The 57,671-nt window shown below is 71.9% G+C and carries 49 protein-coding genes, 1 pseudogene and 1 riboswitch (1 of these 51 running past the window's edge); of the genes and pseudogenes, 33 read left to right on the forward strand and 17 right to left on the reverse strand.

The annotated features are described in order from the left end of the window. Positions 1-58: 58 nt before the first annotated feature. The 6 genes and pseudogenes from C3489_RS21635 to C3489_RS21660 all read left to right on the forward strand — a co-directional run bounded on the left by C3489_RS21635 (position 59) and on the right by C3489_RS21660 (position 9,195). Positions 59-1,972 (forward strand): glycogen debranching N-terminal domain-containing protein, encoded by a 1,914-nt coding sequence (locus C3489_RS21635; protein WP_181139780.1) that lies wholly within the window; start codon positions 59-61, stop codon positions 1,970-1,972. Between the two features lie 223 nt (positions 1,973-2,195). Then, complete coding sequence (locus C3489_RS21640) at positions 2,196-2,954, forward strand: NUDIX domain-containing protein (RefSeq protein ID WP_103783679.1); 759 nt, start codon at positions 2,196-2,198, stop codon at positions 2,952-2,954. Positions 2,955-3,050: 96 nt separating this feature from the next. Next, a pseudogene (locus C3489_RS21645) lies at positions 3,051-4,998 on the forward strand (ATP-binding cassette domain-containing protein). Between the two features lie 164 nt (positions 4,999-5,162). Further along, complete coding sequence (locus C3489_RS21650) at positions 5,163-6,047, forward strand: FadR/GntR family transcriptional regulator (RefSeq protein WP_103783680.1); 885 nt, start codon at positions 5,163-5,165, stop codon at positions 6,045-6,047. Between the two features lie 614 nt (positions 6,048-6,661). Continuing rightward, complete coding sequence (locus tag C3489_RS21655) at positions 6,662-8,212, forward strand: RNA polymerase sigma factor (protein WP_103783737.1); 1,551 nt, start codon at positions 6,662-6,664, stop codon at positions 8,210-8,212. Positions 8,213-8,346: 134 nt separating this feature from the next. Next, positions 8,347-9,195 (forward strand): trypsin-like serine protease, encoded by an 849-nt coding sequence (locus C3489_RS21660; RefSeq protein ID WP_103783681.1) that lies wholly within the window; start codon positions 8,347-8,349, stop codon positions 9,193-9,195. Between the two features lie 162 nt (positions 9,196-9,357). On the opposite strand, the gene C3489_RS21665 is transcribed toward C3489_RS21660, so the two are convergent. Further along, positions 9,358-9,588, reverse strand: a complete 231-nt coding sequence (locus C3489_RS21665) for a hypothetical protein (protein ID WP_103783682.1) — start codon at positions 9,586-9,588, stop codon at positions 9,358-9,360. Positions 9,589-10,032: 444 nt separating this feature from the next. Between C3489_RS21665 and C3489_RS21670 the strand changes: the two genes are divergently transcribed. The 6 genes from C3489_RS21670 (at position 10,033) to C3489_RS21695 (ending at position 16,908) form a co-directional block, all read left to right on the forward strand. Next, positions 10,033-12,156 (forward strand): type IIA DNA topoisomerase subunit B, encoded by a 2,124-nt coding sequence (locus C3489_RS21670; protein WP_103783683.1) that lies wholly within the window; start codon positions 10,033-10,035, stop codon positions 12,154-12,156. A 189-nt stretch (positions 12,157-12,345) separates the two neighbouring features. Next, entirely contained in the window at positions 12,346-12,870 is a 525-nt protein-coding gene (locus tag C3489_RS21675) for a DUF1453 domain-containing protein (protein ID WP_103783684.1), read from the forward strand. Further along, complete coding sequence (locus tag C3489_RS21680) at positions 12,867-14,018, forward strand: sensor histidine kinase (RefSeq protein WP_103783685.1); 1,152 nt, start codon at positions 12,867-12,869, stop codon at positions 14,016-14,018. The genes C3489_RS21675 and C3489_RS21680 overlap by 4 nt, the downstream gene beginning before the upstream one ends. Then, positions 14,015-14,710: a response regulator transcription factor gene (locus C3489_RS21685; protein ID WP_103783686.1), complete on the forward strand. Its 696-nt coding sequence runs from the start codon at positions 14,015-14,017 to the stop codon at positions 14,708-14,710. Before C3489_RS21680 ends, C3489_RS21685 begins: the two co-directional genes overlap by 4 nt. A gap of 60 nt (positions 14,711-14,770) precedes the next feature. Further along, entirely contained in the window at positions 14,771-15,319 is a 549-nt protein-coding gene (locus C3489_RS21690; RefSeq protein WP_103783687.1) for a DUF485 domain-containing protein, read from the forward strand. Beyond that, positions 15,316-16,908 carry a cation acetate symporter gene (locus tag C3489_RS21695; RefSeq protein WP_103783688.1) on the forward strand — a complete coding sequence of 531 codons (1,593 nt, stop codon included), beginning with the start codon at positions 15,316-15,318 and terminating at the stop codon, positions 16,906-16,908. The genes C3489_RS21690 and C3489_RS21695 overlap by 4 nt, the downstream gene beginning before the upstream one ends. Positions 16,909-16,964: 56 nt before the next feature. Here the strand turns inward: C3489_RS21695 and C3489_RS21700 are convergent, their stop codons facing one another. Further along, positions 16,965-17,660 (reverse strand): response regulator, encoded by a 696-nt coding sequence (locus tag C3489_RS21700; protein ID WP_103783689.1) that lies wholly within the window; start codon positions 17,658-17,660, stop codon positions 16,965-16,967. A gap of 161 nt (positions 17,661-17,821) precedes the next feature. On the opposite strand from C3489_RS21700, the gene C3489_RS21705 reads away from it, so the two are divergent. The 3 genes from C3489_RS21705 to C3489_RS21715 all read left to right on the forward strand — a co-directional run bounded on the left by C3489_RS21705 (position 17,822) and on the right by C3489_RS21715 (position 20,690). Then, positions 17,822-18,637: an ABC transporter ATP-binding protein gene (locus C3489_RS21705; protein ID WP_103783690.1), complete on the forward strand. Its 816-nt coding sequence runs from the start codon at positions 17,822-17,824 to the stop codon at positions 18,635-18,637. Continuing rightward, the gene (locus C3489_RS21710; RefSeq protein WP_103783738.1) at positions 18,627-19,490 is read left to right on the forward strand and encodes an ABC transporter permease; all 864 of its coding nucleotides are present in this window, start codon (positions 18,627-18,629) and stop codon (positions 19,488-19,490) included. Before C3489_RS21705 ends, C3489_RS21710 begins: the two co-directional genes overlap by 11 nt. A gap of 117 nt (positions 19,491-19,607) precedes the next feature. Then, positions 19,608-20,690 (forward strand): ABC transporter substrate-binding protein, encoded by a 1,083-nt coding sequence (locus C3489_RS21715; protein ID WP_103783691.1) that lies wholly within the window; start codon positions 19,608-19,610, stop codon positions 20,688-20,690. A gap of 52 nt (positions 20,691-20,742) precedes the next feature. Here the strand turns inward: C3489_RS21715 and C3489_RS21720 are convergent, their stop codons facing one another. From C3489_RS21720 to C3489_RS21735, 4 genes are all read right to left on the reverse strand, one after another. Next, positions 20,743-21,423 (reverse strand): response regulator, encoded by a 681-nt coding sequence (locus tag C3489_RS21720; RefSeq protein ID WP_103783692.1) that lies wholly within the window; start codon positions 21,421-21,423, stop codon positions 20,743-20,745. Beyond that, the gene (locus C3489_RS21725) at positions 21,420-23,045 is read right to left on the reverse strand and encodes a sensor histidine kinase (protein WP_103783693.1); all 1,626 of its coding nucleotides are present in this window, start codon (positions 23,043-23,045) and stop codon (positions 21,420-21,422) included. Before C3489_RS21725 ends, C3489_RS21720 begins: the two co-directional genes overlap by 4 nt. Positions 23,046-23,156: 111 nt before the next feature. Further along, positions 23,157-24,092: a sucrase ferredoxin gene (locus C3489_RS21730; protein WP_103783694.1), complete on the reverse strand. Its 936-nt coding sequence runs from the start codon at positions 24,090-24,092 to the stop codon at positions 23,157-23,159. A 79-nt stretch (positions 24,093-24,171) separates the two neighbouring features. Then, positions 24,172-25,428, reverse strand: coding sequence for a citrate synthase (locus tag C3489_RS21735; RefSeq protein ID WP_103783695.1), 1,257 nt, complete (start codon positions 25,426-25,428; stop codon positions 24,172-24,174). A 117-nt stretch (positions 25,429-25,545) separates the two neighbouring features. On the opposite strand from C3489_RS21735, the gene C3489_RS21740 reads away from it, so the two are divergent. Beyond that, positions 25,546-26,724: a citrate synthase/methylcitrate synthase gene (locus tag C3489_RS21740; RefSeq protein WP_103783696.1), complete on the forward strand. Its 1,179-nt coding sequence runs from the start codon at positions 25,546-25,548 to the stop codon at positions 26,722-26,724. 189 nt (positions 26,725-26,913) lie between these two features. Here the strand turns inward: C3489_RS21740 and C3489_RS21745 are convergent, their stop codons facing one another. From C3489_RS21745 to C3489_RS21755, 3 genes are all read right to left on the reverse strand, one after another. After that, a complete protein-coding gene (locus C3489_RS21745; RefSeq protein WP_103783697.1) occupies positions 26,914-27,150 on the reverse strand; it encodes a hypothetical protein in 237 nt (78 codons plus the stop codon). Positions 27,151-27,272: 122 nt separating this feature from the next. Beyond that, positions 27,273-27,488 (reverse strand): hypothetical protein, encoded by a 216-nt coding sequence (locus tag C3489_RS21750; RefSeq protein WP_103783698.1) that lies wholly within the window; start codon positions 27,486-27,488, stop codon positions 27,273-27,275. Between the two features lie 191 nt (positions 27,489-27,679). Next, a complete protein-coding gene (locus C3489_RS21755) occupies positions 27,680-28,234 on the reverse strand; it encodes a DUF6082 family protein (protein ID WP_103783699.1) in 555 nt (184 codons plus the stop codon). Between the two features lie 317 nt (positions 28,235-28,551). On the opposite strand from C3489_RS21755, the gene C3489_RS21760 reads away from it, so the two are divergent. Further along, a complete protein-coding gene (locus C3489_RS21760) occupies positions 28,552-29,619 on the forward strand; it encodes a GTP-binding protein (RefSeq protein WP_103783700.1) in 1,068 nt (355 codons plus the stop codon). Here the strand turns inward: C3489_RS21760 and C3489_RS21765 are convergent. Next, the gene (locus tag C3489_RS21765) at positions 29,616-32,066 is read right to left on the reverse strand and encodes a DNA topoisomerase (ATP-hydrolyzing) subunit A (protein WP_103783701.1); all 2,451 of its coding nucleotides are present in this window, start codon (positions 32,064-32,066) and stop codon (positions 29,616-29,618) included. The genes C3489_RS21760 and C3489_RS21765 overlap by 4 nt on opposite strands. A gap of 487 nt (positions 32,067-32,553) precedes the next feature. Here C3489_RS21765 and C3489_RS21770 point away from each other — a divergent pair, with 487 nt between their 5' ends. From C3489_RS21770 to C3489_RS21785, 4 genes are all read left to right on the forward strand, one after another. Then, positions 32,554-33,948, forward strand: coding sequence for a pitrilysin family protein (locus C3489_RS21770; protein ID WP_103783702.1), 1,395 nt, complete (start codon positions 32,554-32,556; stop codon positions 33,946-33,948). Next, positions 33,945-35,333 carry a pitrilysin family protein gene (locus C3489_RS21775; protein WP_103783703.1) on the forward strand — a complete coding sequence of 463 codons (1,389 nt, stop codon included), beginning with the start codon at positions 33,945-33,947 and terminating at the stop codon, positions 35,331-35,333. The genes C3489_RS21770 and C3489_RS21775 overlap by 4 nt, the downstream gene beginning before the upstream one ends. Before the next feature lie 236 nt (positions 35,334-35,569). Then, a riboswitch (cyclic di-AMP (ydaO/yuaA leader) is annotated at positions 35,570-35,732 on the forward strand. 12 nt (positions 35,733-35,744) lie between these two features. Then, positions 35,745-36,497: a M23 family metallopeptidase gene (locus tag C3489_RS21780; RefSeq protein WP_103783704.1), complete on the forward strand. Its 753-nt coding sequence runs from the start codon at positions 35,745-35,747 to the stop codon at positions 36,495-36,497. Between the two features lie 214 nt (positions 36,498-36,711). Then, on the forward strand, positions 36,712-37,407 hold the full coding sequence (locus C3489_RS21785; protein ID WP_103783705.1) for a GntR family transcriptional regulator: 696 nt from the start codon (positions 36,712-36,714) through the stop codon (positions 37,405-37,407). Positions 37,408-37,576: 169 nt separating this feature from the next. Here the strand turns inward: C3489_RS21785 and C3489_RS21790 are convergent, their stop codons facing one another. Next, entirely contained in the window at positions 37,577-37,858 is a 282-nt protein-coding gene (locus C3489_RS21790) for an HPr family phosphocarrier protein (protein WP_103783706.1), read from the reverse strand. Positions 37,859-38,038: 180 nt separating this feature from the next. Here C3489_RS21790 and C3489_RS21800 point away from each other — a divergent pair, with 180 nt between their 5' ends. The 4 genes from C3489_RS21800 to C3489_RS21815 all read left to right on the forward strand — a co-directional run bounded on the left by C3489_RS21800 (position 38,039) and on the right by C3489_RS21815 (position 43,545). Beyond that, entirely contained in the window at positions 38,039-40,978 is a 2,940-nt protein-coding gene (locus tag C3489_RS21800) for a bifunctional GNAT family N-acetyltransferase/acetate--CoA ligase family protein (protein ID WP_103783707.1), read from the forward strand. A 79-nt stretch (positions 40,979-41,057) separates the two neighbouring features. Next, positions 41,058-41,654 carry a DUF5998 family protein gene (locus C3489_RS21805; protein WP_103783708.1) on the forward strand — a complete coding sequence of 199 codons (597 nt, stop codon included), beginning with the start codon at positions 41,058-41,060 and terminating at the stop codon, positions 41,652-41,654. After that, entirely contained in the window at positions 41,654-42,844 is a 1,191-nt protein-coding gene (locus C3489_RS21810; protein ID WP_103783709.1) for an alkaline phosphatase family protein, read from the forward strand. Before C3489_RS21805 ends, C3489_RS21810 begins: the two co-directional genes overlap by 1 nt. 50 nt (positions 42,845-42,894) lie before the next feature. Then, positions 42,895-43,545 carry a thymidine kinase gene (locus C3489_RS21815; RefSeq protein WP_103783710.1) on the forward strand — a complete coding sequence of 217 codons (651 nt, stop codon included), beginning with the start codon at positions 42,895-42,897 and terminating at the stop codon, positions 43,543-43,545. On the opposite strand, the gene C3489_RS21820 is transcribed toward C3489_RS21815, so the two are convergent. Next, entirely contained in the window at positions 43,534-44,352 is an 819-nt protein-coding gene (locus C3489_RS21820; RefSeq protein ID WP_103783711.1) for a VOC family protein, read from the reverse strand. The genes C3489_RS21815 and C3489_RS21820 overlap by 12 nt on opposite strands. Positions 44,353-44,639: 287 nt before the next feature. On the opposite strand from C3489_RS21820, the gene C3489_RS21830 reads away from it, so the two are divergent. Next, positions 44,640-45,491, forward strand: coding sequence for a sulfurtransferase (locus tag C3489_RS21830; RefSeq protein WP_103783713.1), 852 nt, complete (start codon positions 44,640-44,642; stop codon positions 45,489-45,491). A gap of 339 nt (positions 45,492-45,830) precedes the next feature. Here the strand turns inward: C3489_RS21830 and sepH are convergent, their stop codons facing one another. After that, positions 45,831-46,880: a septation protein SepH gene (sepH, locus tag C3489_RS21835; protein WP_103783714.1), complete on the reverse strand. Its 1,050-nt coding sequence runs from the start codon at positions 46,878-46,880 to the stop codon at positions 45,831-45,833. A 488-nt stretch (positions 46,881-47,368) separates the two neighbouring features. Here sepH and C3489_RS21840 point away from each other — a divergent pair, with 488 nt between their 5' ends. After that, entirely contained in the window at positions 47,369-48,112 is a 744-nt protein-coding gene (locus C3489_RS21840) for a hypothetical protein (RefSeq protein WP_258054893.1), read from the forward strand. On the opposite strand, the gene C3489_RS21845 is transcribed toward C3489_RS21840, so the two are convergent. Together C3489_RS21845 and C3489_RS21850 are read right to left on the reverse strand one after the other, a co-directional pair. Then, positions 48,036-49,355: a D-arabinono-1,4-lactone oxidase gene (locus C3489_RS21845; protein ID WP_103783716.1), complete on the reverse strand. Its 1,320-nt coding sequence runs from the start codon at positions 49,353-49,355 to the stop codon at positions 48,036-48,038. The genes C3489_RS21840 and C3489_RS21845 overlap by 77 nt on opposite strands. Beyond that, positions 49,315-50,553 carry an MFS transporter gene (locus tag C3489_RS21850; RefSeq protein ID WP_103783717.1) on the reverse strand — a complete coding sequence of 413 codons (1,239 nt, stop codon included), beginning with the start codon at positions 50,551-50,553 and terminating at the stop codon, positions 49,315-49,317. Before C3489_RS21850 ends, C3489_RS21845 begins: the two co-directional genes overlap by 41 nt. A 211-nt stretch (positions 50,554-50,764) precedes the next feature. Between C3489_RS21850 and C3489_RS21855 the strand changes: the two genes are divergently transcribed. Then, positions 50,765-51,892, forward strand: a complete 1,128-nt coding sequence (locus C3489_RS21855; protein ID WP_103783718.1) for a ferrochelatase — start codon at positions 50,765-50,767, stop codon at positions 51,890-51,892. A gap of 8 nt (positions 51,893-51,900) precedes the next feature. Next, positions 51,901-52,716, forward strand: a complete 816-nt coding sequence (locus C3489_RS21860) for an inositol monophosphatase family protein (protein WP_103783719.1) — start codon at positions 51,901-51,903, stop codon at positions 52,714-52,716. Positions 52,717-52,841: 125 nt separating this feature from the next. Here the strand turns inward: C3489_RS21860 and C3489_RS38765 are convergent, their stop codons facing one another. Further along, positions 52,842-53,015, reverse strand: coding sequence for a hypothetical protein (locus C3489_RS38765; RefSeq protein WP_181139778.1), 174 nt, complete (start codon positions 53,013-53,015; stop codon positions 52,842-52,844). A gap of 464 nt (positions 53,016-53,479) precedes the next feature. On the opposite strand from C3489_RS38765, the gene C3489_RS21865 reads away from it, so the two are divergent. The 4 genes from C3489_RS21865 to C3489_RS21880 all read left to right on the forward strand — a co-directional run bounded on the left by C3489_RS21865 (position 53,480) and on the right by C3489_RS21880 (position 57,038). Next, entirely contained in the window at positions 53,480-54,133 is a 654-nt protein-coding gene (locus C3489_RS21865; RefSeq protein WP_010353034.1) for a response regulator transcription factor, read from the forward strand. Positions 54,134-54,139: 6 nt separating this feature from the next. After that, entirely contained in the window at positions 54,140-55,393 is a 1,254-nt protein-coding gene (locus tag C3489_RS21870) for a HAMP domain-containing sensor histidine kinase (RefSeq protein ID WP_103783720.1), read from the forward strand. A gap of 393 nt (positions 55,394-55,786) precedes the next feature. Beyond that, positions 55,787-56,083: a DUF4193 domain-containing protein gene (locus C3489_RS21875; RefSeq protein ID WP_043504706.1), complete on the forward strand. Its 297-nt coding sequence runs from the start codon at positions 55,787-55,789 to the stop codon at positions 56,081-56,083. A 13-nt stretch (positions 56,084-56,096) separates the two neighbouring features. Further along, the gene (locus tag C3489_RS21880; protein WP_103783721.1) at positions 56,097-57,038 is read left to right on the forward strand and encodes a hypothetical protein; all 942 of its coding nucleotides are present in this window, start codon (positions 56,097-56,099) and stop codon (positions 57,036-57,038) included. Positions 57,039-57,266: 228 nt separating this feature from the next. On the opposite strand, the gene C3489_RS21885 is transcribed toward C3489_RS21880, so the two are convergent. Then, on the reverse strand, positions 57,267-57,671 hold the 3' portion of the coding sequence (locus C3489_RS21885; RefSeq protein ID WP_103783722.1) for a DUF3093 domain-containing protein. Its footprint extends 63 nt past the window's final position; 405 of the gene's 468 nt are visible here — the last part of the coding sequence; its start codon lies beyond the right edge, outside the window — the gene reads right to left on this strand; its stop codon occupies positions 57,267-57,269.

Genomic DNA, 57,671 nt, shown 5'->3' on the forward strand with positions numbered 1-57,671 from the left:
CGCCCGTCTCGCCGGTCCACGACGGCCTGTCGAACTGCCCGCCGTCCACAGCAGCCTGATCTGCGTCGCCCTGCCAGGGCTCGCGATCTCGCAGGACGGGCAGCTCACCGGGCGCGGGCTGGACGGCATCTACCGTGCCGGCCGGCGCCTGCTGTCCCGCTGCCAGATCCGGATCGCCGGCCGGGAACCGCTCACCGTGCAGGCCCGGATGACCTCCGCAGACTCGGCGCGCTTCATGGCGACTCTGCGCGCCTCCCCGCACAGCGGCCCGGACCCGGACATCGTCGTCGAACGGACCCGCTGCGCGGACGGCACCGAGCGGATCACCCTGCTCAGCACTGCTCCGCGTCCGCTGCGGCTGCCGCTGGAGGTGGCCCTCGGCACGGACCTGGCGGACCTGGCGGCCATCGCCTCGGGCGACGCCGGACCCGAACTTCCCGCCAGCGTCCACGACTCCGGCCTGCGCTGGACCTCCCCGTCCGGCTCCTGCTCGGTCACGGCCGAGCCGCCACCCTCCGACGCGCTGGCCTCGGCGGGACTCCTGCGGTGGGACCTCGAACTGCGCCCAGGGGACACCGCGACCGTGGAGCTGCGCGTCCGGCCGGACGGCGCGGGCCCCGTCCGCGCCGCGGGCCGCACGGCGACGAGCCCGCTCGCACCCGCCCACGCCGGCGGTGACGACGCGCGGGCGCAGGCGTTGCTGCGTACCAGCGTCGAAGATCTGGGGGCGCTTCTGCTGCGGGACCCGGCGCACCCGGGCGACACCTATCTCGCGGCCGGCGCACCCTGGCGCTGCGGGCTTGCCCCGGCCGAAGCGTTCGCCGCGGCCCGCATGGCGTTGCCCCTGGGTACGCGGCTGGCCGCCGGCACGCTGCGCGTCCTCGCCCGCACCCAAGTCACCGCCAAAGGGCCCACATACGGGATGATCCCCGGCCCGCGCAGGGACGCGGGCCCCCACCTCCCACCGAGCTGCACGGGCACGGAGGCCACCCTGCTCTTCCCCGCCCTGCTCGCGGAGGCCCGTCGCTGGGGCCTGCCGCACCAGCAGGCGGAAGCGCTGATGCCCGCGGCCGAACGCTGCCTGGCCTGGCTGCGCCGGACCGTGGGCGACGGCACCTTTCTGCGCGATCCACAGCACGGTGCGCCGGCTCGCTGCGAGACGCAGGCCCACGCCCACCGCGCGGCTCTCCTCGGCGCCGACCTGCTCGACGCCCACGGCAGACCGGGCGCCGACGAACTGCGGCAATGGGCGGCGGCCTTGCGCGGCGCCTTCCGGACGGAGTTCTGGGCGGACGATCCGGGCGGCGGACGCCCGGCTGCCGCCCGTGCTCCGGACGGCCGCCTGGTCACGAACCTGGGAGCGGCCGCGGCTCACCTCCTCGACACCGGTCTGCTCGGCGGAGGAGAGCAGGCGCCCGGGCTGCTGGACCGAGTCCAGACCGAACAGCTCGCCCGGCTGCTCGGCGGTCCCGCCCTGGACTCGGGCTGGGGCCTGCGCGGCTTGTCGGCGAAGGAAGCCGGCTACAACCCGTTCGGTCACCGCAGTGGTGCCGTACGGGTCCATGAGACGGCGGTGGCTGTGGCCGGTCTGGCTGCGGCCGGCTACGAGAAGGAGGCGGGCGGCCTGCTGCGCGGAACCCTGACGGCGGCGGAGGCCTTCGGGCACCGGCTGCCCGAGATGTACGGCGGTGAGCAGCGCGCCGAGGGCCGGCTCCCGCTGCCGCATCCGGCCGCTTGTCGCCCGGCCGCGACCGCGGCCGCCGCAGGGGTGCTGCTGCTCACCACACTCGCCGGCATCCGCCCCGACGCGGCGGCCGGCACGGTGACCCTGCGGCCGATGCGCAGTGCCCCGCTGGGCGAGATCGTGCTGACGGGACTCAGAGTCGCCGACGCCCCCTTCTCCGTGCGGATCAGCCGCCTCGGCCTCGCCATGGTGGAGGAGGCGGCCGACGGACTGCAGCTGCGTTCCTGACCCGGCCCGCTCCGCACCACGCCCCGAGGCGCCTCGGAACGCCGTCCCGCCACCGCGCCCGCCATCCTGACCTCGGTGGACGGGACAAACCACCGGCAGTCAGGACACAGAACGGAAGGGAGACCCGCACACGCCGCACCGCACGGCGCAGCGAAGTGGATCAGCCACCGAACCGGCCGGTGAAGGGCGTGTTTATCGTCAGGCAGACGACTATGATCGCCGCATGCCCTACGACCCGTCAGCCTTTCCGCCCTTCGCCGTCACCGTGGACCTGGTCGTGCTGACCGTGCGCCGTCACGCCCTGTGCGCGCTGGCGGTACGCAGGGGCGAGGCGCCGTTCCAGGGACGGTGGGCGCTCCCCGGCGGCTTCGTACGGGCCGACGAGGATCTGGCGCAGGCCGCCGAGCGCGAACTGGCCGAGGAGACCGGTCTGCGGGTGCACGACCCGTCGGTCCCGGCTCAGGACGGCGGCGCCCACCTGGAGCAGCTCGCCACCTACGGCGATCCCAAGCGCGACCCGCGCATGCGAGTGGTCAGCGTCGCCCACCTCGTGCTCGCCCCCGACCTGCCCGCGCCCCGGGCGGGCGGCGACGCCAGCAACGCACGCTGGGCCCCGGTCGAGGAGCTGCTGCAGCAGGGCGGCTACGGCCGCGACGGGGAGCCGGTCGCACCCCTCGCCTTCGACCACGCGCAGATCCTCTCGGACGGCGTCGAGCGTGCCCGCTCCAAGATCGAATACTCGTCGCTGGCCACGGCGTTCTGCCCGCCCGAGTTCACCGTCGGCGAGCTGCGCCGGGTCTACGAGGCGGTGTGGGGCGTCGCCCTGGACCCGCGCAACTTCCATCGCAAGGTGACGGGCACGCCGGGCTTCCTGGTCCCCACGGGCGGCACCACCACCCGCCAGGGCGGCCGCCCGGCACAGCTCTTCCGCGCGGGCGGCGCGACCCTCCTCAACCCGCCGATGCTGCGCCCCGAGGTCTGAGCCTCTGCGCCATCCGATGCCGAGCAGGAAGAGTGGTGTCCGAACGCGCCCGATTGATGCCCGAAAAACCCGAAATAGCACGCTATCTTGCTGCAGGTGATCCAGGCCTTCGGACTGACCAGCAATCCGCGCAAGGACCTTCCGCCCGCCGTCGACGACGTCTCCTTCGAGGCGCACGCGGGTCGCGTCACCACGCTGCTGGGTGTACCCGGCGCAGGCAAGACCACGGTGCTGAGACTGATGCTCGAACTCCAACAGGGCCGTGGCATCACCTACTTCAGGGGCCGTCCGCTGCACCGCATCGCCCATCCGTCCCGAGAGGTGGGAGTGCTGCTGGGCGATGTCCCCGGACACCCCTCCCGCACGATCCGGGGGCATCTGCGCCTGCTGTGCGCGGCAGCCGGCGTTCCCGTGCGCCGGGCCGACGAAGTCCTCGAAGCCGTCGGCCTCGCAGGCCTGCGCGACGAACGCCTCGGTGCCCTCTCACGAGGCATGGACCGCCGGCTCGGTCTGGCCTGCGCGCTGCTGGCCGACCCGCACACCCTCGTCCTCGACAACCCCACCGAAGGCCTCTCCGCCCGTGAGAGCCGCTGGCTGCACGACATGCTGCGCGCGCACACGGCCCAGGGCGGCACGGTCCTGCTCACCACCGCCGACCCCAAGGAGGCCGCGCGTACCGCCGACCGGGTCGTCACCCTGCAAGAGGGCAGGGTCGTCGCCGACCAGGACGCCGCGGTCTTCGCCAGGACCCGGCTGCGGCCCCGGGTCGCCGTCCGCAGCCCGCATGCCCCCCGTCTGGCGGCCCTGCTCACCAAGGAGGCCCGTACGGCAAGGCGCTCCGTCGAGGTCGTGCCCGAGGCGGGCAACCGGCTCTCGGTGTACGGCAGCTCCTGCGCCGAGGTCGGCGAGATCGCCTTCCGGCACGGCATCCTCGTCCACCAACTCGCCGACGAGACCGGTGACATGGGCCCCGGCGCGGGCGAGGGGGCGTGCGCGGGGGCCGATGACGCCGTCACGGCCGTAGGCGTCGAGGTGAACCGGGCGGCAGGTGACAGCGGGCAGCGCGCAGGCGAAGCCGTGCTCGCGGACGCCGAGGCCACCGACCAGCCCACGCACCCCGAGACGCCGCCGCCCGCTGATGACCAGCCGCGCGTCGACGAAACACCCGGCGGTGACGGCGAGGCGGTCGGCAGCGGCGACCACGGGCGGCACGGCGCACCGGGGGATCGGGCCCCCCTCCCTCCCCTCCCACCCCCCCATCTCCGTCCGCCCGGCGCCCAGCCCCCTGCGCCCGCTCCGCTACGAGCTACGGCGTGCCGCGGGTATCAGCACCGGTTTCGTCACCTGTGCTCTCGTGCTGATCACCTCCGCAATCACAGCCGTACTCCTGGCTCGTATCGGGCACACTCCGCAGCACCGGTTGCTCGCCGCGTGGCCGCGGGAGCTGCCGTTGCCGCCCGCCGCGCTCGGGGCGGGGCTGCTGGGCGCGCTGGCGTTCGGTGACGAATTCCGCCACCCCGCCCTGGCGGCGGACCGCGGCACCGTGCCCCGCCGGCTGGGGCTGCTCACGGCCAAGCTTCTCGTCTCCGCGGCCACGGCGCTGGCGCTGGCCTTCCTCTCCGTGGGCTGCGACGCCGAGATGCTCTACCTGTTCTACGGGCGGGAGCTCACGAAAGTTCCCGGGGACTGGCTTGTGCTGGCGGCGAGTTGGGCCGGGCTCGTCGTCGGGTGCGCGTGGGCCGGGGTCCTGGCCGCCGGGGTGTTCCGGTCCACGACGGCCGGGCTGGCCGCCGTGGTAGCGGTACCGGTCGTCGTCGTACCCCTCGTACACCAGGCCGTCGCGGGGGCGTCCGTGCGAGCGGTCGCCGGGCTGTCCGCACGGATCCGCGAGGTGTTTCTGGGCCAGTGGCCCTTCGGTGGAGAGCGCTATCTGTTCGCCGCCGTGCGCATGATCGCCCAACCTGTCGGCGGGGCGCTGACGTTGTCGCTCACGGCTCTGCTCTGCGCATATCTGCTCACGAACCTGCGCAGCCGGGTCCGATGACGACCGTCCGTGCGTGTCTGTACACGTCATGTGCACAACTCCCCCGGGGGAAGCCCATTTCTTTCCGATAAGGCGTCAATTGCGACGGGGTGAGCGATCACCCTTTCGTGTGCTTTTCACCAAAGCCCTCAAGGGAGTTGAGGGCAGCGCCGAGAAAGGAATCCGTGAGTACCCTTGCGCACACCATGATGACCACCGCCCGCTCCGCCGACTCCGGCCTCGCCGGCCCGGGCGAACTCGACCGCTACCCCTACGCCGAGGCTCCCGCCGACCGCGTCGGCGCACCCGCCTGGGAAGGAGCGGACCCCGAGCTGGGCCGGGTGGGCCGGCGGGCCACGGGCAGCCGCGGCCGCGGACTGCACGGCCAGCTCGTCCAGCAGCTGGGACAGATGATCGTCTCCGGTGACCTGGGTGCCGACCGCCCGCTGGTGCCCGAGGAGATCGGCCAGCGCTTCGAGGTCTCCCGCACCGTCGTCCGCGAGTCACTCCGCGTCCTGGAGGCCAAGGGACTGGTCAGCGCCCGTCCGAACGTCGGCACGCGCGTGCGCCCCGTCAGCGACTGGAACCTGCTCGATCCGGACATCATCGAGTGGCGTGCCTTCGGGCCGCAGCGTGACGACCAGCGCCGTGAGCTGAGCGAGCTGCGGTGGACGATCGAGCCGCTGGCCGCGCGCCTCGCCGCCGGGCACGGTCGCGAGGAGGTCCAGCAGCGGCTGGCCGACATGGTCGAGATCATGGGGCACGCCATGGCGCAGGGTGACGCGCTGACCTTCTCCCGCGCGGACGCCGAGTACCACACGCTCCTCATCCAGGTCGCGGGCAACCGCATGCTGGAGCACCTCTCAGGGATCGTCTCCGCGGCGCTTCAGGTCTCCGGTGGTCCGGTGACCGGTTGTGACCGGCCGAACGAGGCGTCGCTGGCGCTGCACGGGAGGATCGTCGACGCCCTCGCCACGGGGGACGGCGCGGGGGCCGAGTCGGCCATGCGGCAGCTGCTCACCGTCCACCCCGAGGTGGAGCGCGTGGTGCCCGCACCGCGCGAACACTGACCGCGTTCCGCGGACGGCACGGCCGGGGGATGCCGCCCCCCTCCTGCGGCATCCCCCGCCCGGTCGTCGCCACCCGCCGGACCCCGCGGCTCCGGACAAGATCCGCGGGGTCCGGCGGTGAGGGGTTCCGCGGAGTCGGGCGCTGAAGGCTCGCGGAATCCGATGGGAAGACCGGGCGCCGCCTAGGAAGCCCCCCCCGGCCGCCGGATCGACCCGGCGGGGTGGGCGGCCGGCGCTTCGCGGGAGGGCAGGCCAAGGGCGGGATCGTAGGGACCATGGCGGGACCGCAGACCCTCGGCGGGTCCGTGGACCCGTGCGGCAAGGGGATTCGGCTCCCGGTCCACGGGTACCGGTGACCATATGTGCCCGTGTCTGACCGCTTTTGGACGCTTACGGGGTGTGACTCGGGCCACGAAGATTGGGCGTAACGCTCATGGAAACAACGCGATGACCTAATAGGTGACAGCCGCGGAGGGAATACGGACGCCGTTCATGGCGCTGTGCATCTTCCCGGCGCCCGCCCGCGCCGTCGGCCCATTCCCAAGCCGGTGGTCGGCTCCTGTCCGCAGTGGACGGGGCCGGAAGCCGTTTTCCAACGTTCCGAGAGGTTGTTCGTGTCGGCCAGCACATCCCGTACGCTCCCGCCGGAGATTGCCGAGTCCGTCTCTGTCATGGCGCTCATCGAGCGGGGAAAGGCTGAGGGGCAGATCGCCGGCGACGATGTGCGTCGGGCCTTCGAAGCTGACCAGATCCCGGCCACTCAGTGGAAGAACGTACTGCGCAGCCTCAACCAGATCCTCGAGGAAGAGGGTGTGACGCTGATGGTCAGTGCCGCAGAGCCCAAGCGCACCCGAAAGAGCGTCGCAGCGAAGACTCCGGCCAAGCGCACCGCCAGCAGGACGGTCGCGGCGAAGACGGTGACCACCCGCAAGGCCACCGCCACCACCGCAGCCGCCCCGGCGGCACCGGCCGACCCCGCAACCGACCCCGCCGAGGAAGCCGCTCCCGCCAAGAAGGCCGCGGCGAAGAAGGCCGCTCCCGCCAAGAAGGCCGCGGCGGCCAAGAAGGCCGCGCCCGCCAAGAAGACGGCGGCCAAGAAGACGGCGGCCAAGAAGGACGACGTCGAGCTGCTTGAGGACGAGGTCCTTGAGGAAACCAAGGTCGGCGACGAGCCCGAGGGTGCCGAGAGCGCCGGCTTCGTCCTCTCCGACGAGGACGAGGACGACGCGCCCGCGCAGCAGGTCGCCGCGGCCGGCGCCACCGCCGACCCGGTCAAGGACTACCTGAAGCAGATCGGCAAGGTCCCCCTGCTCAACGCCGAGCAGGAGGTCGAGCTCGCCAAGCGCATCGAGGCGGGTCTGTTCGCCGAGGACAAGCTGGCGAACTCCGACAAGCTCGCCCCGAAGCTCAAGCGCGAGCTGGAGATCATCGCCGAGGACGGCCGCCGCGCCAAGAACCACCTCCTGGAGGCCAACCTCCGTCTGGTGGTCTCCCTGGCCAAGCGCTACACCGGCCGCGGCATGCTCTTCCTGGACCTCATCCAGGAGGGTAACCTCGGTCTGATCCGCGCGGTCGAGAAGTTCGACTACACCAAGGGCTACAAGTTCTCCACGTACGCCACCTGGTGGATCCGTCAGGCGATCACCCGCGCCATGGCCGACCAGGCCCGCACCATCCGTATCCCGGTGCACATGGTCGAGGTCATCAACAAGCTCGCCCGTGTGCAGCGCCAGATGCTCCAGGACCTGGGCCGCGAGCCCACCCCGGAGGAGCTGGCCAAGGAGCTCGACATGACCCCGGAGAAGGTCATCGAGGTCCAGAAGTACGGCCGCGAGCCCATCTCGCTGCACACCCCGCTGGGCGAGGACGGCGACAGCGAGTTCGGTGACCTGATCGAGGACTCCGAGGCGGTCGTGCCGGCCGACGCCGTCAGCTTCACGCTGCTCCAGGAGCAGCTGCACTCCGTCCTCGACACCCTGTCCGAGCGCGAGGCCGGTGTGGTCTCCATGCGCTTCGGTCTCACCGACGGTCAGCCGAAGACCCTCGACGAGATCGGCAAGGTGTACGGCGTGACGCGTGAGCGCATCCGCCAGATCGAGTCCAAGACCATGTCGAAGCTGCGCCACCCGTCCCGTTCCCAGGTGCTGCGCGACTACCTCGACTAGGTCGCGGTCCTACGACGCCCAAGGCCCGGCTCCCCGAGAGGGGGCCGGGCCTTCGGCATGGGCCAGCGGGTGCGGGCGGCCCGGTGCTGGATCACTCTGGGTGTTCCATGACGACCCCGGAGTGAGGAGCATGCATGCGTCGTTCCATTGCCCGCGCGTTGATCAGGCCGCTGGTACTGGCGGCCGCCGCAGGGACGATACCGCTGGTGACCGCCGCCCCCGCGTCCGCCGACAGTGTGGTGGTCGGGGGGTTCCCCGTCGACGTCGCCCAGAGCCCCTGGACGGTGGCGCTGTCCAGCCGTGACCGGTTCGGGGGTACGCGGGCGGGCCAGTTCTGCGGAGGAGTGGCGATCGGGCCCAGCACGGTGCTCACGGCGGCTCACTGCCTCGGCGAGGACGTCCTGGGCGGGCCGCCCGAGCGGCTGCGGGACTTCAAGGTCATCGCCGGCCGCACGCATCTGTTGTCGGACGAGGGCAGCGAGATCCCGGTCCGCGAGACCTGGGTGAACCCGGGCTACGACGCCGCCAGCAACGCCGGCGACTTCGCGGTGCTCACCCTTTCCCAGCCGCTGCCCGGCGGCGCCGCGATCGCGATGGCCGCCGACGGCGATCCGGCGTACACCCCCGGCACGCACGCGATGGTGTACGGCTGGGGCGATGTCACAGGGGCCGGGGACTATGCCGCCAGCCTGCGGGCCGCACCCGTGCACGTCCTGTCGGACACGCTGTGCGAGCGGGCCTACCCGGGCAGCGGCGACGGCACGTACATGGCGCAGAGCATGGTCTGTGCCGGGGACCAGTCAGGAGGCAGGGACGCCTGCCAGGGCGACAGCGGAGGCCCACTGGTCGCCGGGGGCCGACTGATCGGCCTGGTGTCCTGGGGGAGCGGCTGCGGGAGAGCCGACAGCCCGGGTGTGTACACGCGCGTGGCCGATGTCGTACGGACTCTCGGCCTCGGCGAAGGACCTGCCGAGGCGTCTTAAGGAGAACCGGACCGCTCCGGAGACCGGCGGCCACGGTCCGGACAGGAGCCACTTCCGTCGCGCTGTCCCGCGTACCGCGACGAGGACGGGCGGCCGCCCCTTGCGGGGACGACCGCCCGTGCGCCGGCCTGTGCCGGAGCTGGCTCGTCGTGATGGCGCAGGTCAGCGCTCTTCTTCGGAGGCGGATGCCGGAACGGAGGTCAGCCGCTCCGTCTCGTCCTGTATCTCAGCGGCGATCTTCTTGAGTTCCGGCTCGAACTTGCGACCGTGGTGGGCGCAGAAGAGCAGTTCTCCGCCACTCAGCAGGACGACGCGCAGGTATGCCTGGGCGCCGCAGCGGTCGCAGCGATCAGCGGCCGTCAGCGGGCTCGCGGAAGTCAGAACAGTAGTCACGTCGCCTCTTCTCTAGCTCGACGAGCTGTCGTACCAGGGTCAACATCCAACCAGCCCCAAAACGTTCCCGCTCGCGGCTTTTCCTCGAAAAAATCTTTCCGAGGCGGCTGGTGCTGCCGGGTTGGCGGCGAATGTGCCGTATTGCGTGTCTGTCGTGTCCTACGGTTTCGCTCTGTCGGTCATGGTTCCGCCCTCCCGGCTGGATTGCCGGTTTGTTCATGAGGACGTGCCCGGAGCCTAAATGGTTCATGCCTCCAAGGGAACGTGATGTGCACTTCACCCCATCGAGGTATCGAACAAGCATACGACTCTGCACTAGTCTGATCGGAGCACGAGGGTGGCGTTACATCGGCTCTACCAGGCCTCGGTACCCTCTGAGCGGTGACCGAAGCCGTGGCCTTACCCACCAGGGCCCCATCTGAAATTCAGCGAGGAGCGAACCGCGTGACCGCCGAGACGTCCGTGTCGTCCACAGCGCTGCTGGCAGGAGCAGAGCGGGACGGTTCCAACTACACCGCGCGGCACCTGCTCGTCCTCGAAGGGCTTGAGGCCGTGCGCAAGCGTCCGGGCATGTATATCGGGTCCACCGACAGCCGTGGCCTGATGCACTGCCTCTGGGAGATCATCGACAACGCCGTGGACGAGGCGCTCGCGGGCGTCTGCGACCACATCGAGGTGGTCCTCCACGACGACGGCTCGGTGGAGGTGCGCGACAACGGTCGCGGCATCCCCGTGGACGTCGAGCCCAGGACCGGCCTGTCCGGTGTCGAGGTCGTCATGACCAAGCTGCACGCCGGCGGCAAGTTCGGCGGAGGCTCGTACGCGGCCTCCGGCGGTCTGCACGGCGTCGGCGCCTCCGTCGTCAACGCCCTGTCCGCCCGGCTGGACGTCGAGGTCGACCGTGGCGGCCACACCCACGCGATCAGCTTCCGGCGCGGCGTCCCCGGTGCCTTCGCCGGTGAGGGCCCGGACGCGAAGTTCGAGGCCAAGGGCGGCATGCGCAAGGCCAAGAAGGTCCCCAGGACGCGCACCGGCACGCGCGTGCGCTACTGGGCCGACCGCCAGATCTTCCTCAAGGACGCGAAGCTCTCCCTCGACACGCTGCACCAGCGTGCCCGGCAGACCGCCTTCCTGGTGCCCGGCCTGACCATCGTCGTCCGTGACGAGTTCGGTCTCGGCGAGGGCGGCAGCAAGGGCGAGGAGTCGTTCCGCTTCGACGGCGGCATCAGCGAGTTCTGCGAGTACCTGGCGAGCGACAAGCCGGTCTGTGACGTGCTGCGCTTCACCGGCCAGGGCAGCTTCAAGGAGACCGTCCCGGTCCTGGACGAGCACGGCCAGATGACGCCCACGGAGGTCACCCGCGAACTGGGTGTCGACGTGGCGATGCGCTGGGGCACCGGTTACGACACGACGCTCCGGTCCTTCGTCAACATCATCGCCACCCCCAAGGGCGGCACCCACGTCGCCGGCTTCGAGCAGGCCGTCGCCAAGACGATGAACGAGGTGCTGCGCGCCAAGAAGCTGCTGCGCGTCGCCGAGGACGACATCGTCAAGGACGACGCCCTGGAGGGCCTCACCGCGGTGGTCACCGTCCGGCTGGCCGAGCCGCAGTTCGAGGGCCAGACCAAGGAGGTCCTCGGCACCTCGGCCGCCCGCCGCATCGTGAACAACGTGATCAGCAAGGAACTCAAGGCGTTCCTGACGTCCACGAAGCGCGACGCCGCGGCCCAGGCCAGGGTCGTCCTGGAGAAGGCCGTCGCCGCCGCACGCACGCGTATCGCCGCACGGCAGCACAAGGACGCCCAGCGCCGAAAGACGGCTCTGGAGTCCTCCTCGCTGCCGGCCAAGCTCGCCGACTGCCGCAGCGACGACGTCGAGCGCAGCGAGCTGTTCATCGTCGAGGGCGACTCCGCGCTCGGTACGGCCAAGCTCGCCCGCAACTCCGAGTTCCAGGCGCTGCTGCCGATCCGCGGCAAGATCCTCAACGTCCAGAAGTCCTCCGTGACCGACATGCTGAAGAACGCCGAGTGCGGCGCGATCATCCAGGTCATAGGAGCCGGCTCCGGGCGGACCTTCGATCTGGACGCGGCCCGCTACGGCAAGATCATCATGATGACCGACGCCGATGTCGACGGCTCCCACATCCGCACGCTGCTGCTGACCCTGTTCCACCGCTACATGCGGCCCATGGTCGAGGCGGGCCGGGTGTTCGCCGCGGTGCCGCCGCTGCACCGCATCGAGCTGGTCCAGCCCAAGAAGGGGCAGGACAAGTACGTCTACACGTACTCGGACCGCGAGCTGCGCGACAAGCTGATGGAGTTCCAGAGCAAGGGCATCCGGTACAAGGACTCCATCCAGCGCTACAAGGGCCTCGGCGAGATGGACGCCGACCAGCTGGCCGAGACGACCATGGACCCGCGCCGCCGCACCCTGCGCCGGATCAACCTCACCGACCTGGAGGCGGCGGAGCAGGTGTTCGACCTGCTCATGGGCAATGACGTGGCGCCCCGCAAGGAGTTCATCTCCAGCTCGGCGGCGACGCTGGACCGCTCCCGCATCGACGCCTAGCCACTGCGCGGCCACACCGGGACGTTCTCACCAGGCCTCGCCTCTCCACCCTCGGGTGGAGAGGCGAGGCCGTGGTTTTCCACCCGGCTTTCCACCCCGGCTCCGATCCGTCCCACCTGCGGTTTTCCGTAGCTTCACAGGCGTCGGCGGCACCCGCGGCCGGCCCTCGTCCCGCTCACGGAGGCTTGCATGTCCGGGCTCGTCAACGCGTTGGTGATCCTTGCCGTCGCCGTTGTGGTGATCGCGCGCCAGTTCGGCGCGCGCCGCGTCAGCGCCGACCGCCGCTGGTGGCTGCTGCCCGTCGTCCTCGGAGCGATGGCGCTGAGCTCGCCGGGTCTGATCGACGTCCATCACCGCGCCCGTTCCGTGTTCCTGCTGGCCGCCGCACTCCTCATAGCCATGGCGACAGGCGCCGGCTGGGCCTGGACCACCCGCATATGGGTGGAGACCGACGGCAGAGTGTGGAGCAGGAGCACCCAGGCCAGCGGGGCGGTCTGGGCCGTCGGTGTCGCCCTTCGAGTCGGGCTCATCGCCCTCGGCACGACGCTGGGGATCCATCAGGACAGCCACGCCCTCCTGCTCGGCCTCGCGTGCACGCTGCTCGTCCGCTCCGCGATCCTGGTGGCGCGGGCCCAGTCCCTCACCCCGGTGACCGGCCCGGTGCCGGCTTACGGTGACGGCATGATCCGGCGGGCGGACAAGGAGCGGGTGTGACGGAGAACGTCTGGACGCGCTGGCCCTCCCGGGAGGCCCTCGGTCATGAGGGGATCTCGAAGGCCAGACGCCTGCTCGCCTGGACGGTCAGAGTGGTCGCGATCTCGGCGCTGCTGTGGTCCTCCTTCACCAGCGGCAACGTCCACGGCTGGGGCATCGCCGCCGCCGTGGCGATCGTGGTGGCGGTCACCGCAGCCGCCTGGGGGTTCTTCCGGACCACCCTCGCCCACCGGCTCGGGCCGTCGCTCGTCCTGGTCCTGCTGCTGGTCGCGCTGGCGGTCGGTGCGCAGGCCACCGCGTTCAAGGTGCCGGCCCTGGTCATCTGGTGCGGCTGCGGGGTGGCCGCACTGGAGCGGCTGCCCCTCGCGGCGGCGCTGCCCGTCACCTGGATCTCCTTCCAGGCGTACGCCACCGTCAACGACGACGCGTGGCTGACCACCGCCGTGACGACGGCCGGGCTGGCTCTCGGCGGATACGCCCTGCGACTGGACGCCGAGGCCCGCGGCAACGCCCAGCGGCTGCTCGCCCAGGAGCGAGCCGCCCGTGCGGCCGAGGCCGAGTCGGCGGCGCTGGCGGAACGGGCGCGGATCGCCCGGGAGATCCACGACGTGCTCGCGCACAGCCTCTCCGCCCAGCTCGTGCACCTGGAGGCGGCCCGGCTGCTCATCGAGCGCGGCGCGGACCGCGAGCAGATCCTGGAACGGGTCGTGGCGGCCCGGGGCATGGCCCGCGACGGACTCGCCGAGACCCGGCAGGCGCTCTCCGCGCTGCGGGGCGAACTGACCCCGGTCGAGGACTTCCTCAGACAGCTCGTCCAGCAGACCGACGGCGCCGAGGTCACCGTCACGGGTGATCGCCGGCCGCTGCCGGCCGAGGCCTCGCAAGCCGTGCGCAGGGTCGCCCAGGAGGCCCTGACCAACGTCCGCAAGCACGCCCCGGGGGCCAAGGTCCAGGTGCGGCTGGACTACACCGAGCACGAAGTGGCCTTGCACGTACGGGACTCGGGCGGGAAACCGGGCGAGCTCACCGGGTCCGGCGGCGGGTACGGTCTGCTGGGGATGCGCGAGCGGGCCGAGCTGCTGGGCGGATCGCTCGACGCAGGACCGGGTGAGGAAGGTTTCGTGGTGACGTTGAAGGTGCCGGTATGACCGAGGGGGAGGGGACGACGACGCCCGCCCGGGTCGTCGTCGCGGACGATCAGACCGTCGTCCGGGAAGGCATCGTGATGCTGCTGGGCCTGTTGCCGGGCGTCGAGGTGGTCGGCGCGGCGGGGGACGGGGACGAGGCGGTGAAACTCGTCGCGGAACTCGACCCGGACGTGGTGCTGATGGACCTGCGCATGCCCCGCTGCGACGGCGTCGAGGCCACCCGGCGGATCCGGGCGGAGCATCCGCGGACCCAGGTGGTGGTCCTGACCACCTTCGCCGACGACGACTCCCTGTTCCCCGCGCTGCGCGCGGGCGCGCGGGGTTACCTGACCAAGGACGCGGGCGGCGACGAGATCGTGCGGGCGGTACACAGCGTGCTGTCCGGGGACGCCGGCCTGTCACCGAGCATCCAACGGCGCCTGCTGGAGCGGCTGTCGGAACCCGAGCCCCCGAAGCAGACGCCCGCAGAGGCACCGGACGGGCTGACCGCGCGCGAGACGGAGGTGCTGCTGCTCATCGCGGAAGGCCTCAGCAACCAGGAGATCGCCCACAGACTGCATGTGTCCACGGCGACCGTGAAGACGCACATCAACAACCTCTTCGCCAAGACGGGGCTCAGGGACCGGGCGGGAGCGGTGCGTTACGCGTACGCCAAGGGCCTGGCACGGCCACCGGCGGGAGGAGTCACCTGATGGGGTGAAGAGCGGGGGGAAGAAGAGTCATGGATCTTCCCGTTCTGTCCATCCTTGGGCATGCAGTCACGAAACGGTCGTCCACGCGGGGGCGGTCCCGACGGTGCCGCCGCGGATCAGGAACGCCCCGCATCCTCCGCCGCCGGCACGGCCGAGGGACGCCGGTACGACGACCCCTGGTACGACGCCCTCGCCTCGGGATGGGGCGAGTCGGTCGCCGACTCCCCGGCGGCCGCCGCGGTCCCGGCCGCCCGCCGGGAGGGGCAGGAGGTGGCCGCGGCCGACGTCTACCTCGAAGTGCAGCGCAGCGCGGCCTTCCAGGAGGTCCGCAGCCGGTACCGGAGGTTCGTGGTGCCGGCGGTCGCCGGTTTCCTCGTCTGGTACGTCGGGTACGTCGTGGCGGCGACGACCGCGCCGGGCCTGATGGCACGCCCGGTGGTGGGCGCGGTGAACGTGGCGATGCTCGCGGGGCTCGGGCAGTTCCTCAGCACGTTCCTGCTCACCTGGGCCTACGCCCGGCACGCACGGCTGCGCCGGGACCGGGCCGCGCTGGAACTGCGCTGGGACACCCAGGAGATGACCCGGGGAACCCGAGGCGGTGGCGCATGACCGGCAACCACCAGACGCTCGCGCTGGCGCTGTTCAGCCTGTTCGTGGCGGTCACGCTGGGAATCACGACCTGGGTGAGCCGTCACCGGCGTGGCTCGGCCGAGGAGTTCTACGCGGGCGGGCGGCTCTTCTCCCCGATGGAGAATGGTTTTGCCATCGCGGGCGACTACATGTCGGCCGCCTCCTTCCTCGGCATCTCCGGACTCATCGCGCTGTACGGCTACGACGGGCTGCTGTACTCGGTCGGCTTTCTCGTGGCGTGGCTGGTGGTGCTCTTCCTGGTCGCCGAACTGGTGCGCAACTGCGGGCGGTTCACGCTCGCCGACGTGGTCGCGGCACGGATGCGGGAGCGGCCCGTGCGGATCGCGGTGGGAACTTCCTCCGTGACCGTGTCCGTTCTGTATCTGGTGGCGCAGATGGTGGGCGCGGGCAGCCTGGTCGCGCTGCTGCTGGGGCGGACGGGCGACGCGGCCCAGATCTGGACCGTCGTCGGCGTGGGTGCACTGATGGTGATCTATGTGTCGCTGGGAGGGATGCGGGCCACCACCTGGATCCAGATCGTCAAGGCGGTCCTGTTGCTGGGCGGCACCATCGCGCTGACCGCTCTCGTCCTCGTCCGTTTCCACGGCGACTTCGACCGGCTGCTGCTCACCGCGGCCGACCGCAGCGGTCACGGTGAGGCGTTCCTGGCGCCGGGGCTCAAGTACGGCGCGGACTGGACCGCCCGGGTCGACTTCATCAGCCTGGGCCTGGCGCTGGTGCTGGGCACCGCCGGGCTGCCGCACATCCTGTCCCGCTTCTACACGGTGCCCACGGCCCGGGCCGCACGGCGCTCGGTGGTCTGGTCGATCGGTCTGATCGGCGGGTTCTACCTGATGACGATCGTCCTCGGGTTCGGTGCCGCGGCGATCGTCGGTCCACGGGCGGTGCGGCAGTCCAACGCGGCCGGGAACACGGCGGTCCCCTTGCTGGCGCTCGACCTGGGGGGCGGGCCCGACTCCACGGGCGGCACGGTGCTGTTCGCGGTGGTCGCCGCCGTCGCCTTCGCGACCATCCTCGCCGTGGTCGCCGGGATCACGCTGGCCTCGTCCGCCTCCGTGGCCCACGATCTGTACGCCTCACTGCGGCGCCGCACGAGCAGGCCGCGCAGCGAGGTCGCCGTCGCGCGGACCGCCGCGGTGGGCATCGGTGTGGTGGCCATCGCCCTGGGCCTGCTGGCCCGCGATCTCAATGTGGCCTTTCTCGTGGGGCTCGCGTTCGCCGTGGCCGCGTCCGCGAACCTGCCGGTACTGCTCTACTCGCTGTTCTGGCGCGGCTTCACCACCCGCGGCGCGGTGTGGGGCGTGTACGGAGGGCTGATCCCGGCCCTGGTGCTCGTCGTGCTGTCCCCCGTGGTCTCCGGCAGCCCGAACTCGCTCTTCCGGGGCGTCGACTTCCAGTACTTCCCGCTGGAGAACCCCGGCCTGGTCTCGATCCCGCTGGGCTTCCTCGCGGGCTGGCTCGGCACGGTCACCTCCTCGGAGGTCCCGGACAAGGCCAAGCACGCGGAGACCGAGGTACGGTCCCTGACGGGAGCGGGCGCCGTGTAGGGCCGGCGCCCGCAGGGCCGCGCCGTGCAGGACACGCGGCCGTCAGGGCCGTACGGCTACGGCGCCACCCACGCGTACCGGTGCTCCGGGCGGCCCGTGTCGCCGTACTTCAGGGACAGTCGCAGGCGTCCGGCCTGTTCGAGGTGGCGCAGGTAGCGCTGGGCGGTCGAGCGGCTCAGGCCCGTGCGGGCGGCCACCTCGTGGGCCGACAGGGGCTGGTCGGCGCGGTGCAGCACCGAGCAGATCAGGTCCGTGGTGGGCTCCGAGTGGCCGCTCGGCAGTCCCGGCGACGACGACGGTGTCGGGGCGGTGCGCAGGGCGCCGAAGATGCGGTCGACCTGCTCCTGGCCCGCGATGCCCCGGCCGCCGACCCGGTCCACGGTGCGCCGCAGGGCGGCGTAGGAGTCCAGCCGGGTGCGCAGCGCGGCGAAGGTGAACGGTTTCACCAGGTAGTGCAGCGCGCCCAGGCGCATCGCTGTCTGCACCGTCGTCACGTCGCCGGCCGCCGTGATCATGATGACGTCGGTGCCGTGGCCCTGCTCACGCATCCGGTGCACGAGTTGCAGGCCCGTCTGGTCGGGCAGGTAGTGGTCGAGCAGCACCAGGTCGATCCCGCCGCGCTCGACGCAGGCCAGGGCCTGCGCAGCGCTGTGCGCGCGGGCGGCCACCCGGAATCCGGGAACCTTTCCCACGTACTTGGCGTTGATCTCGGCGACGCGGAAGTCGTCGTCCACCACCAGGACGTCAATCATCGGGCCTCTTTCCGTCAAGGCCAGGCGGGCGTTACGCCCGTGTTTCGGCTCCGTTGTTGTAGCGCGAGCAAAACGAGCACAACAGGCTGTTGCAAGCAAAAGAAGCGCATGTGCTCACAAGACTGCTGCTGTGGCCCGTGCCACATCTACGGTCCCGGCCCATGAGCACAGACACCAGCCCCGCCATCGAGCTGCGGGGCGCAGGCAAAACCTTCCGGACCCCGTCCGGCGGCCTGCACACGGCTGTCCGGGACCTCGACCTCGTCGTAGGGCGGGGCGAGTTCGTGGCGGTCGTCGGACCGACCGGCTGCGGCAAGTCGACCACGTTGACGCTGGTCAGCGGCCTGGAAGAGCCCTCCGAGGGTGAGGTTCTGGTCGCCGGGGAGCCGGTGCGCGGCGTCGGCGACAAGGTCGGTTTCGTCTTCCAGCAGGACGCCACCTTCCCCTGGCGCACGGTCCTGTCCAACGTCATGGCCGGCCCCCGCTTCCGCGGTGTGCCCAAGGCCGAGGCGAAGGAGAAGGCCCGCGCCTGGCTGGCCCGGGTCGGTCTCGCGGCCTTCGAGGACCGCTATCCGCACCAGCTCTCCGGAGGCCAGCGCAAGCGGGTCGCGCTCGCCGCGACCTTCGTCAACGACCCCGAGATCCTGCTCATGGACGAGCCGTTCTCGGCGCTCGACGTGCAGACCCGGGCCCTGATGTCGGACGAGCTGCTGGAGCTGTGGGAGGGCACGCGCGCCTCCGTCGTCTTCGTCACCCACGACCTGGAGGAGTCCATCGCCCTGGCCGACAAGGTGGTCGTGATGACGGCCGGCCCGGCCACCGTCAAGCAGGTCTTCGACATCGACCTGCCCCGGCCCCGCAAGGTCGAGCAGGTGCGCCTGGAGCCCCGGTTCCTGGAGATCTACCGCGAGATCTGGGAGTGCCTCGGCGAAGAGGTGCGCATCACGCGGGAGAGGGGTGCCGCTCATGTCGCCTGAGGTGCTCAGCACACCGGTCGTCGAGACCGCCAAGGCCCCGGACCGCGCGCACTCACGCGCGCGTGCCGCCCGCAGACGCAAAATCGTCGTCACATCCGTGCGCGCCCTGCTGCTGGTCGCGGTGCTCGGACTGTGGGAGGCGCTCTCCCGCGCCAAGGTCATCGATCCGTTCAACTTCTCGATGCCCTCGAAGATCTGGGACCAGATCTACACCTGGGTCATGCACGGGACGGCGCTCGGCTCCCTCGGCGAGCAGATCTGGTACACGCTGCACGAGGCGCTCCTGGGATGGGTCGTCGGTGTCATCGCCGGTGTGATCCTCGGTATCGCCCTGGGGCGGATCGCCTTCCTCGCCGATGTCCTTGGTCCGTACATCAAGGTGCTCAACTCGATACCGAGGATCGTCCTCGCGCCGATCTTCGTGATCTGGTTCGGCCTCGGTCCCGCCTCCAAGGTCGCCTCCGCCGTCGTCCTGGTCTTCTTCCCGGTGTTCTTCAACGCCTTCCAGGGCGCCCGCGAGGTCGACCGCAACCTCGTCGCCAACGCGCGCGTCCTCGGCGCGAGCGACCGCCGGGTGACCCTCCAGGTGGTCATCCCGTCGGCGACGTCCTGGATCTTCACCAGCCTGCACGTCAGCTTCGGCTTCGCCCTCATCGGCGCCATCGTCGGCGAGTACATCGGCGCGACCAAGGGCATCGGTCTGCTCGTCGCCCAGTCGCAGGGCACCTTCAACGCCGCCGGCGTGTACGCGGCCATGGTGATCCTCGCCGTCGTCGCCCTCCTCGCCGAGGGCCTGCTGACCTTCGCCGAACGGCGCATCTTCCGCTGGAAGACCTCCGGCTCCGACAGCTGATCCCGGCCGGCCTCGGCCGTCCCCACGCCCCGCGATCGCCTCCGCCGAGCCTCCCTCCCCGTGCCCGTCCCTCCGCCGAGCCTCCCGCTCCGCCCTCCTGCAAGGACGTGAACCCTCATGCGCAAGACCACCGGCAAGTCCCCCCGCACCACCGCCAGATACGCCTCGATGGCCGCCGCCGGCCTGCTGGCCCTGTCCACGCTCACCGCCTGCGCCAACGACGCGGCCGGCACCTCCGCCGACGCCGGCAGCAAGGGTGACGGCAAGGGCGAGAAGGTCAAGATCATGGTGGGTGGCCTGGACAAGGTCATCTACCTGCCCGCGATGCTCACCCAGCGCCTCGGCTACTTCGACGCCGAGGGCCTGGACGTGGAGCTGCTGAGCGAGCCGGCCGGCGTGCAGGCCGAGACCGCGCTCGTCTCCGGCCAGGTCCAGGGGGCCGTCGGCTTCTACGACCACACCCTGGACCTCCAGGTCAAGGGCAAGTCCGTCGAGTCCGTCGTGCAGTTCTCGCACGCACCCGGCGAGGTCGAGGTCGTCTCCACCAAGGCGAAGAACGACATCACCTCACCCGAGGACTTCAAGGGCAAGAAGCTCGGCGTCACCGGTCTGGGCTCCTCGACCGACTTCCTCACCAAGTACCTCGCGGTCAAGAACGGGGTGAAGATCAGCGAGTTCACCCCGGTCGCGGTGGGCGCCGGACCCACCTTCATCTCCGCTCTGCAGAAGGGCGCCATCGACGGCGGCATGACGACCGACCCGACCGTCGCCACGATCCTGGACAAGAACGCCGGCAGCGTCCTGATCGACATGCGCACGCCCGAGGGCTCGCAGGCGGCGCTGGGCGGCCCGTACCCGTCGTCAAGTCTGTACATGCAGACGGACTGGGTGAACAACCACAAGGACACCGTCCAGAAGCTGGTCAATGCGTTCGTCAAGACGCTCAAGTGGATGTCCACCCACAGCGCTTCCGAGATCGCCGACAAGATGCCCGCCGACTACTCGCAGGGCAACAAGATCCTCTACGCCGCCGCCATCAAGAGCACGCTGCCGATGTTCACCAAGGACGGCGTGATGCCGAAGAACGGCCCCGAGACCGTGGAGAAGGTGCTCAAGTCGTTCAACCCCAACATCAAGAACGCCGACGTCGACCTCGGCAAGACCTACACGACCGAGTTCGTCGAGAAGGCGACCGGCTGACGTCCGTATGAGAGGGAGGCACGGCTCCTTTCCCCGCCCCCACGGCCGTGCCTCAGACGCGGGTCGCCCACACGTAACGGTGTTCCGGGCGGCCCGCGTCGCCGTACTTCAGCGTCAGCCGCGCCCGCCCGGTGCGCTCCAGCAGCTTCAGATAGCGCTGCGCGGTCTGCCGGCTCAGCCCGGTCCGCTCGGCGATCTCCTGGGCCGACAGCGGCCCGTCGGCGTTCATCAGCGCCTGCCGCACGAGCTCCGCGGTGGTGGGGGAGTGCCCCTTGGGCAGCCCCGGCTCCGACGACGCCGACAGCGCGCCGAAGATCCGGTCCACGTCGGCCTGCTCCGCCTCGCCGCCGCCGTCCAGGGTGCGGCGCAGCTGCGCGTACGCCTCCAGCTTGGCCCGCAGGCCCGCGAAGGCGAACGGCTTGACCAGGTACTGCAGCGCCCCCTGGCGCATCGCCGCCTGCACCGTGGAGACGTCCCGCGCCGCCGTCACCATGATCACGTCGGTCTGATGGCCGCGCCGCCGCATCTCCGAGACGACCTCCAGACCCGTCTCGTCCGGCAGATAGTGGTCCAGCAGGACCAGGTCCAGGTGGGGCAGAGCCTCCATCTGCCGCAGCGCCTCGGCCGCGCTGTGCGCCTCACCGGCGACATGGAAGCCCGGCACCTTCTCCACGTACGCGGCGTTGACCCGCGCGACCCGGGTGTCGTCGTCCACGACCAGGACCTCGATCATCGCGACTCCTCCTCGACAGCCGTCTCCGCCGGCGCGGCCAGGGCGGGCTCCAGCCCCAGCTCCGGCTCGGCCAGCGCCTCCGGCAGGACGACGGTGAACTGCGCGCCCCCGCCGTGCGCCTCGCCCACCGTCGCGCTGCCGCCCTGCCGCTGGGCGAGCCGGCGCACGAGCGACAGGCCGATGCCCCGCTTGCCGTGCGCCGGGGGCTTCTTGGTGGACCAGCCGTCCGTGAACACCAGCTCCCGCTGCTCCTCCGGAACACCGGGCCCGGTGTCGCGCACACGCAGCACCGCGGTACGGCCCTCGGCGCGCAACTCGACCTCCACGCGCGCGTGCGGCGTGCCCGCCACGGCGTCCAGTGCGTTGTCCACCAGGTTGCCCACGATCGTCACCAGTCCGCGCGGATCCACCAGCCGGTCCGGCAGCCGGGTGCGGTCCGAGATCCACAGGGCCACCCCGCGCTCGGCGGCCACCGTCGCCTTCCCCACCAGCAGCGCGGCCAGCAGCGGGTCCTGGATCTTCTCCGTGACCTGCTCAGCGGTGGCCCGGTGGTCGCCGACGACCTCCCCGACGAACTCGACGGCGTCGTCGTACATCTCCAGTTCGAGCAGCCCGAGCAGGGTGTGCATACGGTTGGCGTGCTCGTGGTCCTGGGCGCGCAGCGCGTCGATCAGACCGCGCGTGGAGTCCAGTTCCCGGCCCAGCTGCTCCAGCTCGGTGCGGTCGCGCAGCGTGGCCACCGCGCCGCCGTCGTCGGTCGGCATCCGGTTGGCGACCAGCACCCGGTGGCCGCGCACGGTGAGCAGATCGGTGCCGTCGACCCGGCCGGCCAGCACGTCGGCCGTACGGCCCTCGCCGAGCGCCTCGTCGGGGGTGCGCCCCACCGCCTCCTCGCCGATGCCCAGCAGACGCTGTGCCTCGTCGTTGAGCAGCCGGACACGGCCGCCGCGGTCCAGGGCGACGACGCCCTCACGGATGCCGTGCAGCATCGCCTCGCGCTCGGCGAGCAGCGCCGAGATGTCGGAGAAGGCCAGGTCCCGGGTCTGGCGCTGGACGCGCCGCGAGATGAGCCAGGCGGCCAGCGCCCCCACGGCCAGGGCACCGCCGGCATACGCCAGCAGCCCGGGGATCGCGCTGATCAGCCGCGCCCGGACGCTGTCGTACGCGATGCCGACGGACACCGCCCCGATGATGTGCCCCTGCTCGTCGCGCAGCGGCACCTTGCCGCGGGCGGAGCGGCCGAGCGTGCCGTTGTCGATCTCCATGACCTCCTCGCCGGCCAGGGCCTGGCTGGGGTCGGTCGAGACGTGCCGGCCGATCTGCCCGGGGTCGGTGTGCGACCAGCGGGTGCCCTCCCGGTTCATGATCACGACGTACTCGGCGTGCGTGGCCGTCCGGATCCGCTCCGCCTCCCGCTGCACCGGTCCGGTGACACTGGGCGCCGTGGTCTGCAGGTCCCGGGCGATCTGCGGCTGCTCCGCGGTGGTCTGGGCGATGGCGAGGGCCCGGTGCATCGCCTGGTCGTCCAGCTGGTGGCTGAGCGGCGCGAGGAACAGTCCGGTCGCCAGCACCGCGACGCCCGCGGCGATGGCCACCTGCATCAGCAGCACCTGCGAGAACACCCGCCGCGGCAGACCGAGGCGCAGACGGCGTGCGGGGGGGAGTGGGGCTCATACCCAAGACGGTACGTGCCGGTGCGGGCCGAACCGTAGGGGTGGCCGATGGGTGGACGGTCAGCGGACCGCCGCCGCCACCTCCTCGACCGCGACCACGTCCATCCGCGCGGGCGCTGCCAGCACCGACGCTCCGCAGCTCTCCGGGCGCGGCGGCCGCGACTCGCCCTGTGCCACGACGACCCGCCAGCGGCGGCCGTCGACGTGGGCGACGAGCACCTCCCAGCGGGGCGCGGCGCCGTCCGTCCGCACGACGGTCAACGCCTCCGCGGCGTACTCGCCCGCGGCGCTCCGCACGGCCAGCTCGGCGGCCTGCCCGGGCCGCTCCCAGGCCGAGGCGCCCCGGCACCCCTCGACCACCACGCGGCCCTCCTGGACGCCGTGCAGCACTTCCTTGACGGCGTGGGCCTGCGCCCGGCCGTACGCGTAGCCGTACGGCAGCACGAGCACGGTCGGCGAGAAGCGATGTCCACCCAGATGGGTGACCTCCCACACCCCCGCCACGCCGGAGGCGGCGAGCTCGGCGGCGAGGGGCCGGCCGAGCAGCGCGCAGCACCGGTCGCGCTTGCCGTTGGTGCACACCAGCGCCAGCGGGTCCCCGGTGTGCGGGCCGGCGTCCAGAGCGGCGTCGAACCCCGTGTGGTCGCCCCGGCCGAGCGCGGTGAAGTCCAGGTCCAGCAGACGCCGGGGGTCGGTGAGGGCGGCGCCGTGCAGCCACACGTTTCCCGGGACCGTGTGGGCGGCGTACACCCGGCGCACGGCCGGGGTGCCGAGGTCGGCGTGGCGGCCGGGGCGCCGGATCAGCGCGACGCGTACGCCGGTGCCCTCGGCGGCGGCCTCCAGAGCGCGGCCCAGCGCAGGGTCCAGGTGGCTGGAGACGAGCGCCTTGGCACCCCACGGGCCGGGCTGTTCCAGCAGCAGCCAGGTCGTCGCCGTGGCCGCGGTTCCGGAAACGGGCTCGTCGAGGGCCCGCGAGACGGTCGCGCACGTACTCACAGAGGTGAGCCTAACCTGAGTTGCCATGGAGTGACTTCCGGACTCGACCGTGTCCTGGTGGGGACGAGTACCCGCGGGCTCACTCCGGCAACGGCCGCGGCGGTTTCGGGCCCACGTACTGGCCGCTCGGGCGCATCCGCAGCGGGCGCTCGCCGTACTCCTCCAGGGCGTGCGCGATCCAGCCCGCCGTGCGGGCCACCGCGAAGATGGTCTCGCCGGCCGTGGGGAGCATCCCGCTGGAGGCGGTGAAGACGGCCAGGGCCAGGTCGACGTTGGCGTGCAGCGGGGCGTGGCGGGCGGCGGTGGCCACGATGTCGCGGGCGGCGGCCAGGGCGGGCTCGGCCCTCGGGATCTGCTCCAGCAGGGAGAACAGCGCACGCGCGCGTGGGTCCTCGCCGGCATAGAGCCGGTGGCCGAGCCCCGGGATACGGCGGCCCGCGCGCAGCTCCTCCGCGATCACCGGACCGGCGTTGCCCTCGTCGAGCACCTCGTGCAGAAGGCGGTGGGCCAAGCCGCTGGCCGCTCCGTGCAGCGGTCCCTCGATGACGCCGAGGCCCGCGGAGATGGCGGCGTAGGCGTGCGCGCGGGCGGAGGCGGCGACGCGGACGGCGAGCGTGGAGGCGGCCAGGTCGTGGTCGACCAGGAGGCCGAGGGCGGTGTCGAGGGCGCGCAGCGAGGCCTCGTCGGGCTCCCGGCCGGAGAGCCTGTTCCACAGCCGGTGGGCCAGCGGCCCGGTGTCGCGGCGGGGGCCGTACGCGGGTGCCAGGGCGGCGACGAGCGTGGGGATGAGGATGCGCGCGGTGCCGAGCACGGCCTCCTCGGAGAGGTCGAAGCGCAGCGGGTCCTCCGCCGCGGCGGCGATCGCGGCGACGCGCAACCGGTCGGTGGGGCCGGTGTGTTCGGGCAGTGACTCCACGGCCCGGCGGGCCACCGCCACGGAGGCCTCCGGCGCGGTGAACTCGACACCGCGGCGCATACGGCCGGTCCACAGCCACTCGGCGATCTCCTCGTAGGAGTGCCGGGCGGCCAGTTCGGTCGCGTCGACGCCGCGGAAGTAGTAGCTGTCCTTCTCGATGAGGGTGATGCGGGTACGGACGGACAGCTCGCCCCCGGCACCCGAACCGCCCGCGCTCTCCCGCCTGTTGCGGCGGGCGAGCGCCTCGACCTCGGCGGCGTCGAAGGTGCTGCCCCGTCCGCCGGGCACGCGGCGGCTGCTGAGCTGACCGCGGCTCACGTACGCGTACACGGTCTCGGGCTTCACGCCGAGCAGTTCGGCGGCCTCCTTGGTGGTCAGCCGCCGTTCCGGGTGGCCGGGGTGGGGTTCATGGTCACGCATGGGGGTCACCGTAGCCGTCTCCGCCTTGTATTGACTCAATCAATATTGACAAGAATTCAGTCAAGCATAGACAGTCGAATCAATACCAAGGGTCGGAATCAATGCCACGGAGGAGACATGTCCGTCAGTGCATCCCCCGCCAGGCTCGCCACGCCGCTGATCGAGGCGCCGCGCGGGCTGGCCGGAGTCGTCGTCACCGACACCGAGATCGGGGACGTCCGCGGCCTGGAGGGCTTCTACCACTACCGCCAGTACTCGGCCGTGGAGCTCGCCCGGACCCGGTCCTTCGAGGACGTCTGGCACCTGCTCGTACACGGCGAACTGCCGGACGCCGAGCGCGGAGCCGCCTTCGCCGCGCGCACCGCGAGACTGCGCCGGCTGCCCGACGGGGTCCGGGCGGCGCTGCCGGCCATCGCGGCGGCGTGCTCCGACTCCGGGCCGCTCGCGGGGATGCGCACGGCCCTGTCGCTGCTCGGCGCCGCGAAGGGGTTCCGCCCGGTGTACGACATCGACGCGGACCGGCGGCGCGAGGACACGCTCGTGGCCGCCGCGGCGGTACCCACGCTGCTGACGGCGCTGCACCGGCTGGGAAGGGGACTGGAGCCGGTGGAGCCCCGCGAGGACCTCCCCCATGCCGCGAACTACCTGTACATGCTGACCGGTGCCGAGCCGGACGCGGAGCGGGCCCGGGCGATCGAGCAGTACCTGATCTCAACCATTGATCACGGCTTCAATGCGTCAACCTTCACGGGGCGCGTCATCGCGTCCACGGGGGCGGATGTGGCCGCCTGTCTCGTCGGCGCGGTGGGCGCGCTGTCCGGGCCGCTGCACGGCGGTGCGCCCAGCCGGGCGCTGGACACCCTGGACGCGATCGGCAGCCCCGACCGCATCGACCCCTGGATCCGGCAGCGGGTGCTGGCCGGCGAGCGGATCATGGGCTTCGGTCACGCCGTCTACCGCACCGAGGACCCCCGTTCCCGGATGCTGCGCGAGATCGCCCAGCGCTTCGGCGGTCCCCGCGTGGACTTCGCCGTGCAGGTGGAACGGCAGGTCGAGGCGATCCTGGCCGAACTGAAGCCCGGCCGTGCGCTGCATACGAACGTGGAGTTCTACGCCGGCCTCGTCATGGAGCTCTGCGGGCTGCCCCGCGAGATGTTCACCCCGACGTTCGCCGCGGGCCGGGTGGTGGGCTGGAGCGCCAACATCCTTGAGCAGGCGCAGGACCCGAAGATCATCCGCCCGGTGGCCCGGTATGTGGGGCCGGCGGCGCCGGTGGATGTGCCGCCGGCGGCCTGAGCGGGCCGGACAAGCGTGTGGCCTGGTGCCGGTCTTGCGGCGCCAGGCCTCATCCGTGGGGCGTCGAGCAGGAAACGGGGTGCCGGGCTGCTCGCCGGGAGGGTGGTCCGGCTCGGTGTGCGGTGAGCGTGCGGCCGGGGTGTGCGCGGCGGGGCGCGTTCGGGGTGGACGTGCTGCCGCGGGCTGACGTCAGGCGTCGGGGATGTCCGCCTTGGCGCGGATCAGGGTCTCCCGGCTGACGATGACGATGCGTTCGTAGTCGGCGCGGGAGGCGTCCGCGGGCAGTTCGCCCTCCAGCGCCTCGGTGGCCTCGGTACCGATGACGGCGAAGTTGCCGTCGCTCAACTCGAACACGTCGGGGCAGTTCGCGCCGGAGGCACTGCCGCGCGCACTGGGAGGCACACCGATGCGGCGCACGATTTTCAAGGGAGTACCGGTCCTTACAGGTGAGGGGGCACAGTGGCGGGCAGCACGTTACTGGCGTTCCATGAGTGGCGGGTGTTCTCTCGGCAAGATTCACCCGTGTCGGTCTCCCGAATGGAGGGCGCTCAGGCTCCGGGAGATGTGGGGGAGTGGGAGACGGTCTGCTGCGGTGTCGCGGGCGGGGCGACCGCCGGCGGAGCCGGATCGAGTCCGGACAGCAGGCACAACACGCCCAGGACGGCGATGCCGGCTGCCATGCCGGCGCCCACTCCTTCGCGTCGGTGCACCAGGTGGCCGACGACGACGGCTATGGCGAGGAACACGATCGCTTCCAGGGTCATGGGACAACCTCCAGCCACGGGGGCCCACCCGTCACGAGGGTGGGCCGTCAACCAGGCGCTGACTCCGGCGCCTTGGGGTGGCCGAACGATACTGGCGTCGTGACGACGGCGGAGTGCGCGAAGGTGAAAGTCACTCGCCGACGTCGCTCACGCGGGTCCCGGCGGGTCTCCCGCCCCCACACCACTCGTCCTCACTCGGGTACCGGCGGGTTTCCCACCACCCACCATTCGTCCGTGTCCGCCTCGTCCAGGTCGTTGATCAGGCCGTCGACCATGCGCCCGAGCCGTGCTTCGTCGGACGACTGCTTCAGGGTGGCGCGCTGTCCCCGTGAGGCGTCCCAGTACTCCCGCATCAGGGGGTTCTGGAAGATCTCCCGGGCGTGCTTGTAGAACTCCTCCTGGTCGAGGATGCCTGCCCGGTAGAGGTGGTAGAGGTTGATGTACCAGGCGTTGGCATAGAAGTACTGGCGTCGCTTCTCCGCCGGGATGGCGCGGTCGTAGGTGTCGATGACCACCGCCAGGGACGGGTCGTCGATCGCCCGGGACAGCAGCGCCCAGTGCATGCGCTGCTGGTGCGCCAGGGTCGCCCGCCGAATGGCCAGCTCTTGCAGTTCCAGGCGCCTGACCTGCAGCCGTTCCGCTTCCGCTCGCCGCCGGCGTGCGGCCAGCGTCATCGACGCCGTGGCGAGCAGCAGACCGGCTGCGGCGGAGCCGAACCTCCCCGCGGTGGACTTCCGTGTGACCATGTCAACCCCCGAATCAGGCGGCCGCCCGCCGGTCGTCGGGTGTGGGTCGACTGTGGGGGACCGGCGAGCGATGGGCGGCGCTTGCCGCCTCCAGAGTGCCGAGCGGCTCTGATCGGCGGGGAGGCGGAGAGGAGGCGCACGGAGGGAAGCGAGGGTCGCACAATCCGGCGCCTTCCCAACGTCTGCCCCGCAAGTGCTGCTAACAATCGTTCACTTCGCCGGGATTCTTACGGCTCGTATCCTGGGTCGGCATTGAATTCCCCGACGTACGCCGGCCCGCGAGCCGGTGTACGCACAGGCGTGAGAGAGGTCGCACGGTGGGTCAGAGCCCGAGCCCGCAGCAGATCCCGGTCGTCGTGCTCGCCGGATTCCTCGGCTCCGGCAAGACCACTGTGCTCAACCATCTCCTGCACCGCAGCGGCGGCAGCCGTATCGGCGCGATCGTCAACGACTTCGGTGCCATCGAGATCGACGCCATGGCCGTGGCCGGCGCGCTCGGGGATTCCACCGTCTCCCTCGGAAACGGCTGCCTGTGCTGTGCCGTCGACGCCGGTGAACTTGATCAATATCTTGACCGGCTCGTCCGGCCGGAGCTGGGCATCGACGTCGTCGTGATCGAGGCCAGCGGGCTCGCCGAGCCGCAGGAACTCGTCCGTATGGTGCTGGCCAGTGAGAACCCCCGGGTCGTCTACGGCGGCCTCGTGGAGGTCGTGGACGCGGCCGAGTTCGACGACACCCGGGCCCGGCACCCCGAGATCGACCGGCACCTCGCCCTCGCCGACCTCGTCGTCGTCAACAAGCTCGACCGGGCCGCCGACGGGGAGCGCGTGCTCCGGCTCGTCCGCTCCCTCACCGATCGCGCCGCCGTCGTACCGGCGACCTACGGGCGCATCGACCCGGAGTTCCTCTTCGACTGCCGGCCCAGCGAGGAACGCATCGGGCAGTTGTCCTTCGACGACCTGCACGAACCCGAGGAGGCCGCCGGCCACGCCGGCCATCTGCACACCGGCTACGACAGCCTCTCCTTCGCCTCCGAGCTGCCGCTGGAGCCGCGGCGGCTGATGGAGTTCCTCGACAGCCGGCCCGAGGGCCTGTACCGGATCAAGGGGTACGTCGACTTCGGTCCGTACGATCCGCTGAACCGCTATGGAGTGCACGCCGTCGGGCGGTTCCTGCGCTTCTACCCCGAGCCGTGGGCCGCGGCGGACGCCCGTCTCACCCAGCTCGTCCTCATCGGCGCCGGCATCGACGCCGACGCCCTCGCCAAGCAGCTCGACGCGTGCAAGAACGACGCCCCACACGCCGACGAGCACGGCATGTGGGGCGTTCTGCGCTACGTCCGCGATCCTGGGGACGAGCCGGGGACCGAGGAGCCGCCGGTCTAGATCGGCCCGGCCACCGCCGCCACCGTCTTCGGCAGGGACACGCCCGAGCCGTCCCGGCGCGGGTCGGGCTCGGGCAGTTCGGCCGGAGTGCCGTTCTTCTGCGCCGCCTTGGCCGGCGAGGGACCCGCCCAGGCCAGGGACAGGCAGTCCTCGCCCTTGAGGAACCGCTGGCAGCGCACGCCACCGGTGGCCCGGCCCTTGCGCGGGAACTGGTCGAACGGGGTCAGCTTGGCCGTCGTCTGCACGGAGTCGTCCAGCGTGCCGCGCGATCCGGCGACCGTGAAGACGATCGCGTCCGCCGCCGGGTCCACGGCCGTGAACGAGATGACCTTGGCGCCGTCGGCCAGCTTGATGCCCGCCATGCCGCCCGCGGGCCGCCCCTGCGGACGGACCATGGACGCCTGGAAACGCAGCAGCTGGGCGTCGTCCGTGATGAAGACCAGGTCCTCCTCGCCGGTGCGCAGCTCGACCGCGCCGACGATCCGGTCGCCCTCCTTGAGGGTGATGACCTCCAGCTCGTCCTTGTTGGCCGGGTAGTCGGGCACCACCCGCTTGACGACACCCTGCTCGGTGCCGAGCGCCAGACCGGGGGAGGACTCGTCGAGCGTGGTCAGGCAGACCACCTGCTCGTCGTCCTCCAGTGACACGAACTCCGCCAGCGGGGCCCCGCCCGAGAGGTTCGGCGCGGCCGCCGTGTCCGGCAGCTGGGGCAGGTCGACCACGTTCAGCCGCAGCAGACGGCCGCCGGAGGTGACCACGCCGACCTCGCCGCGCGCAGTCGCCGGCACCGCGGAGACGATCACGTCGTGCTTGGAGCGCCGGCCGTCGCCGTCCTCGAAGGGCTCGGCGGTCGCGGTGCGGGCCAGCAGGCCCGTGGAGGACAGCAGCACGCGGCACGGGTCGTCGGCGACCTGCAGCGGCACCGTGGCCGCCGTCGCGCCGGCGGACTCCAGCAGGACCGTGCGCCGGTCGGTGCCGAACTTCTTCGCCACGGCCGCCAGTTCGTTGGAGACCAGCTTGCGCAGCTCGGCGTCCGAGTCCAGGATCCGGGTCAGCTCCTCGATCTCCGCGTTCAGCCGGTCCTTCTCCGCCTCCAGCTCGATGCGGTCGTACTTGGTCAGCCGGCGCAGCGGCGTGTCGAGGATGTACTGGGTCTGGATCTCGCTCAGCGAGAAGCGCTCCATCAGGCGCTGCTTGGCCTGTGCGGAGTTCTCGCTGGAGCGGATCAGCCGGATGACCTCGTCGATGTCGACGAGCGCGGTCAGCAGGCCCTCCACCAGGTGCAGCCGGTCGCGCTTCTTGGTGCGGCGGAACTCCGAGCGGCGGCGCACGACCTCGAAGCGGTGGTCGAGATAGACCTCCAGCAGCTCCTTCAGGCCCAGCGTCAGCGGCTGGCCGTCGACCAGCGCGACGTTGTTGATGCCGAAGGACTCCTCCATCGGCGTCAGCTTGTACAGCTGCTCCAGGACCGCCTCGGGCACGAAGCCGTTCTTGATCTCGATGACCAGGCGCAGCCCGTGCTCGCGGTCGGTGAGGTCCTTGACGTCGGCGATGCCCTGCAGCTTCTTCGAGCCGACCAGGTCCTTGATCTTGGCGACGACCTTCTCGGGGCCGACCGTGAAGGGCAGCTCCGTGACGACCAGGCCCTTGCGGCGGGCCGTCACGTCCTCCACGGACACCGTGGCGCGCATCTTGAAGGTGCCGCGGCCCGTCTCGTACGCGTCGCGGATGCCGGACAGGCCGACGATCCGGCCGCCGGTGGGCAGGTCGGGGCCCGGGACGTGCTTCATGAGCGCGTCCAGGTCGGCGTTCGGGTGCTTGATCAGGTGCCGGGCCGCGGCGATGACCTCGCGCAGGTTGTGCGGCGGCATGTTCGTCGCCATGCCGACGGCGATCCCGGACGAGCCGTTGACCAGCAGGTTCGGAAAGGCGGCGGGCAGCGCGACCGGCTCGCGCTCCTGGCCGTCGTAGTTGGGCTGGAAGTCGACCGTGTCCTCGTCGATCGACTCCGTCATCAGCCCCGTGGCCTCGGCCATCCGGCACTCGGTGTACCGCATGGCGGCCGGGGGGTCGTCGTTGCCGAGCGAGCCGAAGTTGCCGTGGCCGTCGACCAGCGGCACGCGCATGGAGAAGGGCTGCGCCATGCGCACCAGGGCGTCGTAGATCGACGCGTCGCCGTGCGGGTGCAGCTTGCCCATCACCTCGCCGACGACGCGGGCGCACTTGACGTAGCCGCGCTCCGGCCGCAGGCCCATCTCGTTCATCTGGTAGACGATGCGGCGGTGGACCGGCTTGAGGCCGTCGCGGGCGTCCGGCAGGGCGCGGGAGTAGATGACCGAGTACGCGTACTCGAGGAAGGAGCCCTGCATCTCGTCGACGACGTCGATGTCGAGGATCTTCTCCTCGAAGTCGTCGGGCGGCGGGGTCTTCGTGCTGCGGCGGGCCATCGCTGCCTGGCTCCTTGCTGAAGCGTGAACGGTATCTGACGCGGACCATTGTGGACCGTGGCACTGACAAGGCGGGCGCGGACCCGGGCGGGGCGGCCCGGAGCCGTACCGGAGGGACCTTACGCCCGGCCGCCGGCTAGGCGCCGAGCCCGTACCGGAGTGAACGACTTGGCCTGACGCACCCGGCCGAGCGGAGCGGCATCGCCGCCCTTCTCCTCGGCCGACCTGAGCGGCATCACACCCCCTCCAGCCTCAACCGAGCAGACCGGCACCACCGCCCCCTCCAGCCCCCGCAGAGCCATCGGCAACATCGGCCCCCGCCCCGCCGAGCCGACCCCTCTCCGGAGGATCGCCCGCAGGCTACGCGATCTCGCTGTCGGCGTACGTCGTGCGGGAACTTCGCCGCCGGTCCACACGCTTGCATACAGTGGCAGGACGGCAGGAAAAACGCGGTTTCACGACCGCATCCGCGATCGAAGGGACGTACATGCCCATGGGTCACACGGCCACAGCCGAGGCAGGCTCCGGCGGACTGACAGCAACCGAGCACCGCCTGGCCAACGGCCTGCGCGTGGTGCTCTCCGAGGACCACCTGACCCCGGTCGCGGCGGTGTGCCTCTGGTACGACGTCGGCTCCCGTCACGAAGTCAAGGGGCGTACGGGTCTGGCTCACCTTTTCGAGCACCTGATGTTCCAGGGCTCCGCCCAGGTGAAGGGCAACGGTCACTTCGAGCTGGTGCAGGGCGCCGGCGGTTCGCTCAACGGCACCACCAGCTTCGAGCGGACCAACTACTTCGAGACCATGCCCGCCCACCAGCTGGAGCTGGCGCTCTGGCTGGAGGCCGACCGGATGGGCTCCCTGCTGGCCGCCCTGGACGAGGAGTCCATGGAGAACCAGCGCGACGTCGTCAAGAACGAGCGCCGCCAGCGCTACGACAACGTCCCCTACGGCACCGCCTTCGAGCGGCTGACCGCGCTCGCCTACCCGGAGGGCCACCCCTACCACCACACGCCGATCGGCTCGATGGCGGACCTGGACGCGGCCACCCTGGAGGACGCCCGCCAGTTCTTCCGCACCTACTACGCGCCGAACAACGCGGTGCTGTCGGTCGTCGGCGACATCGACCCGCAGCAGACCCTCGCCTGGATCGAGAAGTACTTCGGCTCCATCCCCGCCCACGACGGCAAGCCCGCGCCGCGCGACGGCACCCTGCCGGACATCATCGGCGAGCAGAAGCGCGAGGTCGTCGTCGAGGAGGTCCCGGCGCGCGCCCTGATGGGCGCCTACCGGCTGCCGCACGACGGCACACGCGCGTGCGACGCGGCCGACCTGGCCCTGACGATCCTGGGCGGCGGCGAGTCCTCCCGCCTGTACAACAGGCTGGTGCGCCGCGACCGCACGGCCGTGGCGGCCGGCTTCGGCCTGCTGCGGCTGGCCGGGGCGCCCTCCCTGGGCTGGCTGGACGTGAAGACGTCCGGCGATGTCGAGGTGCCGGTCATCGAGGCCGCCATCGACGAGGAGCTCGCCCGGTTCGCCGAGGAGGGCCCCACGGCCGAGGAGATGGAGCGCGCCCAGGCCCAGTTGGAGCGCGAGTGGCTGGACCGGCTCGGCACGGTCGCGGGCCGCGCCGACGAACTGTGCCGCTACGCCGTCCTGTTCGGCGACCCGCAGCTCGCCCTCACCGCCGTCAAGCGGGTGCTGGAGGTGACGCCCGAGGAGGTCCAGGAGGTCGCCAAGGCCCGCCTGCGCCCCGACAACCGCGCGATCCTCGTCTACGAGCCCAAGTCCCCGGAGGCGGTCCCCGACGCCGAGATTCCCGAGGACCCGGAGCAGGAAGCGACCGTAGAGGCCGCCAACGACAACGAGGAGACGGCCAAGTGACCGAGCTCGCCACCATGGACTTCCACCCGCAGCCGCAGGCCGGCGAGGCCCGGCCGTGGGCGTTCCCGGCCCCCGAGCGCGGCACGCTCGACAACGGCCTGACGGTGCTGCGCTGCCACCGCCCCGGCCAGCAGGTCGTCGCCGTGGAGGTGCTCCTGGACGCGCCCCTGGACGCCGAGCCTGCCGGCCTCGACGGCGTCGCCACGATCATGGCGCGCGCTTTCTCCGAGGGCACCGACAAGCTCTCCGCCGAGGAGTTCGCCGCCGAGCTGGAGCGCGCGGGCGCCACCCTGGACGCGCACGCCGACCACCCCGGCGTCCGCCTCAGCCTGGAGGTGCCCGCCTCCCGGCTGGCCAAGGGGCTCGGCCTGATCGCCGACGCGCTCCGGGCGCCCGCCTTCGCCGACAGCGAGATCGAGCGGCTGGTGCGCAACCGCCTCGACGAGATCCCGCACGAGCTGGCCAACCCCTCCCGCCGCGCCGCCAAGGAACTGTCCAAGGAGCTGTTCCCGGCGGCCTCGCGCATGTCGCGCCCGCGCCAGGGCACCGAGGACACGGTGGCCACCATCGACGCCGCCGCCGTGCGCGCGTTCTACGAGCGCCATGTGCGCCCCGCCACCTCCACCGTGGTGGTCGTCGGCGACCTGACCGGCGTCGACCTGGACGAGCTCCTCGGCGAGACCCTGGGCGCCTGGACGGGCTCACGCACCGAGCCGCGCCCGGTGCCCGCGGTGACCGCCGACGACACCGGCCGCGTCGTCATCGTCGACCGCCCCGGCGCCGTGCAGACGCAGCTGCTCATCGGCCGGATCGGACCCGACCGGCACGACCGCGTGTGGCCGGCGCAGGTGCTCGGCACCTACTGCCTGGGCGGCACGCTCACCTCCCGCCTGGACCGCGTGCTGCGCGAGGAGAAGGGCTACACCTACGGCGTACGCGCGTTCAGCCAGGTGCTGCGCTCCGCTCCCGACGGCACGGGCGCGGCGATGCTCGCCATCAGCGGCTCGGTGGACACGCCGAACACCGGCCCGGCGCTGGACGACCTCTTCACGGTGCTGCGCACCCTGGCGGCGGACGGCCTGACCGACGCCGAGCGCGACGTCGCCGTGCAGAACCTCGTCGGGGTGGCCCCGCTGAAGTACGAGACGGCGGCGGCCGTCGCGGGCACCCTGGCCGACCAGGTCGAGCAGCACCTGCCCGACGACTACCAGGCGGCGCTGTACCGGCAGCTCGCCGCGACCGGCACCGTGGAGGCCACGGCGGCCGTCGTGAACGCCTTCCCGGTGAACCGTCTGGTGACCGTCCTGGTCGGTGACGCGGCGCAGATCAAGGAGCCCGTCGAGGCCCTCGGCATCGGCGAGGTCACCGTGGTGAGCGCCGAGTAGACGCACACGCGCGTGAGGGCCCTGGCGTCTGACGGACCGCCAGGGCCCTTCCCCTGTCCGCCGCCTCGTTTGCGATTGAAGGCGCCGCATCGCCCGAATGCCCGAATTGGGGCGGAGGTTGCCTGTCTGACCTGTGGGATGCGCTACAAAACCCCTGTTCGGTTTGAGGATTGAAGGTCGCTCACCGTAGCTTCGTCCGGGCTGTCCGTCAGGCAGTGCGCCGCACCCGCGGCACCGGACAGTCATCGCCGAGTCCCCGTACGGCGCGAGCCAGGGGAGCCGGGGACCCACACGTCCCTGGGGTGAATCGGGCGCCCGCACCCTGCGTGAGGGGGCCCGTAGGAGACCTTCCTGCTCCGAACCCGTCAGCTAACCCGGTAGGCGAGAGGGAAGGAAAGGACCAGCCACCACATGGCGTTCGTCTGCGCCACCGGGAAGCACCGCCGTCCGAGCCGGATGAAGCGCACCAGCGCTCAGGCCGCCGGTATCGCCGCCCTCACCACCACCGGCGTCATCGGCGCCCTCGCGGCGCCCGCGCTCGCCGCCGAGACCTCCGCCGAGCAGACCGGTCTGACCCCGGTGATCAGCATCGACGACTCGGTCGCCGAGCAGATCGACGCCCAGGCCGAGGCGCAGCGCCAGGCCGCCGAGATCAAGGCCGCCGAGGAGGCCGCGCGCAAGGCGGCCGCCGAGCAGGCCGTGAAGGCCCGCGAGGCCGAGGAGCGCGCCGCCCGCGAGGCCGAGCGCAAGCGCCTGAACACCTTCGTGGCCCCGATCGCCCACTCCTACGTCTCCACCGGCTACCAGGCGGGCAGCTCCCTGTGGTCCTCCGGCCACCACACCGGGATCGACTTCCACGCCGCCACCGGCACCACGGTGCACGCGGTGGGCTACGGCACCGTGGTCGAGGCCGGCTGGGGCGGCGCGTACGGCAACCAGGTCGTCATCCGCATGCACGACGGCACGTACACCCAGTACGGTCACCTGTCGTCCATCGGCGTCGTGGTGGGCCAGCAGGTGGTCACCGGCCAGCAGATCGGCCTGTCCGGCGCGACCGGCAACGTCACCGGACCGCACCTGCACTTCGAGGCCCGCACGAGCCCCGAGTACGGCTCCGACATGGACCCCGTCGCCTATCTGCGGTCGCACGGCGTCAGCCTCTGACACCGCTCGCGCGAAAACACACGTCAGGCCCCGGCTCACCGAGCCGGGGCTTTCGTCGTTTCCCGCCCCTTCGTCCGGCTCGGCTGACCAAAAAATATCCATGGAATCCGGCCCGCCGTCGGAAATTCAGGCCCCTTGGAATAGAGTCACGTGTCACGTCACTTGGCACGCGTCCATCGTCGGCGTTTCACGGGGATCAAGGCGGAGGTCGGACATGCGTATTCCGGCGCATTCGGTGTGCACGGCGATCCGGGACGACATCGTGGCCGGTGTCCACGAACGCGGCAGCCGGCTCACCGAGGAAGTCCTCGCCCGCCGCTACGGCGTCTCCCGGGTGCCCGTGCGGGAGGCGCTGCGCACCCTGGAGGCCGAGGGGTTCGTCGTGACGCGGCGGCACGCGGGCGCGTGCGTGGCCGAACCCACCGAGCAGGAGGCGGCCGATCTGCTGGAGATGCGGATGCTGCTGGAGCCGCTGGGCGCCGCCCGAGCCGCCCAGCGGCGCACCGAGGCGCATCTGAAGGTGCTGCGCGGCCTGGTACGGCTGGGCCAGGAGCGGGCCAGGCGCGGCAACAGCGACGACCTGCGCTCCCTGGGCGGCTGGTTCCACGAGACGCTCGCCCAGGCCTGCGGCAGTCCCGCCCTGACCGCCACGCTCACCCAGCTGCGGCACAAGATCGCCTGGATGTACACGGTGGAGCCGACGGTCGGCCCGGTGGAGTCCTGGGCCGAGCACGGGGCGATCGTGGACGCCGTGGCCCGCGGCGACGGGGAGCGGGCGCGGGCGCTCGCGGCCCTGCACACCGAGCGCTCCACGGCCGCCCACCGGCTGCGTGGCACCGGCGGCGCCGGCCGCCCGGAGCGTGTGAGGTCTTCGCAACACCCCGTAAACATCTCGGGTCCGCGGAATTAACCTGAGGGCCGTATACAAAGAGCGGGATATTCGGACCCGTTATTCGGGCTGCCTTTTTTCTGCTGTGTCGTGAATTCGCCGGCGCTCTGCCGTGGCGGCGACAACACGAAAACGAAAACCGCGCCGGCCGAAAGGCCGACGCGGCTTCTTTTCATGCCCGTGTCCTGACTCAGACGGTCTCGGGGAGCTCCTCAAGGCCCTCGGAGACCAGCTTCGCCAGGCGGTCCAGGGCGGCGTCCGCGCCCTCGGCGTCGGAGGCGAGGACGATCTCCTCGCCACCCTGGGCGCCCAGGCCGAGGACGGCCAGCATGGAGGCCGCGTTGACCGGGGTGCCACCGGCCTTGGCGATCGTCACCGGGACGCCTGTGGCCGTGGCGGCTCGGACGAAGATGGAGGCGGGGCGGGCGTGGAGGCCCTCGGCCCAGCCGACGTTGACGCGGCGCTCAGCCATGTGTTGCTGCCCTTCAGGTTCTCAGGTTGTCTAGACCAGTTTCCCATACGGTGAAGCATGCCCGGGAGGGGTGTACGAACCCCTTCCGGACGTGACCTCCGGGCCGCGGCCTCGACCCGGCATCCGTCCTCCACAGAGTGCCCCGCGCCGTTGTCGTACGCGAGCCGTACTCTGGGCCCCATGCAGAGCGCGTCGGACAGGCAGGAGTACCCCGCCCACTGGGAGGCCGACGTGGTGCTGCGCGACGGCGGCACCGCGCGGATCCGCCCCATCACCGTCGATGACGCGGACCGCCTGGTCAGCTTCTACGAGCAGGTGTCGGACGAGTCGAAGTACTACCGCTTCTTCGCGCCCTACCCGCGCCTGTCCGCGAAGGACGTCCACCGCTTCACACACCACGACTTTGTGGACAGGGTGGGACTCGCGGCCACGATCGGCGGCGAGTTCATCGCAACCGTACGCTACGACCGGATCGGCGCGAACGGAATGCCCGCGTCCGCACCCGCCGACGAAGCCGAGGTCGCCTTCCTCGTCCAGGACGCCCACCAGGGCCGCGGCGTCGCCTCCGCCCTGCTCGAACACATCGCCGCCGTCGCCCGCGAGCGCGGCATCCGCCGCTTCGCCGCCGAGGTGCTGCCCGCCAACACCAAGATGATCAAGGTGTTCACGGACGCCGGGTACACCCAGCAGCGCAGCTTCGAGGACGGCGTGGTCCGCCTGGAGTTCGACCTGGAGCCCACCGAGCGCTCCCTGGCCGTGCAGTACGCGCGCGAACAGCGCGCCGAGGCCCGCTCCGTGCAGCGGCTGCTGATGCCGGGCTCGGTCGCCGTCATCGGCACCGGCCGCACCCCCGGCGGCGTCGGCCGCAGCATCCTCGCCAACCTCCGCGAGGCCGGCTACACCGGCCGGCTGCACGCCGTGAACCGCGCCTTCGGCCCGGACGTCACCGAACTCGACGGCGTCCCCGCCCACCGCTCCGTGCGCGAGATCGAAGGCCCGGTCGACCTCGCCGTCGTCGCCGTCCCCGCCGACCACGTGCCCGAGGTCGTCACCGAGTGCGGCGAGCACGGCGTGCAGGGCCTGGTGGTGATCTCCGCCGGGTACGCCGAGAGCGGCCCCGACGGACGCGAACGCCAGCGCCAACTCGTCCGGCAGGCCCGCACGTACGGCATGCGGATCATCGGCCCCAACGCCTTCGGGATCATCAACACCTCGCCCGGCGTCCGGCTGAACGCCTCCCTGGCCCCCGAGATGCCGCGCCCCGGCCGGATCGGGCTGTTCGCCCAGTCCGGCGCCATCGGCATCGCGCTGCTGTCCCGGTTGCACCGGCGCGGCGGCGGCGTCACCGGCGTCACCGGCGTGTCGACGTTCGTCTCCTCCGGCAACCGCGCGGACGTCTCGGGCAACGACGTCTTGCAGTACTGGTACGACGACCCGGACACCGACGTCGCCCTGATGTACCTGGAGTCCATCGGCAACCCGCGCAAGTTCACCCGCCTGGCCCGGCGCACGGCCGCCGCCAAGCCCCTGGTCGTCGTCCAGGGCGCCGGATCCGCGCCCCAGGGACACGCCGTACGGGCGACCCGGCTGCCGCACGCGACGGTCTCCGCGCTGCTGCGGCAGGCCGGTGTGATCCGCGTCGACACGATCACCGAGCTGGTCGACGCGGGCCTGCTGCTCGCCCGCCAGCCGCTGCCCGCCGGACCGCGCGTGGCGATCCTCGGCAACTCCGAGTCCCTCGGCGTGCTCACCTACGACCAGTGCCTGGCCGCCGGCCTGCGCCCGCACCGCCCGCTGGACCTGACCACCGCGGCCTCGGCGGAGGACTTCCGCGCGGCGCTCGCCCACGCGCTCGCCGACGACACCTGCGACGCGGTCGTCGTGACCGCGATCCCGGCGATCGGCGAGGGCTCACCGGGGGACGCCGAGCTGGCCCAGGCCCTGCGCTCCGCGGCGGCCGCCGTCCCGGGCAAACCGGTGCTGGTGGTCCACGTCGAGCTGGGCGGCCTGGCCGAGGCACTGTCGGCGGCGGCGAGCACCGCACGCGTGCCCGCGCCCTCCGGACAGGGCACGACGCTCCCCGGCGCGGCGCCGCCACCGTTCCCGCAGCGCGTGGCCACCCCCGCCGAGCCCCCGTCCCGGCCCGCCCCGGGCGGGGGACCGCCCCCCGTCTCCCAAGGCCCGGCCCCCGGCTCCCGGAACCCGGACACCCCCGTCTCCCAGAACCCGGCCACCCCCGCCGACGACCCCGAAGGCACCCGCCTCATCCCCGCCTACCCCGCCGCCGAGCGAGCCGTCCGGGCCCTCGCCGAAGCCGTCCGGTACGCGCAGTGGCAGCGCGAGGCCGCCGACCCCGGCAAGGTGCCCGAGTACGACGACATCGACGTCAAGGGCGCCGCCCGCCGCATCGAGGCCCTGCTCGCCCGCGGCCAGGGCCTCACCCTGTCCACCGAGGACACCTGCGAACTGCTCGGCAGCTACGGCATCCAGGTCCGCCGCGCCCTGCCCGCCCCCACCCCCGACGACGCCGCCGACGCCGCGCGCGCCCTCGGCTACCCGGTCGCCCTCAAGGCCACCGCCCCGCATCTCAGGCACCGCGCCGACCTCGGCGGCGTACGCCTGGACCTGGCCGACGAGGAGCAACTGCGCCGGGCCTACACCGAGCTGACCGAGCTGTTCGGCAAGCCGGAGGAGCTGCGCCCGGTGGTGCAGGGCATGGCACCGCGCGGCGTCGACACGGTCGTGAGGGCCGTCATCGACCCGGCCGCCGGAGCCGTGCTCTCCTTCGGTCTGGCCGGAGCGGCCTCCCAGCTGCTCGGCGACACGGCGCACCGGCTCATACCGGTCACCGACCGGGACGCGACCTCCCTGGTGCGGTCGATCCGCACGGCCCCGCTGCTGTTCGGCTGGCGCGGCTCGACGCCCGTGGACACCCCTGCCCTGGAGGAGCTGCTGCTGAGGGTGTCCCGGCTGGTCGACGACCACCCCGAGGTCGTCGCCGTCACCCTGGAACCGGTCGTCGTCGCCCCGCACGGGCTGAGCGTGCTCGGCGCCTCCATACGCCTGGCGCCCCCGCCCGTCCGCGACGACCTCGGCCCCCGCACCCTCCCGGCGTACTGACACCGCGCGGCTCGCAGGCCGTACCCGGGCCCACCGGGACGTCGTGACGGGTCCCTCGCAGTCAGTGGTCCCCCGTAGGATGGGGCGCATGGCCAAGACCAGTACGACGACCCAGGGGCTGCGTGCGGCGATCGAACGCAGCGGCTACTACCCGGCCCTCGTGGCCGAGGCGGTGGAGGCCGCCGTGGGCGGCGAGCCCATCCGGTCGTACCTGGTCCACCAGGAGACCACCTTCGACCAGAACGAGGTGCGGCGGCACGTGACCGTGCTCGTCCTCACCGGCAACCGCTTCATCGTCAGCCACACCGACGAGCAGAGCGCCGACAGCACCTCCCCGACGCCGTACGCGACGACGTCCACGGAGTCCGTGAAGCTCGGCCGGATCTCGTCGGTCGTGGTCAGCCGCGTGGTCTCCAACCCGGAGTCGTACACCCCGGGCACGCTGCCCCGCGAGGTCGTCCTCACCATCGGCTGGGGCGCCGTCTCCCGCATCGACCTGGAGCCCGCCGCCTGCGGCGACCCGAACTGCGACGCGGACCACGGCTACACCGGCAACTCCACCGCGGACGACCTGAGCCTGCGTGTCAGCGAGGCGGGCGACGGCCCGGAGACCGTCCGCCAGGCGCTCGCCTTCGCGCAGGCCATCTCCGAGGCCACGGCGGACATCACCCGCTGATGGTCCACACCGCCTGGGAACCGCACCCGGAACCCCTCACCCTCGCCTCCGCCCCCGTCCCCGAGTACGGCAGCGGTTCCCTGGCCGACCTGCTGCCCACCCTGGCCACGGGGATGGGCGTGCCCGGCCTGACGGCCGCGATCCCGGAACTCGCCCCCGCCGACCGGAACTGCGTCTTCCTGATCGACGGCCTCGGCTGGGAGCAGCTGGGCGCCCACCCGGACGAGGCGCCCTTCCTCACCTCCCTGATGGCCGGCTCGCGCGGCGGCACCGGCCGCCCGCTCACCACGGGCTACCCGGCGACCACCGCGGTCTCCCTCGCCTCCGTCGGCACCGGCCTGCCCCCGGGACGGCACGGCCTGCCCGGCTACACCGCCCGCAACCCGGCCACCGGCGAGCTGATGAACCAGCTGCGCTGGAACCCGTGGACCGACCCGCACGCCTGGCAGCCGCACCCCACGGTCTTCGAGCTGGCCGAGGCGGCCGGGATGCACGCCGCCCAGGTGTCCTCCCCGACCTTCCAGAACACCCCGCTGACCAAGGTCGCCCTCAGCGGCGGGACCTTCCACGGGCGGCTCACCGGCGAGGAGCGCATGGACCTGGCCGCCGAGCAACTGGCCGCCGCCGACCGCGCCCTGGTCTACACGTACTACGCCGAGCTGGACGGTTCCGGCCACCGCTACGGCGTCGCCTCCGACACCTGGCGCGGCCAGCTGATGTACGTCGACCGGCTCGCCCAGCGGCTGGCCGAGCAGCTCCCGCCGCGCACCGCGCTGTACATCACGGCCGACCACGGCATGGTCGACATCCCGTTCGACGAGGACCACCGCATCGACTTCGACGAGGACTGGGAGCTGCGCGCCGGCGTCGCCCTGCTCGGCGGGGAGGGACGCGCCCGGCACGTCTACGCGGTGCCCGGCGCCGAGAACGACGTGCTCACCTGCTGGCGTGAGGTGATCGGCGACCGGTTCTGGGTGGCCTCCCGCGACGAGGCCATTGCGGCCGGCTGGTTCGGCCCGCACATCGACGAACGGGTGTACGCGCGGATCGGCGACGTCGTCGCGGCCGCGCACGACGACGTGCTCCTCATCGCCTCCGAGCGGGAGCCCAACGAGTCGGCGATGGTCGGCAACCACGGGTCGATGACCCCTGCCGAGCAACTGGTCCCGCTGCTCGAAGTACGCTCCTGAACTTCCGCCCTTCCCCCCCCGCACTCCTGCCGAAAGGTGTTCATCCCGCCATGCCCGAGCTGGTGTTCTTCTCCGGAACGATGGACTGCGGGAAGTCGACGCTGGCTCTCCAGATCGAGCACAACCGTTCGGCCCGCGGCCTGGCCGGGATGATCTTCACCCGGGACGACCGGGCCGGCGAGGGCAAACTGTCCTCCCGGCTCGGCCTGGTCACGGACGCGGTGGAGGTCGAGGACGGCATGGACCTGTACGCCTACCTCGTCGACCACCTCTCGCACGGCGGGCGCGCGGACTACGTGATCGCCGACGAGGCGCAGTTCCTGGCCCCCGAGCAGATCGACCAGCTGGCGCGCGTGGTCGACGACCTGGAGATCGACGTCTTCGCCTTCGGCATCACCACCGACTTCCGCAGCAAGCTGTTCCCCGGCTCGCAGCGGCTCGTGGAACTGGCCGACCGGGTCGAGGTGCTCCAGGTGGAGGCCCTGTGCTGGTGCGGCGCCCGAGCCACGCACAACGCGCGCACGGTGGGCGGCGTGATGGTCGTCGAGGGCGCGCAGGTCGTCGTCGGCGACGTCAACCAGTCCGCGGACGAGGTCGGCTACGAGGTGCTGTGCCGCCGGCACCACCGGCGCCGGATGACGGCCGCGACGGCCCGCGCGGCGGCCCTGTCCCCGGACGTGCTGCCCGTCTCACCCGCCTGAGCCGCCGGCGGGCGGCTGGAGCAGCGAGAAGCGCGCCCCCTCCGGGTCGCACACCGTGGCCAGACGCCCGTGCGCGCTGTCCCGGGCCGGGGCGAGAACCTCGCCGCCGAGTTCGACGACCCGGACGAGGGCCGCGTCCGCGTCGGCCACCTGGAAGTACGTCATCCAGTGCGGGCCCCGGTCGCGCGGCAGCGCGTGGCCCACGCCGCGCACCCCGGCCACCGGCCGGCCGCCGACGCGCAGCACCACCCGGTCCTGGGTGCCGGACGTCCGCGGCTCCTCCTCGTAACCGAACACCGTCTCGTAGAACTTGGCGACGTTCGCCGTCTCGTAGGTCAGCAGTTCGTTCCAGACGGGCGTGCCCGGGACGCCGGTCAGGCCCGTGCCGAGATGCGCGGCGGCCTGCCAGATGCCGAACACCGCGCCCGACGGGTCGGAGCCGATCGCCATCCGGCCGGCCTCGGCCGCGTCCAGCGGCCCGACGCCGATGGTGCCGCCGCACAGCCGCGCCGTCTCGGCGGTGGTGTCCACGTCGTCGGAGGCGAGATACGGCGTCCAGGCCACGGGCAGATGCCGGTCCGGCGGCAGCTGGCCGATCCCGGCCACCTCACGGCCGTCGAGCAGCGCCCGCACATACGGCCCGAGCTGCTGGGGGCCCGGCTGGAACTCCCAGCCGAACAGCTGCGAGTAGAACTCCTGGGTCGCGCTCACCCCGTGCACCATCAGACTCACCCAGCAGGGTGTCCCCGGCGCGTACCGGGCGTGCGCCGTGCCGTTCCGGTCGGCCGACCCGCCTGCCTCGGTCATCGTCACTCTCTTCTCGGCCCCTCGCGGTGGCCGTGTCCATTCCGCTCACCGGACGCGTGCGACTGCGCGCACTCGCGGGCCGCGCCCCGGCTCACGCCGGTACGGGGCGGTCGGTTCGTCGGGGCGGTGCCCGGTGCGCGGTGTCCCGCTCGTCGCGATGGGCGGCGGGTGTCGATGGATGGTACGGCATGTGCTCGATCCCGTACGCATGGTGACCGAGCCTGTCCGGCCGAGCAGAGTAGCCGGACCTGGACGAAGCGGCCACCCCGTGCGCAAGGATGGGGGCCATGAACGCCATCATCTCCGCAACCGAACTCTCCGGCGAGTTGACCGGCGAGAACCCGCCGGTCCTGCTGGACGTCCGCTGGCAGCTCAGCCTGGCCAAGGCCGGCGGCGAGCCGCCGTTCGACGGCCGCGCCGCGTACGAGGCCGGGCACATCCCCGGCGCCGTCTTCGTCGACCTGGACCGCGAGTTGGCCTCCGCCCCCGGCCCGGCCGGCCGCCACCCCCTGCCCGACCTCGGCGTCTTCCGTACGGCGATGCGCCGGGCCGGCGTGTCGGCGGCGCGGCCCGTCGTCGTGTACGACGGCGGGCAGGGCTGGGCGGCGGCCCGCGCGTGGTGGCTGCTGCGCTGGACGGGTCACCCGGACGTGAGGGTTCTCGACGGCGGGTTGACGGCGTGGCGAGGCGAGTTGGAGACGGCGGTGCCGCATCCGCCGGAGGGCGACTTCGAGCCCGTCCCCGGTGCCGTCGGGCTGCTGGACGCCGACGGGGCGGCCGCACTGGCCCGTTCCGGCCTGCTGCTCGACGCCCGGGCGGGGGAGCGGTACCGGGGCGAGGTGGAGCCCATCGACCGGGTCGGCGGGCACATCCCCGGCGCCCTGTCCGCGCCGACGACGGACAACGTCGGCCCCGACGGCCGCTTCCTGCCCGCGGAGGAGCTCGGCGCCCGCTTCAAGGCCCTCGGAGCCGTCGACGGCACGCCGGTCGGCGTCTACTGCGGCTCGGGCGTCTCCGGGGCGCACGAGGTGCTGGCCCTGGCCGTGGCGGGTATCCCGGCGGCCCTGTACGTCGGTTCGTGGTCGGAGTGGTCCTCGGACCCCGACCGCCCGGTGGCGGTGGGCCCGGACCCGCAGTGACGACCGAACACCGGGGCGGGGCGACGACTCCGCCCCGGTCCGGGCGGCATGCGCGGGTGGAGCGATGGCGTGGGGTGCGCGCGCGGGCACGCGCGCGTGGAGTCTCGATGCTTCGACGGCGCTGCGGTTTCTGACAGGCGGTCACCCGGCAGGACGGCGTCGGGAGGCGCCGAGGTGGCCGCGTCCCGCTCCGTCCAGCCTCGGGCCGTACCGCCGAGGCGCCCGCGTGACCGTCGTACCGCCACCCGGGCGCCCTGCGTGCGGCAAGGCTGCCAGGCAAAGGCAGCCAGGCATGGCAGGGCCAGGTCACTCGCGGGGCCTGGCCTCGATTCCCGCGTGCTACTCCTGCTTCTTGCGGCGCGTCCCGAAGACGATCTCGTCCCAGCTGGGTACCGCCGCGCGGCGGCCGGGGCGGACGCCGTCGGCCTCGGCCTGGCGGTCGGTCGCCCCGATCAGGCGATCCCGGTGGCTGCCGACCGAACGCGGCATGAGCACATCCGCGTAGGCGGAACCGGCCGAGGCGGCGGGCGCCGGCGGCTCCTCCGCCGCGGGCTCCGAGTCCGGCTCGTCGTCGTCCGGCTCCGAGGACGGCGAGCGCTCCGGCACCACCAGGTCGCCCCGGAAGCTGGGCACCGCCTCCAGCAGGCTGGTCAGCGAGTCGCGTTCGCCGGTGCTCTCCTCGGCGGGTTCCGACGCCTGCGCGGGCAGGGCCGGCCGCTCCCTCTCGATCGGGCGGTCGCGGTCCAGCGGACGGTCCCGCGGCAGGCGGGCGATCCGCGGAACGAACGGAAAGCTGGGCTCCGGCGGCGCGAGGTCGTCGGACTCGCCGATCAGCGAGCGCGCCTCGTCGTCGACCGCCTGCACGAGCCGCCGGGGCGGGTCGTACGTCCAGCTCGCCGAGTGCGGTTCGCCGGCCACCCGGTAGACGAGCAGCACCTCCCACGTCCCGTCGTCGCGACGCCAGGAGTCCCACTGCACGGTGTCCTTCTCGGCGCCGCGCAGCAGCAGTCGTTCCTGCACGGCCTCGCCGAGCAGCGGCCCGGCCGCGTTCTCGCCGGGGCGGCGGACGGGTGTCTTGCGTGCCCGCTCGGCCATGAAGGCACGCTCGGCGAGAACGGGGCCCTCGAACCGGCGGACGCGGTCGACGGGGATGCCGGCCATCTGCGCGACCTCTTCCGCGGTCGCGCCGGCGCGTATACGCGCCTGGATGTCACGGGGGCGGAGATGGCTCTCCACCTCGATCTCGATCTGGCCGAGGCGGGGACGGTCGCCGCGCACGGCGGCGCGGAGCCGTTCGTCGATCGGAAGCGTGTACTCCGTGCTGTCCGCAGCCTTCAGCACCAGCCGTGTGCCGTCATTCGAGACGGCCACGACACGCAGTTCGGGCATGGGGACCTCCCGGGTGGTGCCTGCCGACGTCACGTGCGTCGCTGCTTCCGCTAGTCGAGTGTGGCCTGCCCGGGTGCAGCCTGCCACAACCTTGCCGAGTTGCCCGGCGTGTCGGGCACGGGCCCTGGATCGCCGTTATGGCACGGTTACCTATTCGCCACGCTAAGTGACCAACTCCGTCACCCTGTGCAACAAGTCCCCCGTCCGGCGGTCCAGCAAGGCCCCGGACACCCTGGCGGGAGGCCGGACCCAGGGCTCGCAACAGTACTCCATTTGGGCCACGTGCGTGGATTGGCACGCCGCCCAACTTCACGCAAGGGGCGGGACTTGGCCGCCTCTCGCCGGGTTTCCCCGATCTTGAACGTGGCGTACTTCACGCAATCCACCGAAACGGAACTATTGGTTTCGTTCGTACGTCCCTTTCTCGTGCAGTTGGTTGATCAAGTGGGAAAAGTCGATCAAGTACGGGAATGAGGAGGAAGGGACCGTTGACGCAAGGGCGGGACAAGAAGCGCATCGACCTGAGCCTCCCTCAGGTGGCGGGCAGCGCCGTGGCCGCCGTGGTGGCCGCCAAACTGGCCTCCTCCTTCGGCGTCTACGGCACGATCCTCGGTGCCGGAGTGGTCAGCGCCATCGCCACCTGCGGCGGCACGGTCTTCCAGCACTTCTTCAAGCAGACCGGTGAGCAACTGCGCACGGTCGCGGCGCCCCGGCCCAGGGAGCAGTACCGGGCGCCGGCGCCGGGCGAGTACACCGAGGGCACGGTCCATCGCGCGCGGGTCAAGGGCTGGAAGCGGCCGGTCCTCGCCGCGGCCGTGGTGTTCGGGGTGACCATGGCCGGCGTCACCGCCTTCGAACTCGTCTCCGGCAACAGCTTCAGCGGCGGCAAGGGCACCACGGTCAGCGACGCGTTCACCGGCCGGACCGCCTCGTCGCCCTCGACCTGGTCCCCGCCCTCCGACCCGGGCGACGACGGCACCGGCTCGACCTCGGGGCCGCCGTCGGGGGCGCCGTCGGCGCACGGCGGCACCGCGCCGAGCCCGGCACCCTCCGGTTCCGCCGCCACGACACCCGACGCGACGCCGTCGCCGACGGCCGGCGCCACGGAGGACGGCTCGGCGGGCGCCACCGGCACACCCGGCGCCACCGCGACCGCTACGCCCCCAGCACCCGGCGCAGATAGTCGTTCTGGAAGCGCCGATCCGGATCCAACCGGTCCCGCAGCGCCGTGAACTCGCCGAAGCGCGGGTACACCCGGGAGAAGTACTCGGCGTCCCGGGTGTGCACCTTGCCCCAGTGCGGCCGGCCCTCGTGCGCGGTGAAGATCCGCTCGGCCTCCGTGAAGTACCGCTGGTAGGGCGTGCCACGGAACATGTGCACGGCGATGTAGGCGCTGTCGCGGCCGGAGGCCGTGGAGAGGGTGATGTCGTCGGCCGGGGCCGTGCGCACCTCGACGGGGAAGCTGACGCGCAGACCCGAGCGGTCGACCATGGCCTTCAGCTCACGCAGCGCCTCGGTCACGGCCGCGCGCGGAACGGCGTACTCCATCTCGACGAACCGCACCCGGCGCGGCGAGGTGAAGACCTTGTAGGGGATGTCCGTGTAGGTCCGCGCGGACAGCGCCTTGCTGGAGATCTGCGCGATCGCCGGGATGGCGGCGGGCGCCGCCCGGCCGACCCAGTTGGCCACCTGGAAGACGCCGTTGGAGAGGAACTCGTCCTCGATCCAGCCCTTGACCGGGCTCACCGGCCGGGCCGGGCCCGCGCTGCGGTTGTTGCGCTTGGTGTTGGTGCCGGTGGTGTGCGGGAACCAGTAGAACTCGAAGTGCTCGTTCTCGGCCCACAGTTCGTCGAACTCGGCGAGCACCTTCTCCAGCGGCATCGGCTCCTCGCGCGCGGTGAGCAGGAAGACCGGCTCCACCGCGAAGGTGATCGCGGTGACGATGCCGAGGGCGCCGAGGCCGATCCGGGCGGCCGCGAAGACCTCCGGGTTCTCCTTCTCGGAGCAGGTGAGCACCGAGCCGTCGGCCGTCACCAGCTCCAGGCCCTTGATCTGCGCGGCGATCGAGGCGGAGTCGCGGCCGGTGCCGTGCGTGCCGGTGCTGGTGGCGCCGGAGACGGTCTGCTCCATGATGTCGCCCATGTTGGTGAGGGACAGTCCCTCGCGCGCCAGGGCCACATTGAGTCTCTTGAGCGGGGTGCCGGCCTCCACCGTGACGGTCCCCGCCTCACGGTCAATGTTGCGTATGCCGGTCAACAGTTGAGGACGTATCAGGACGCCGTCGGTCGCCGCGATCGACGTGAAGGAGTGCCCCGTGCCGACGGCCTTCACGGTCAGGCCGTCCTCGGCGGCCCGCCGTACCGCGGCGGCCAACTCGTCGACGGAGGCGGGCGTGACCTCCCGCGCCGGGCGGGCCGAGACATTGCCGCCCCAATTACGCCACGTGCCGTTCTTCCCGCTCGCTGTGCTGCTCAACGGTGCCTCCCCGACGCGGAACCGGCCTGCTGAGCCGGCGGTACCCGAGGAAACCGACCGCGACCGCGACGGCCCCGGACACCGCCGGAACCCCGTACCCGGCCCGTGCGCCGGCCGAGTCGATCACCCAGCCGGCCACCGAGGAGCCGAGCGCGACCCCGACCGCGAGCCCGGTGCTCACCCAGGTCATGCCCTCGGTCAGGTGCGCGCGTGGTACGTGCTCCTCGATGAGGGCCATCGTCGTGATCATCGTGGGTGCGATGGACAGGCCCGCAACGAAGAGCGCCGCGGCCAGAAACGGCAGGTTTCCGACCAGTAGGAGGGGGATCATACTCACGCCCATGGCGCACACGCCCAGCAACCAGCGGCGGGCGGGCGCCCCCGTGAAGCGCAGCAGCCCGAACACGATCCCGGCGACGCACGACCCGGCCGCGTACAGCGCGAGGACGACACTCGCCGCGCTCTTGTGACCCTGCTCGTCGGCGAAGGCCACCGTGACGACGTCGACGGCACCGAAGATCGTGCCGGTGGCCACGAAGGTCGCCACCAGCACCTGCAGCCCCTTGGCGCGCAGCGCCGTGCCGCCGCCGTGCTGCCGGCGCGGGTGGGGAGCGGGCTCGGTGGCGCGCTGCGCGGTCAGCCAGAAGACGCCGACCGCGAGGAAGCACGCGGCGAGCAGCGGACCCGCCTCCGGGAACCAGGCCGTGGACAGGCCGATGGAGATGATCGGCCCGAAGATGAAGCACACCTCGTCCACCACGGACTCGAAGGAGTACGCGGTGTGCAACTGCGGGGTGCCCCGGTACAGCTCCGCCCAGCGGGCCCGGATCATCGCGCCCAGGCTCGGCACCGAGCCGATGCCGACCGCGCAGACGAACAGCAGCCAGTCCGGCCAGCCGAAGTGGGCGGTCAGGAGCAGCCCCGCGGCTGCCGTGAGCGCGACCAGCGTCGCCGGGCGCAGCACCTTGCGCTGCCCGTGCTGGTCCACCAGCCGCGAGATCTGCGGCCCGAGCGCCGCCGCGGCCAGCGCGATGGTCGCCGACAGCGCTCCCGCCAGGCCGTAGCGCCCGGTGAGCTGGGAGATCATCGTGACGACGCCGATGCCCATCATCGACAGCGGCATCCGGCCGAGGAAGCCCGCGGCGGAAAATCCCTTGGAGCCGGGGGCGGCGAACAGGGCGCGGTAGGGGCTGGGCACGTGGTCTCCGGTGGTCCGGTACGGCGAGGGCGGGGCCGTGCGAGTGGGCAGCGGCCTCCGTAAGGCGCGAAGGCAGCCGATACAGCTTACGAGTTAGGTCGCCCTAACGCACACGAGTAACCAGGCCCTCCGAGACCCGGCCGTCCGCGCCGCCGGCGCACCGGTCACCCGCCGTTTCCCGGCTGTCAGTGGCGGGTGGCAGGATCGACTCATGCCAGACGTGCTCGATGCCAGCCCCTACGACGCCCTGCTCCTGCTCTCGTTCGGCGGCCCGGAGGGCCCGGACGACGTGGTCCCGTTCCTGGAGAACGTGACGCGCGGCCGCGGTATCCCGACCGAACGCCTCAAGGAGGTCGGGCAGCACTACTTCCTGTTCGGCGGGGTCAGCCCGATCAACGACCAGAACCGCGCCCTGCTGGACGCCCTGCGCAAGGACTTCGCCGAGCACGGCCTGGACCTGCCGGTCTACTGGGGCAACCGCAACTGGGCGCCGTACCTCACGGACACCCTGCGCGAGATGGTGCGCGACGGCCGCCGCCGCATCCTCGTCCTGGCCACCAGCGCCTACGCCTCCTACTCCGGCTGCCGGCAGTACCGCGAGAACCTCGCCGACGCCCTGGCGACCCTCGAAGCCGAGGGCCTGGAGCTGCCGAAGATCGACAAGCTGCGGCACTACTTCAACCACCCCGGCTTCGTCGAGCCCATGATCGACGGCGTCCTGGAGTCCCTCGCCGACCTCCCCGAGGACGTCCGCGACGGCGCCCACATCGCCTTCACCACCCACTCCATCCCGACCGCGGCCGCCGACACCTCCGGCCCGGTGGAGGAACACGGCGACGGTGGCGCCTACGTCAGGCAGCACCTGGACGTGGCGCGGCTGATCGCCGACGCCGTGCGCGAGCGCACCGGCGTGGACCACCCCTGGCAGCTCGTCTACCAGTCCCGCTCCGGCGCCCCGCACATCCCGTGGCTGGAACCCGACATCTGCGACCACCTGGAGGAGCGCAAGGCCGCCGGGGTGCCGGCGGTCGTCATGGCGCCCATCGGGTTCGTCTCCGACCACATGGAGGTCCTGTACGACCTCGACACCGAGGCCAAGGCCAAGGCCGGGGAACTGGACCTGCCCGTGCGCCGCTCGGCCACCGTGGGCGCCGATCCGCGCTTCGCCGCCGCGGTCCGCGACCTGATCCTGGAGCGGTCCGCCGTCGAGCGCGGCCAGGAGGTCACCCCGTGCGCCCTGGGCGCGCTGGGCCCGAGCCACCAGCTGTGCCCGGTCGGCTGCTGCCCGTCCCGCGCCCCGCGCCCCGCCGCCGCGGGCGCCGACAGCCCCTACGCGTGAGGAGAGCCGTGACCGACCCCCTGCACACGGAACTGCTCACGCTCGCCCGGGAGGCCGCGCTCCGGGCGGGAGCCCTGCTGCGCGACGGCCGTCCGGACGACCTCGCGGTCGCCGCGACCAAGTCGAGCGCCGTCGACGTCGTCACCGAGATGGACATCGCGGCGGAGAAGCTGATCACCGGGCTGATCGCCGAGCACCGCCCCGACGACGGAATCCTCGGCGAGGAGGGCGCCGCCGTCGAGGGCAGCACCGGCATCCGCTGGGTGATCGACCCGCTCGACGGCACGGTCAACTACCTGTACGGCCTGCCCACCTGGGCGGTCTCCGTCGCGGCCGAACAGGACGGGGAGACGGTGGCCGGCGTCGTCGCCGTACCGATGCGCGGCGAGACGTACCACGCGGTGCGCGGCGGCGGGGCGTGGGCCACGGGCTCCTGGGACGGCGGGCGGCGGCTGGCCTGCCGTCCGGCCGCACCCCTGGACCAGGCGCTGGTCTCCACCGGCTTCAACTACGTGGCCGACGTGCGCGCGCACCAGGCCGAGGTCGCCCGCCGGCTGATCCCCCTCGTGCGGGACATCCGCCGGGGCGGCTCCGCCGCGATCGACCTGTGCGACGTCGCCGCGGGCCGCCTCGACGGCTACTACGAGCGCGGACTGCACCCGTGGGACTTCGGCGCAGGCGCCCTGATCGCCCGGGAAGCGGGCGCCGTGACCGGTGGACGGCCCGGTGAGCCCCTGTCGTCCGCCCTGACGATCGCCGCCACCCCGAGCGTCTTCCAGCCCCTCCAGCGGCTCCTGGACGACTTCGGCGCCTGGCACGACTGACGGCGCCGGCCTCGTCGTACGGCACGCGTCCTGCCGTGCAACGGCCGGTGAACGACGTCGCACGACGACGCAGCGGGGCCCCGGCGCTGGATTCGCCGGGGCCCCGCTGTCTGCGTACGGGCTGATCAGACGCCGGACGCGCCGACTTCCACGCCATGTTCGGCGGCGAGGCGGCGCAGGTCGTCGAGCTCGCCCTGCTCCACATCGACGAGGAAGTCGTCGCCCTCGTCACGAGCCCGCGACAGGTCGGACTCGGTCGCCCTTATGCGCTGCAGAAGTCCTGCGGTGAATGCGTCCATGCTGCGCCCCCTCGTCCTGGGTCGTGGGTCGATGGCACGGGGGTGTGCCTGGTTGGGAAGGGGCGATCACGTCTTCGCAGGTGCCCAGCGCTGCCCTGCTGGGCGGCGACGGTGCCGGACACCCGCGCCCACTCTGCGGAAGCGGCCTGTCGTGCCGCATGGTGCTGCGGCACAAGCAGAGCGTGATCGCGGGGTGTAAAGCCGTCCTCCCCCCGCGGACATCCGGGGAAACCTCGGCGGACCGAGAAATCTTCCCGCGGCCGTATCTGGCCGCATATGCCTGCGGCTGTGGCCGGAACCCGTCGCAAGCCGGTACCGGGGCGGTCCGCCGCGGGGTCCGACGACCGTCTTACAACCGGTTTATGGGCGAACGCGGCAGGATGGAGGCGTAGACCCCGGTACGGATCCCGCCGCGTGCGCCGCCCCTGTGGCGTGCCCGGCGGCTTTGAGGAAGGACAAGCGACGTGCGCGTACTCGTCGTCGAGGACGAGCAGCTGCTCGCCGATGCGGTGGCCACCGGACTGCGCCGGGAGGCCATGGCGGTCGACGTCGTGTACGACGGTGCGGCCGCCCTGGAGCGCATCGGCGTCAACGACTACGACGTGGTCGTCCTCGACCGCGACCTCCCGCTGGTGCACGGCGACGACGTCTGCCGCAAGATCGTCGAGCTGGGCATGCCCACGCGCGTGCTGATGCTCACCGCCTCCGGCGACGTCAGCGACCGGGTGGAGGGCCTGGAGATCGGCGCCGACGACTATCTGCCCAAGCCCTTCGCGTTCAGCGAGCTGATCGCACGCGTGCGTGCCCTCGGCCGGCGCACCAGCGTCCCGCTGCCGCCCGTCCTGGAGCGGGCCGGCATCAAGCTCGACCCCAACCGCCGCGAGGTCTTCCGGGACGGCCGCGAAGTGCAGCTCGCCCCCAAGGAGTTCGCCGTTCTGGAGGTGCTCATGCGCAGCGAGGGCGCCGTGGTCTCCGCCGAGCAGCTGCTGGAGAAGGCCTGGGACGAGAACACCGACCCGTTCACCAACGTGGTGCGCGTGACGGTGATGACCCTGCGCCGCAAGCTGGGCGAGCCGCCGGTGATCGTGACCGTGCCCGGCTCCGGCTACCGGATCTGACGCACGATGGCCGCGACACCCGCACCCCCCGTACCGACGGCGCCGCCCAAGCCCACCTGGGACCCCCGGAAGCAGGAGCCCCCCTTCCCGTGGCTGCGCCCCACCATCCGCATACGGCTCACGCTGCTGTACGGCGGCATGTTCCTGATCGCCGGCATCCTGCTGCTGTCGATCATCTACCTGCTGGCCGCGCAGGCCCTGCGCACCGGCAACGAGCCGCTGTTCAAGATCATCGACTTCCAGGAACTCAAGGTCACCAGCAGCGAGTGTCCCGGGATCAACACCAGCAACCTGTCGCTGTCGGAGTTCAACGCCGCCATCAGCGCCTGCACCGACCACCAGCGCCAGGTGGCCCTGGACCACCTCCTCAGCCGCTCCCTGCTGGCCCTGCTGGGCCTCGCCGTGATCGCCTTCGCGTTCGGCTACGCGATGGCCGGCCGGGTGCTGTCGCCGCTGGGCCGGATCACTCGCACCGCCCGCGCGGTGGCCGGGTCCGACCTGTCCCGCCGGATCGAGCTGGACGGTCCGGACGACGAGCTGAAGGAGCTCGCCGACACCTTCGACGACATGCTGGAGCGTCTGCAGCGGGCGTTCACCGCCCAGCAGCGCTTCGTCGGCAACGCCTCGCACGAGCTGCGCACACCGCTGGCGATCAACCGCACGCTGCTTGAGGTCCACCTGTCCGACCCGAACGCTCCGGCGGAGCTCCAGCAGCTCGGCAAGACGCTGCTGGCCACCAACGAGCGCAGCGAGCAGCTGGTCGAGGGCCTGCTGCTGCTCGCCCGCAGCGACAACCAGATCGTCGAGCGCAAACCGGTCGACCTCGCCGAGGTCGCCTCCCAGGCCATCGACCAGGTGCGCGGCGAGGCCGAGGAGAAGCACGTGGTGCTGCGCGGCAAGCGCGAGCCCGCGGTCGTCCAGGGCAACGGCGTACTGCTGGAGCGGATCGCGCTGAACCTGGTGCAGAACGCCGTCCGGTACAACGTCCCCGAGGGCGGCTGGGTGGAGGTCACCACCGAGGTGGAGCACGGGCAGGCGGTCATGGTCGTGTCCAACACCGGACCGGTGGTGCCGGCGTACGAGATCGACAACCTCTTCGAGCCGTTCCGGCGGCTGCGCACCGAGCGCACGGGCAGCGACAAGGGCGTGGGCCTCGGCCTGTCCATCGTCCGGTCCGTGGCGCGGGCGCACGGCGGGCACATCACGGCCACGCCCCGTGAAGGGGGTGGGCTCACGATGCGGGTCACCCTGCCGCTGTGAGACCGTGACGACACGCGCGGAGGATGTTCGCTTTGCGCTGAATTTTCCGGGCGGCCATCCTGGTGTGCCGTGTGTGATCGATCACAAAGGCGATTTTCCGGCCATACACTCTCTGTGATCATGATTGTGGGCAGAAAGCCCGGAAAATCCGGGTTTTCAGGGGTCTTGATCACGGGAAGTACACGGTGAGACGCCTTTGAAGTGCGACATTCGGACCGTGTACGGTCCCGATCGCCATCCAAGCCGATCACTCTTGAGGAGTCCGGTTGGGTGTCGATTGAGTAACAGACCTTGATGTGAGGCAAAATCTCCGCCTCGGGTCGGGCACAAGTCCGGCCTCTCACGCGTTACGTGCGCTGGAGACACCACTGAGACCCGGAGGGGGAGAGCGACATGGCAACCGACTACGACACCCCACGCAAGACCGACGACGACGTCGACTCCGACAGCCTTGAAGAGCTGAAGGCACGGCGGAACGACAAGTCGGCATCGTCCGTCGACGTCGACGAGTTCGAAGCCGCGGAAGGGCTGGAGCTGCCCGGCGCCGACCTCTCCAATGAGGAGCTGGCCGTACGGGTGCTGCCCAAGCAGCAGGACGAGTTCACCTGCATGAGCTGCTTCCTGGTGCACCACCGCAGCCAGCTGGCCCGCGAGAAGAACGGTCAGCCGATCTGCCGCGACTGCGACTGAGGACGGGTCGGCCGTGACTGGCTCGACCCCTCCTCGGAAGCGCCGCTTCTCCCGCAGGGGAGCGGACCCGGGGCCGCTGGACGGCCCCACCGGCGTGCGTGACGACGAGCGAGGCACACCCCGTACAGCCTCCACGGAAGCGACGGGGTCGGCCTCGCTCGAACCGGCAGACGGCCGGGCCGGCCTCAGTGGCCGCGCCAGGCGGGTCGCGCCCGTCGCCAAGCGGCAGGCCGCGGCCGCCCGCACCAGGGCCAGGGAGCTGGCCAGGACGGGCGCGAGCAAGGGCAAGGACCGCGCACGCGCGGGCCTGGGCCACCTCGCCGACCGGATCATCGACCTCGCCCCGCGCGTGCCCGTGCGCAGCCTCGCGACGCTCCGCAAGCAGTTCCCGGGCCTCGGCCCCGAGCAGCTGGCGGACAAACTCGTCGCCGGCGCGGCCAAGGCGTCGGCGACGGTCGGAGCGGGAGTGGGCGCGGCGGCGATGCTGCCCGTGCCGCCCGCCATGCCGACCGAGCTGGCCGCCGAGATCACCGGCGTCGCGGCGGTCGAGCTGAAGCTGATCGCCGAGCTGCACGAGGTCTACGGCCTGCGGCCGCCGGGCAACCTCAAGGACCGCAGCGCCGCCTACCTGCGCTCGTGGTCCGGTGAGCGCGGCATCGACGTGATGAAGCCGTCGACGTACGACTCGGCCCTCGGCGGCCAGATGAAGCGCGAGCTGCGCCAGCAGATCATGAAGCGCCTGGTGCGCAACATGCCCAACCTGATGCCGTTCATGGTCGGCGCCGCGGTCGGCGCGCTCATGAACCGCCGCGAGACCCGCCGGCTCGCCGGGCGCGTCCGCACCGATCTGCGCAAGATGCAGGTGCCCTGGGACGCCCTCCCCGACCTGCCCCCGCTGGAGCAGCCGGCCGAGCCCCTGACGATGGGCGAACTGACCGAGGACCTGGAGAAGTGACGGCCGGGCGAGGCCTGGCGGGTGAGCTGCGGCTCGGCCGGACCGTTGCCCTGGGGCGAGCTGCCCTGTGACCCGGCTGGTCCGGGGCCCGGCTGCCCTGTGGCCCAGCCGCGACGGCCCGGCGTGACGCCTGCCCGGCGGCCCGTGGTCCTGTCGGCCGACGACCCACGCTGGTTGCCTGGACGACGGCAGCCCGACTGCGCTGCGGTCCGATGACCGTCGGCAGCCCTACTGCGCCGCAGCCTCGCGGGCCGTCTTCAGGGCCTCTGCCAGGCGTTCCGGATCCCGGGTCGACAGGTACAGGTACGGCGTCGGGTCGGACGGGTCCGTGACGTCGACCTTCAGAGCCTTCGGGATGTACGCGCGCAGCAGCAGGAACGCCCGTGTGTCCGCCTTGTAGGTGCGCCAGGCGCGCGCCTCCTCCGCGTCCAGCACCTCGGTCTCGCCCAGCGCCGACACGGGGATCTTGGCCTCGCCGGCGATCAGGAAGCCGTTGACGACCCGGATGCGCAGCGAGCCGTACGCGCTGGCCACGACCGCCGACACGGCCGTACCGCCGACCAGGCCGCCGAGCATCGGCAGGGTGCCGAAGGGCAGGAAGACCAGGGCGAGGGCGACGCCCACGAGGAAGGA

The organism is Streptomyces sp. Ru71, from assembly GCF_002920535.1.
In the GTDB taxonomy this organism is placed as follows: domain Bacteria; phylum Actinomycetota; class Actinomycetes; order Streptomycetales; family Streptomycetaceae; genus Streptomyces.

Excerpts from the sequence above, each read along its gene's own strand:
- C3489_RS21705 (WP_103783690.1), top strand. The coding sequence starts at position 17,822 with ATGAGCACAGACACCAGCCCCGCCATCGAGCTGCGGGGCGCAGGCAAA.
- C3489_RS21805 (WP_103783708.1), top strand. The coding sequence starts at position 41,058 with ATGGGGCGCATGGCCAAGACCAGTACGACGACCCAGGGGCTGCGTGCG.
- C3489_RS21700 (WP_103783689.1), bottom strand. The coding sequence starts at position 17,660 with ATGATTGACGTCCTGGTGGTGGACGACGACTTCCGCGTCGCCGAGATC.
- C3489_RS21870 (WP_103783720.1), top strand. The coding sequence starts at position 54,140 with ATGGCCGCGACACCCGCACCCCCCGTACCGACGGCGCCGCCCAAGCCC.
- sepH (WP_103783714.1), bottom strand. The coding sequence starts at position 46,880 with ATGCCCGAACTGCGTGTCGTGGCCGTCTCGAATGACGGCACACGGCTG.
- C3489_RS21830 (WP_103783713.1), top strand. The coding sequence starts at position 44,640 with ATGAACGCCATCATCTCCGCAACCGAACTCTCCGGCGAGTTGACCGGC.
- C3489_RS21685 (WP_103783686.1), top strand. The coding sequence starts at position 14,015 with ATGACCGAGGGGGAGGGGACGACGACGCCCGCCCGGGTCGTCGTCGCG.
- C3489_RS21790 (WP_103783706.1), bottom strand. The coding sequence starts at position 37,858 with ATGGCTGAGCGCCGCGTCAACGTCGGCTGGGCCGAGGGCCTCCACGCC.
- C3489_RS21815 (WP_103783710.1), top strand. The coding sequence starts at position 42,895 with ATGCCCGAGCTGGTGTTCTTCTCCGGAACGATGGACTGCGGGAAGTCG.
- C3489_RS21810 (WP_103783709.1), top strand. The coding sequence starts at position 41,654 with ATGGTCCACACCGCCTGGGAACCGCACCCGGAACCCCTCACCCTCGCC.
- C3489_RS21770 (WP_103783702.1), top strand. The coding sequence starts at position 32,554 with ATGCCCATGGGTCACACGGCCACAGCCGAGGCAGGCTCCGGCGGACTG.
- C3489_RS21755 (WP_103783699.1), bottom strand. The coding sequence starts at position 28,234 with ATGGTCACACGGAAGTCCACCGCGGGGAGGTTCGGCTCCGCCGCAGCC.
- C3489_RS21640 (WP_103783679.1), top strand. The coding sequence starts at position 2,196 with ATGCCCTACGACCCGTCAGCCTTTCCGCCCTTCGCCGTCACCGTGGAC.
- C3489_RS21800 (WP_103783707.1), top strand. The coding sequence starts at position 38,039 with ATGCAGAGCGCGTCGGACAGGCAGGAGTACCCCGCCCACTGGGAGGCC.
- C3489_RS21715 (WP_103783691.1), top strand. The coding sequence starts at position 19,608 with ATGCGCAAGACCACCGGCAAGTCCCCCCGCACCACCGCCAGATACGCC.
- C3489_RS21675 (WP_103783684.1), top strand. The coding sequence starts at position 12,346 with ATGTCCGGGCTCGTCAACGCGTTGGTGATCCTTGCCGTCGCCGTTGTG.
- C3489_RS21720 (WP_103783692.1), bottom strand. The coding sequence starts at position 21,423 with ATGATCGAGGTCCTGGTCGTGGACGACGACACCCGGGTCGCGCGGGTC.
- C3489_RS21875 (WP_043504706.1), top strand. The coding sequence starts at position 55,787 with ATGGCAACCGACTACGACACCCCACGCAAGACCGACGACGACGTCGAC.
- C3489_RS38765 (WP_181139778.1), bottom strand. The coding sequence starts at position 53,015 with ATGGACGCATTCACCGCAGGACTTCTGCAGCGCATAAGGGCGACCGAG.
- C3489_RS21780 (WP_103783704.1), top strand. The coding sequence starts at position 35,745 with ATGGCGTTCGTCTGCGCCACCGGGAAGCACCGCCGTCCGAGCCGGATG.
- C3489_RS21660 (WP_103783681.1), top strand. The coding sequence starts at position 8,347 with ATGCGTCGTTCCATTGCCCGCGCGTTGATCAGGCCGCTGGTACTGGCG.
- C3489_RS21735 (WP_103783695.1), bottom strand. The coding sequence starts at position 25,428 with ATGCGTGACCATGAACCCCACCCCGGCCACCCGGAACGGCGGCTGACC.
- C3489_RS21785 (WP_103783705.1), top strand. The coding sequence starts at position 36,712 with ATGCGTATTCCGGCGCATTCGGTGTGCACGGCGATCCGGGACGACATC.
- C3489_RS21765 (WP_103783701.1), bottom strand. The coding sequence starts at position 32,066 with ATGGCCCGCCGCAGCACGAAGACCCCGCCGCCCGACGACTTCGAGGAG.
- C3489_RS21820 (WP_103783711.1), bottom strand. The coding sequence starts at position 44,352 with ATGACCGAGGCAGGCGGGTCGGCCGACCGGAACGGCACGGCGCACGCC.
- C3489_RS21740 (WP_103783696.1), top strand. The coding sequence starts at position 25,546 with ATGTCCGTCAGTGCATCCCCCGCCAGGCTCGCCACGCCGCTGATCGAG.
- C3489_RS21750 (WP_103783698.1), bottom strand. The coding sequence starts at position 27,488 with ATGACCCTGGAAGCGATCGTGTTCCTCGCCATAGCCGTCGTCGTCGGC.
- C3489_RS21695 (WP_103783688.1), top strand. The coding sequence starts at position 15,316 with ATGACCGGCAACCACCAGACGCTCGCGCTGGCGCTGTTCAGCCTGTTC.
- C3489_RS21710 (WP_103783738.1), top strand. The coding sequence starts at position 18,627 with ATGTCGCCTGAGGTGCTCAGCACACCGGTCGTCGAGACCGCCAAGGCC.
- C3489_RS21855 (WP_103783718.1), top strand. The coding sequence starts at position 50,765 with ATGCCAGACGTGCTCGATGCCAGCCCCTACGACGCCCTGCTCCTGCTC.
- C3489_RS21690 (WP_103783687.1), top strand. The coding sequence starts at position 14,771 with ATGCAGTCACGAAACGGTCGTCCACGCGGGGGCGGTCCCGACGGTGCC.